Source organism: Streptomyces sp. NPDC048415 (genome assembly GCF_040651675.1).
Lineage (GTDB): Bacteria > Actinomycetota > Actinomycetes > Streptomycetales > Streptomycetaceae > Streptomyces.
This window is the reverse complement of sequence record NZ_JBEZKJ010000051.1, coordinates 1-56,915: the sequence shown is the minus strand read 5'-3', so window position 1 is coordinate 56,915 and position 56,915 is coordinate 1. Positions and strand designations below refer to the sequence as shown.

49 protein-coding genes and 1 pseudogene (1 of these 50 running past the window's edge) are annotated in these 56,915 nt (G+C 71.4%); 22 read left to right on the top strand and 28 right to left on the bottom strand.

Features of this window, described 5'->3' with window-relative positions; translation table 11 throughout:
- Together AB0D27_RS28370 and AB0D27_RS28365 are read left to right on the top strand one after the other, a co-directional pair.
- On the top strand, positions 1 to 509 hold the 3' portion of the coding sequence (locus tag AB0D27_RS28370) for a methyltransferase domain-containing protein (protein ID WP_362514466.1). It extends 238 nt beyond the left edge of the window; only the last 509 of its 747 coding nucleotides appear in the window; its start codon lies off the left edge, out of view; the stop codon is at positions 507 to 509.
- A gap of 148 nt (positions 510 to 657) precedes the next feature.
- A complete protein-coding gene (locus tag AB0D27_RS28365; protein ID WP_362514464.1) occupies positions 658 to 1,527 on the top strand; it encodes a LysR family transcriptional regulator in 870 nt (289 codons plus the stop codon).
- Between the two features lie 74 nt (positions 1,528 to 1,601).
- Here AB0D27_RS28365 and AB0D27_RS28360 read toward each other — a convergent pair whose 3' ends face one another.
- Entirely contained in the window at positions 1,602 to 1,907 is a 306-nt protein-coding gene (locus AB0D27_RS28360) for a DUF1876 domain-containing protein (RefSeq protein ID WP_362514461.1), read from the bottom strand.
- A 530-nt stretch (positions 1,908 to 2,437) separates the two neighbouring features.
- Here AB0D27_RS28360 and ettA point away from each other — a divergent pair.
- The 3 genes from ettA to AB0D27_RS28345 are packed head-to-tail and all read left to right on the top strand — an operon-like array spanning position 2,438 to position 5,205.
- Positions 2,438 to 4,102 (top strand): energy-dependent translational throttle protein EttA, encoded by a 1,665-nt coding sequence (gene ettA, locus AB0D27_RS28355; RefSeq protein ID WP_362514458.1) that lies wholly within the window; start codon positions 2,438 to 2,440, stop codon positions 4,100 to 4,102.
- A gap of 6 nt (positions 4,103 to 4,108) precedes the next feature.
- Positions 4,109 to 4,519, top strand: coding sequence for a thioesterase family protein (locus tag AB0D27_RS28350; RefSeq protein WP_362514457.1), 411 nt, complete (start codon positions 4,109 to 4,111; stop codon positions 4,517 to 4,519).
- Positions 4,516 to 5,205 carry a hypothetical protein gene (locus tag AB0D27_RS28345; protein ID WP_362514454.1) on the top strand — a complete coding sequence of 230 codons (690 nt, stop codon included), beginning with the start codon at positions 4,516 to 4,518 and terminating at the stop codon, positions 5,203 to 5,205. The genes AB0D27_RS28350 and AB0D27_RS28345 overlap by 4 nt, the downstream gene beginning before the upstream one ends.
- Before the next feature lie 59 nt (positions 5,206 to 5,264).
- Here the strand turns inward: AB0D27_RS28345 and AB0D27_RS28340 are convergent, their stop codons facing one another.
- On the bottom strand, positions 5,265 to 5,669 hold the full coding sequence (locus AB0D27_RS28340; RefSeq protein WP_362514452.1) for a globin: 405 nt from the start codon (positions 5,667 to 5,669) through the stop codon (positions 5,265 to 5,267).
- Positions 5,670 to 5,788: 119 nt separating this feature from the next.
- Here AB0D27_RS28340 and AB0D27_RS28335 point away from each other — a divergent pair, with 119 nt between their 5' ends.
- Positions 5,789 to 6,769 carry a methyltransferase domain-containing protein gene (locus AB0D27_RS28335; RefSeq protein WP_362514450.1) on the top strand — a complete coding sequence of 327 codons (981 nt, stop codon included), beginning with the start codon at positions 5,789 to 5,791 and terminating at the stop codon, positions 6,767 to 6,769.
- Between the two features lie 9 nt (positions 6,770 to 6,778).
- On the opposite strand, the gene AB0D27_RS28330 is transcribed toward AB0D27_RS28335, so the two are convergent.
- The 14 genes from AB0D27_RS28330 to AB0D27_RS28265 form a co-directional block, all read right to left on the bottom strand.
- Entirely contained in the window at positions 6,779 to 8,080 is a 1,302-nt protein-coding gene (locus AB0D27_RS28330; RefSeq protein WP_362514448.1) for an FHA domain-containing protein, read from the bottom strand.
- Positions 8,081 to 8,153: 73 nt separating this feature from the next.
- Positions 8,154 to 9,503, bottom strand: coding sequence for a VWA domain-containing protein (locus AB0D27_RS28325; RefSeq protein ID WP_362514445.1), 1,350 nt, complete (start codon positions 9,501 to 9,503; stop codon positions 8,154 to 8,156).
- A gap of 105 nt (positions 9,504 to 9,608) precedes the next feature.
- The gene (locus AB0D27_RS28320) at positions 9,609 to 10,979 is read right to left on the bottom strand and encodes a PP2C family serine/threonine-protein phosphatase (protein WP_362514443.1); all 1,371 of its coding nucleotides are present in this window, start codon (positions 10,977 to 10,979) and stop codon (positions 9,609 to 9,611) included.
- A complete protein-coding gene (locus AB0D27_RS28315; RefSeq protein ID WP_362514440.1) occupies positions 10,980 to 13,769 on the bottom strand; it encodes a tetratricopeptide repeat protein in 2,790 nt (929 codons plus the stop codon).
- Positions 13,766 to 15,094: a hypothetical protein gene (locus AB0D27_RS28310; protein WP_362514437.1), complete on the bottom strand. Its 1,329-nt coding sequence runs from the start codon at positions 15,092 to 15,094 to the stop codon at positions 13,766 to 13,768. The genes AB0D27_RS28315 and AB0D27_RS28310 overlap by 4 nt, the downstream gene beginning before the upstream one ends.
- A 93-nt stretch (positions 15,095 to 15,187) precedes the next feature.
- A complete protein-coding gene (locus tag AB0D27_RS28305; RefSeq protein WP_362514434.1) occupies positions 15,188 to 16,207 on the bottom strand; it encodes a glutamate ABC transporter substrate-binding protein in 1,020 nt (339 codons plus the stop codon).
- 14 nt (positions 16,208 to 16,221) lie between these two features.
- Entirely contained in the window at positions 16,222 to 17,712 is a 1,491-nt protein-coding gene (locus AB0D27_RS28300) for a hypothetical protein (RefSeq protein ID WP_362514432.1), read from the bottom strand.
- A gap of 333 nt (positions 17,713 to 18,045) precedes the next feature.
- Complete coding sequence (locus AB0D27_RS28295) at positions 18,046 to 19,071, bottom strand: BadF/BadG/BcrA/BcrD ATPase family protein (protein ID WP_362514429.1); 1,026 nt, start codon at positions 19,069 to 19,071, stop codon at positions 18,046 to 18,048.
- Positions 19,068 to 20,333, bottom strand: a complete 1,266-nt coding sequence (locus tag AB0D27_RS28290) for a 6-phospho-beta-glucosidase (RefSeq protein WP_362514426.1) — start codon at positions 20,331 to 20,333, stop codon at positions 19,068 to 19,070. Before AB0D27_RS28290 ends, AB0D27_RS28295 begins: the two co-directional genes overlap by 4 nt.
- Before the next feature lie 2 nt (positions 20,334 to 20,335).
- Positions 20,336 to 21,229, bottom strand: a complete 894-nt coding sequence (locus tag AB0D27_RS28285; RefSeq protein WP_362514424.1) for a carbohydrate ABC transporter permease — start codon at positions 21,227 to 21,229, stop codon at positions 20,336 to 20,338.
- A gap of 3 nt (positions 21,230 to 21,232) precedes the next feature.
- The gene (locus tag AB0D27_RS28280) at positions 21,233 to 22,186 is read right to left on the bottom strand and encodes a sugar ABC transporter permease (protein WP_362514421.1); all 954 of its coding nucleotides are present in this window, start codon (positions 22,184 to 22,186) and stop codon (positions 21,233 to 21,235) included.
- 9 nt (positions 22,187 to 22,195) lie between these two features.
- Positions 22,196 to 23,533, bottom strand: a complete 1,338-nt coding sequence (locus tag AB0D27_RS28275) for an ABC transporter substrate-binding protein (protein WP_362514418.1) — start codon at positions 23,531 to 23,533, stop codon at positions 22,196 to 22,198.
- Between the two features lie 66 nt (positions 23,534 to 23,599).
- Positions 23,600 to 24,811 (bottom strand): ROK family transcriptional regulator, encoded by a 1,212-nt coding sequence (locus tag AB0D27_RS28270; protein WP_362514415.1) that lies wholly within the window; start codon positions 24,809 to 24,811, stop codon positions 23,600 to 23,602.
- A 330-nt stretch (positions 24,812 to 25,141) separates the two neighbouring features.
- Positions 25,142 to 25,333, bottom strand: coding sequence for a hypothetical protein (locus tag AB0D27_RS28265; protein WP_362514412.1), 192 nt, complete (start codon positions 25,331 to 25,333; stop codon positions 25,142 to 25,144).
- A 5-nt stretch (positions 25,334 to 25,338) separates the two neighbouring features.
- On the opposite strand from AB0D27_RS28265, the gene AB0D27_RS28260 reads away from it, so the two are divergent.
- Positions 25,339 to 25,533: a hypothetical protein gene (locus AB0D27_RS28260; RefSeq protein ID WP_362514409.1), complete on the top strand. Its 195-nt coding sequence runs from the start codon at positions 25,339 to 25,341 to the stop codon at positions 25,531 to 25,533.
- A 114-nt stretch (positions 25,534 to 25,647) separates the two neighbouring features.
- On the opposite strand, the gene AB0D27_RS28255 is transcribed toward AB0D27_RS28260, so the two are convergent.
- A complete protein-coding gene (locus AB0D27_RS28255; protein WP_362514407.1) occupies positions 25,648 to 26,763 on the bottom strand; it encodes a mechanosensitive ion channel family protein in 1,116 nt (371 codons plus the stop codon).
- A gap of 295 nt (positions 26,764 to 27,058) precedes the next feature.
- On the opposite strand from AB0D27_RS28255, the gene AB0D27_RS28250 reads away from it, so the two are divergent.
- A complete protein-coding gene (locus AB0D27_RS28250) occupies positions 27,059 to 27,595 on the top strand; it encodes an HNH endonuclease (protein ID WP_362514405.1) in 537 nt (178 codons plus the stop codon).
- A gap of 120 nt (positions 27,596 to 27,715) precedes the next feature.
- Here AB0D27_RS28250 and AB0D27_RS28245 read toward each other — a convergent pair whose 3' ends face one another.
- Genes AB0D27_RS28245 through AB0D27_RS28235 form a run of 3 tightly spaced genes read right to left on the bottom strand, consistent with a single transcriptional unit; the run spans position 27,716 to position 30,287 of the window.
- Entirely contained in the window at positions 27,716 to 29,056 is a 1,341-nt protein-coding gene (locus AB0D27_RS28245; protein ID WP_362514403.1) for an ABC transporter permease, read from the bottom strand.
- Positions 29,053 to 29,757 carry an ABC transporter ATP-binding protein gene (locus AB0D27_RS28240; protein WP_362514401.1) on the bottom strand — a complete coding sequence of 235 codons (705 nt, stop codon included), beginning with the start codon at positions 29,755 to 29,757 and terminating at the stop codon, positions 29,053 to 29,055. Before AB0D27_RS28240 ends, AB0D27_RS28245 begins: the two co-directional genes overlap by 4 nt.
- Positions 29,754 to 30,287 (bottom strand): PadR family transcriptional regulator, encoded by a 534-nt coding sequence (locus AB0D27_RS28235; protein ID WP_362514398.1) that lies wholly within the window; start codon positions 30,285 to 30,287, stop codon positions 29,754 to 29,756. Before AB0D27_RS28235 ends, AB0D27_RS28240 begins: the two co-directional genes overlap by 4 nt.
- 241 nt (positions 30,288 to 30,528) lie before the next feature.
- Between AB0D27_RS28235 and AB0D27_RS28230 the strand changes: the two genes are divergently transcribed.
- The 3 genes from AB0D27_RS28230 to AB0D27_RS28220 all read left to right on the top strand — a co-directional run bounded on the left by AB0D27_RS28230 (position 30,529) and on the right by AB0D27_RS28220 (position 33,450).
- Entirely contained in the window at positions 30,529 to 30,798 is a 270-nt protein-coding gene (locus AB0D27_RS28230; protein WP_362514396.1) for a hypothetical protein, read from the top strand.
- A complete protein-coding gene (gene malQ, locus AB0D27_RS28225; protein WP_362514393.1) occupies positions 30,799 to 32,967 on the top strand; it encodes a 4-alpha-glucanotransferase in 2,169 nt (722 codons plus the stop codon).
- A gap of 243 nt (positions 32,968 to 33,210) precedes the next feature.
- Positions 33,211 to 33,450, top strand: a complete 240-nt coding sequence (locus tag AB0D27_RS28220; RefSeq protein ID WP_362514390.1) for a hypothetical protein — start codon at positions 33,211 to 33,213, stop codon at positions 33,448 to 33,450.
- Positions 33,451 to 33,552: 102 nt separating this feature from the next.
- Here the strand turns inward: AB0D27_RS28220 and AB0D27_RS28215 are convergent, their stop codons facing one another.
- The gene (locus AB0D27_RS28215) at positions 33,553 to 34,185 is read right to left on the bottom strand and encodes a TetR family transcriptional regulator (protein WP_362514387.1); all 633 of its coding nucleotides are present in this window, start codon (positions 34,183 to 34,185) and stop codon (positions 33,553 to 33,555) included.
- Between the two features lie 144 nt (positions 34,186 to 34,329).
- On the opposite strand from AB0D27_RS28215, the pseudogene AB0D27_RS28210 reads away from it, so the two are divergent.
- Positions 34,330 to 35,856: pseudogene (locus AB0D27_RS28210) on the top strand (FAD-dependent monooxygenase); the annotation flags it as partial.
- 18 nt (positions 35,857 to 35,874) lie between these two features.
- Here AB0D27_RS28210 and AB0D27_RS28205 read toward each other — a convergent pair.
- A complete protein-coding gene (locus tag AB0D27_RS28205) occupies positions 35,875 to 36,372 on the bottom strand; it encodes a MarR family transcriptional regulator (protein WP_362514385.1) in 498 nt (165 codons plus the stop codon).
- A 105-nt stretch (positions 36,373 to 36,477) separates the two neighbouring features.
- Between AB0D27_RS28205 and AB0D27_RS28200 the strand changes: the two genes are divergently transcribed.
- The 4 genes from AB0D27_RS28200 (at position 36,478) to pepN (ending at position 42,027) form a co-directional block, all read left to right on the top strand.
- A complete protein-coding gene (locus AB0D27_RS28200) occupies positions 36,478 to 37,428 on the top strand; it encodes an EamA family transporter (RefSeq protein ID WP_362514382.1) in 951 nt (316 codons plus the stop codon).
- A gap of 50 nt (positions 37,429 to 37,478) precedes the next feature.
- Positions 37,479 to 38,393 (top strand): EamA family transporter, encoded by a 915-nt coding sequence (locus AB0D27_RS28195; protein WP_362514480.1) that lies wholly within the window; start codon positions 37,479 to 37,481, stop codon positions 38,391 to 38,393.
- Positions 38,394 to 38,426: 33 nt separating this feature from the next.
- The gene (locus AB0D27_RS28190) at positions 38,427 to 39,335 is read left to right on the top strand and encodes a LysR substrate-binding domain-containing protein (protein ID WP_362514380.1); all 909 of its coding nucleotides are present in this window, start codon (positions 38,427 to 38,429) and stop codon (positions 39,333 to 39,335) included.
- Between the two features lie 115 nt (positions 39,336 to 39,450).
- A complete protein-coding gene (pepN, locus tag AB0D27_RS28185) occupies positions 39,451 to 42,027 on the top strand; it encodes an aminopeptidase N (protein ID WP_362514378.1) in 2,577 nt (858 codons plus the stop codon).
- Positions 42,028 to 42,287: 260 nt separating this feature from the next.
- Here the strand turns inward: pepN and AB0D27_RS28180 are convergent, their stop codons facing one another.
- The 3 genes from AB0D27_RS28180 to AB0D27_RS28170 form a co-directional block, all read right to left on the bottom strand.
- Entirely contained in the window at positions 42,288 to 43,064 is a 777-nt protein-coding gene (locus AB0D27_RS28180; protein WP_362514478.1) for an SDR family oxidoreductase, read from the bottom strand.
- A 101-nt stretch (positions 43,065 to 43,165) separates the two neighbouring features.
- Complete coding sequence (locus tag AB0D27_RS28175) at positions 43,166 to 44,491, bottom strand: sigma-70 family RNA polymerase sigma factor (RefSeq protein ID WP_362514376.1); 1,326 nt, start codon at positions 44,489 to 44,491, stop codon at positions 43,166 to 43,168.
- A gap of 64 nt (positions 44,492 to 44,555) precedes the next feature.
- A complete protein-coding gene (locus AB0D27_RS28170; protein WP_362514374.1) occupies positions 44,556 to 45,581 on the bottom strand; it encodes an aspartate-semialdehyde dehydrogenase in 1,026 nt (341 codons plus the stop codon).
- Between the two features lie 353 nt (positions 45,582 to 45,934).
- On the opposite strand from AB0D27_RS28170, the gene AB0D27_RS28165 reads away from it, so the two are divergent.
- Together AB0D27_RS28165 and AB0D27_RS28160 are read left to right on the top strand one after the other, a co-directional pair.
- Positions 45,935 to 46,462 (top strand): sigma-70 family RNA polymerase sigma factor, encoded by a 528-nt coding sequence (locus AB0D27_RS28165; protein ID WP_362514371.1) that lies wholly within the window; start codon positions 45,935 to 45,937, stop codon positions 46,460 to 46,462.
- Between the two features lies 1 nt (position 46,463).
- On the top strand, positions 46,464 to 47,216 hold the full coding sequence (locus AB0D27_RS28160) for a hypothetical protein (protein WP_362514368.1): 753 nt from the start codon (positions 46,464 to 46,466) through the stop codon (positions 47,214 to 47,216).
- A gap of 93 nt (positions 47,217 to 47,309) precedes the next feature.
- Here AB0D27_RS28160 and AB0D27_RS28155 read toward each other — a convergent pair whose 3' ends face one another.
- Both AB0D27_RS28155 and AB0D27_RS28150 read right to left on the bottom strand, forming a co-directional pair.
- Positions 47,310 to 50,636, bottom strand: a complete 3,327-nt coding sequence (locus AB0D27_RS28155) for a S8 family serine peptidase (protein WP_362514366.1) — start codon at positions 50,634 to 50,636, stop codon at positions 47,310 to 47,312.
- 222 nt (positions 50,637 to 50,858) lie between these two features.
- Entirely contained in the window at positions 50,859 to 51,395 is a 537-nt protein-coding gene (locus AB0D27_RS28150) for a CGNR zinc finger domain-containing protein (RefSeq protein WP_362514363.1), read from the bottom strand.
- 128 nt (positions 51,396 to 51,523) lie between these two features.
- Between AB0D27_RS28150 and AB0D27_RS28145 the strand changes: the two genes are divergently transcribed.
- From AB0D27_RS28145 to AB0D27_RS28130, 4 genes are all read left to right on the top strand, one after another.
- Positions 51,524 to 51,967, top strand: a complete 444-nt coding sequence (locus tag AB0D27_RS28145; protein WP_362514360.1) for a VOC family protein — start codon at positions 51,524 to 51,526, stop codon at positions 51,965 to 51,967.
- Positions 51,968 to 51,980: 13 nt separating this feature from the next.
- Positions 51,981 to 52,850, top strand: a complete 870-nt coding sequence (locus AB0D27_RS28140; RefSeq protein WP_362514357.1) for a pyridoxamine 5'-phosphate oxidase family protein — start codon at positions 51,981 to 51,983, stop codon at positions 52,848 to 52,850.
- A gap of 234 nt (positions 52,851 to 53,084) precedes the next feature.
- A complete protein-coding gene (locus AB0D27_RS28135) occupies positions 53,085 to 54,869 on the top strand; it encodes a TIGR03767 family metallophosphoesterase (RefSeq protein ID WP_362514355.1) in 1,785 nt (594 codons plus the stop codon).
- A gap of 91 nt (positions 54,870 to 54,960) precedes the next feature.
- Positions 54,961 to 56,103, top strand: a complete 1,143-nt coding sequence (locus AB0D27_RS28130) for a serine hydrolase domain-containing protein (protein WP_362514352.1) — start codon at positions 54,961 to 54,963, stop codon at positions 56,101 to 56,103.
- A gap of 32 nt (positions 56,104 to 56,135) precedes the next feature.
- Here the strand turns inward: AB0D27_RS28130 and AB0D27_RS28125 are convergent, their stop codons facing one another.
- Entirely contained in the window at positions 56,136 to 56,702 is a 567-nt protein-coding gene (locus tag AB0D27_RS28125) for a cysteine hydrolase family protein (RefSeq protein WP_362514349.1), read from the bottom strand.
- Between the last annotated feature and the right edge of the window lie 213 nt (positions 56,703 to 56,915).

Here is a 56,915-nt window from a genome sequence, read left to right as displayed (position 1 = left end):
CCGAGCTGGGCGTCGCCGAGCAGGTGACCTTCGTCCACGGCGACGCCTGCGGCCATGTCGCCGACGAACCCGTCGACCTCGCCGCATGCATCGGCGCCACCTGGATCGGCGACGGCGTCGCCGGCACGGTCGCGCTGCTACAGCGCAGCCTGCGGCCCGGTGGCACGATGCTGATCGGGGAGCCGTACTGGCGTCACGAGCCCCCGGACCAGGAGACCGTCGAGGCGTGCCACGCCGCCGCGAGGGACGACTTCCGCCCGCTTCCGGAGCTGATCGAGCAGTTCGGCGCACTCGGTTATGACGTCGTCGAGATGGTGCTCGCGGACCAGGACAGCTGGGACCGGTACCGGGCGGCGCAGTGGCTCAACATCCGCCGCTGGCTCGACCGCAACCCCGACGACGAGCTGGCCGCCGAGTTGCGCGCCGAGCTCTCGGCGGATCCCGCCCGGTACGCCAAGTACGAGCGTGAACACCTCGGTTGGGGCGTCTTCGCGTTGATGAGCCGCTGACGGTCCCGGTCCGCGCCATGGTGCCGGTGCCGGTGGCCTGACGGCTCCGGCCCGGCGCTGCCGTGCGGCACCCGCGTCCGCCCTACGATGCGGCGGAGATCGCCGTTTCCGGGCCGGGACCGGAGCGCCGCAGCACCGGGAGTGGACCATGGATCTACGGCAGATGGAGGTCGTCGTCGCGGTCGCGGAGGCGGGCGGGTTCACGGCCGCGGCCAGGCGGCTGCACGTGGTCCAGTCGGCGGTCTCCAGCACGGTCCGGGCCCTGGAACATGAGCTGGGCACCCCGCTGTTCGACCGCACCACGCACCGCGTCGCTCTGACGCCGGCCGGCGAGGCGTTCGTCCCCGCCGCCCGCGCGACGCTCCGGGCCGCCGAACTGGCCCGGGAAGCGGTCGACGCCGTACAGGGCCAGCTGCGCGGGCGGGTGACCGTCGGCACGATGCAGGGAGTCTGGGCCGGGCTGCACCACGCGCTGGCCGCGCTGCGGGCCGAGCACCCGGGTGTGGTGGTGCACCTGCGGCAGGCGGCGGTGGCCGACATCCGGCAGGCGCTGCGCGAGGGCACGGTGGACCTGGCCGTGGTGGCGCTCGACCGCCAGCAGCAACGAGGCCTCACGACACGGCTGTTGTCCCGCGAGGACATGGTGCTGCTGGCCTCGCCGCAGCGGGTCGTCGACGGAGCGACGGCGGACGGTGAGGTCGGGCTGGCCGAGGTCGCCCGGCTGCCTCTGGTGGACTTCTCGCCCGGCTGGGCCATCCGTTACGCCGTCGACCGGGCCTTCCGGGCCGCCGGCGTCGACCACGGCACCACCTTCGAGGTGAACGACATCGTCGCGGCGGCCGAACTGGTCCGCAATGACCTGGGCGTCTGCATCATGCCCAAGTCGATCGCGTCCCGCTTTCCCGACCTGCCGCAATACCGGTTCGACCGGCACGCGCCGCACTGGAAGGTCATGGTGGTACGCCCGCCCGGTGAGCCATCCCCGGCGGTCGCCGCGCTGCTGCGGCACATCACCTGACGCCCACCCGGCTCGCTGTGCCCGTCATGGAGCCTGCTCACCGCGCTCGGATCAGATCAGCCCCGTCCCGAGGCTCAAGTCAGCGGATGCGATGTCCTGCCCGACGCCTCGTCGATCTCGTCGTGGGCCTTGGTCAGCAGCTTCATCGCGAGTTCGTTCAGCGCCCTCGCTCCCGCGACCTCCTCGCCGACCCTCGGCTGGTTCGAGTCGGAGGGGTGGCGGCTGGCGTACCCGTGGGCCCGCACTTCGCTCCCGTCGGGCAGTCGCAGGAGGGCGGCAGCGCGCGTGCGGTGGTCGTCCTCATCGAATTCCAGCTCGACGTGCCACCCGACCGCGGTCCGCGCCCGCACCGTCTGTGTCTCTTGTGTCGCCTGTGTCATCACGATCACCTCCAGAGCTACGCCCCTGATAAAAGTGTGCTCCCTCGTACGCCGACGCACGAGGGGACGGAGGCCCTCACTCCTCTCTCATCCGTCCCCAGGTGCGGATGTCCAGATGTCCAGGCTGTCGTGGGAGCCCGTGCGGGAGAGTTCATTGCCGTCGCGGCCCAGCCACGATGACGGGACGGGCTCCGCGGCTGACGTGGGGGGACCCGCGCTGTTCGGGAGCGTCGATCCAGCGGTCGCCGATGAGAAGGCGGCTGACGTCCCGCCCGAGGTGGGTTCGACGCAGCTGAACCATGGGGCCGGGGCGATGGAGTGCGGCGGGTCCGGGCCGCGGAACCCTGGGCCGTGCCAGGTCCCTCGGCAGCGACCGACGGCGACGACCAGTGACAGGTCAGCTACGGGAGGGGTCGGTGAACGGCCAGGTCGCGGGCCCCTGGACGAACGCGTTTCCCCCCAGGGGTAGCCGTCAGGCAAGATGGGGTGTATCTGCCCACTGCCGATTTCAAGCGTCCGGACGGTTTCTCTTGGCTGAGTACATTTACACCATGCGCAAGACGCGCAAGGCGCACGGCGACAAGGTGATTCTCGACGACGTCACCCTGAGCTTCCTGCCCGGAGCGAAGATCGGTGTGGTCGGTCCGAACGGTGCCGGTAAGTCCACCGTTCTCAAGATCATGGCGGGCATCGAGCAGCCCTCCAACGGTGACGCGTTTCTGTCGCCGGGCTACTCCGTCGGAATGCTGCTCCAGGAGCCGCCGCTCGACGAGTCCAAGACGGTCCTGGAGAACGTGCAGGACGGCGCCGCCGAGATCATGGGCAAGCTCAAGCGCTTCAACGAGGTCGCCGAGCTGATGGCGACCGACTACTCGGACGCGCTCATGGAGGAGATGGGCAAGCTCCAGGACGACCTGGACCACGCCAACGCGTGGGACCTGGACGCCCAGCTGGAGCAGGCCATGGACGCCCTGGGCTGCCCGCCCGGCGACTGGCCGGTCGACAACCTCTCCGGTGGTGAGCGCCGCCGCGTCGCGCTCTGCAAGCTGCTGATCGAGGCGCCCGACCTCCTCCTCCTCGACGAGCCCACCAACCACCTGGACGCCGAGTCCGTGCAGTGGCTGGAGCAGCACCTCGCGAAGTACGCCGGCACCGTCGTCGCCGTCACCCACGACCGGTACTTCCTCGACAACGTGGCCGAGTGGATCCTCGAGCTGGACCGCGGCCGCGCGCACCCCTACGAGGGCAACTACTCCACGTACCTCGAAAAGAAGGCCTCCCGCCTCAAGGTCGAGGGGCAGAAGGACGCCAAGCGCGCCAAGCGGCTCAAGGAAGAGCTGGAGTGGGTGCGGTCCAACGCCAAGGGCCGACAGGCCAAGTCCAAGGCGCGTCTGTCCCGCTACGAGGAGATGGCCGCCGAGGCCGACAAGATGCGGAAGCTGGACTTCGAGGAGATCCAGATCCCGCCGGGCCCGCGCCTGGGCTCCGTCGTGGTCGAGATCAACAACCTCTCCAAGGCCTTCGGCGACAAGGTCCTCATCGAGGACCTGAGCTTCACGCTGCCGCGTAACGGCATCGTCGGCATCATCGGTCCGAACGGTGCGGGCAAGACCACCCTCTTCAAGATGATCCAGGGCCTGGAGACGCCGGACGCCGGCACGATCAAGGTCGGCGAGACCGTCAAGATCTCGTACGTCGACCAGAGCCGCGAGAACATCGACCCGAAGAAGTCGCTGTGGGCCGTGGTCTCGGACGAGCTGGACTACATCAATGTGGGCCAGGTCGAGATGCCCTCGCGTGCGTACGTCTCCGCGTTCGGCTTCAAGGGCCCGGACCAGCAGAAGCCGGCCGGCGTCCTCTCCGGCGGTGAGCGCAACCGCCTGAACCTGGCGCTGACCCTCAAGCAGGGCGGCAACCTGCTGCTCCTCGACGAGCCGACCAACGACCTCGACGTCGAGACCCTGTCGTCGCTGGAGAACGCGCTCCTCGAGTTCCCCGGTGCGGCCGTGGTCGTCTCCCACGACCGCTGGTTCCTGGACCGAGTGGCGACGCACATCCTCGCCTACGAGGGCGACTCCAAGTGGTTCTGGTTCGAGGGCAACTTCGAGTCGTACGAGAAGAACAAGGTCGAGCGGCTCGGTGCGGACGCGGCGCGCCCGCACCGTGCCACCTACAAGAAGCTGACCCGGGGCTGATCGATCTTGCGGCACATCTACCGCTGCCCGCTGCGCTGGGCGGACATGGACGCGTACGGCCACGTCAACAACGTCGTCTTCCTCCGGTATCTGGAGGAAGCCCGTATCGACTTCCTGTTCCGCCCGGACAAGGACTTCAAGCAGGGGTCTGTGGTGGCTCGCCATGAGATCGACTACAAGCGGCAGTTGGTCCACCGGCACGCGCCGGTGGACGTAGAGCTGTGGATCACGGAGATACGGGCGGCGTCCTTCACGATCACCTACGAGGTGAAGGACCCCGAGCAGGTCTACGTCCGGGCCTCGACGGTGATCGTGCCGTTCGACTTCGAGGCCCAGCGTCCGCGCCGCCTCACCACCGAGGAGCGGGAGTTCCTGGCGGAGTACCGCGACGACGTCGACGAGGCCGTCGCGGCATGACCGTCCTGCACCTCGCCGACGTGGGGGAGGCGGCCGACCTCGCCGCCTTCCTCTCCCGGCTGATCCACTACGACCGTGCCGCCGCCGTGCGCCTGCAGGCGCACGGCACCACGCTCGCGGTCTTCGGCCGGCCGCCGTCGTTCGAGGTCCTCGCCATCCGAACGGCGCGCCTCGCCAAGCCGTACGAGAACGGGCTCGACGTCACTCTCGACGTGACCGTCTCGGCCGGTGAACTCCTGGAATCCATTGACGAGTCGGCGGCCACCGCCGCCGTTCCCGAGGCCGTCACCGGGCCGCCGTGGGCCGGTGTGCTGCCGCCCCGTGGGGGCTGGCGGCAGGAGTCGGGGCTGCCCGCGCCGGACGCCGTACGGGCGATGGTGGGCGCCGCGGTGGCCGAATTCCGGGACCGTACTCAGGAGTTGGCGCCCGAGCGGCGTACCCGCGCCGAACTCGACGGGATCGGGCGGGAGATCTGGTCCCGGCCGATCGGCGACACCGGTCTTCCGGTACGGGCCGCCCACGCGGCCCAGTCGCTCGGATTCCTGCGCCCCGTACGCCAAGCCGAGCCCGACGAAAGCCCATGGGGGCTGTACTCGTCGGGCGCGTGGCTCCGGCTGCGGACGCCGTACGGGTCGATCGCCGTGCGCCGGGCGGGACTCGGGGCGCTGGACGTCAGCGTGCGCTGACAGGTCCCGCGGCGTCGTACGACCGGAGTGCGCGCGTCAGCGCGCCCGGTGAGCAGTGCTCAGCTCGCCGTGTTCACCATCGAAGCGGCCGCGTACGTCAGGTAGTTCCACAGCGTGTGCTCGTGCTCCTCGGAGAGCCCGAGTTCCTCCACGGCGACGCGCATATGCCTCAGCCAGGCGTCGTGCGCGGCCTGGTCGACGGTGAAAGGGGCGTGCCGCATCCGCAGCCGGGGGTGGCCTCGGTTCTCGCTGTACGTCGTCGGGCCGCCCCAGTACTGGATCAGGAACAGCGTGAGGCGCTCCTCGGCAGGACCCAGGTCCTCCTCGGGATACATGGGCTTCAGCAGCGGGTCCTCGGCGACGCCCTCGTAGAAACGGTGCACGAGGCGTCGGAAGGTCTCCTCGCCGCCGACCTGCTCGTAGAAGGTCTGCTCCTGAAGGGTGCCGCGTCGGATCTCTTTCACCTGTCCATGGTCTCAGACGAGGTGACCGAGGACTCAAGGCTTAGGACCACTCACCTCCCGTACGCGATCGGCCGAGTCCGGCGCTCGCCTCTCGGACCGTCCCGCAGCACAGTGGACGTATGGGCACACACGCTCTCGATCAAGACCTCGAGGACCTCGCCGGACTGGCCCGGGCGGCCCTGGTGCGCGAGATCGACGCGAGCGGGGCCTGGGACGCCGACCCGGTCTGGCGTGAGGCGTTCGCGGCGATCCCGCGCCATCTTTTCGTGCCGTACTACTACGTCGGCGCCATGGGGGGCTACGAGCGCCTGTGGGGCGAGGATCCCGATCCACGCAAGCGGGAGCGCTGGCTGCGCGGCGCGTATGCCGACGCCCCGCTGGCCACCCGGGTGCGCGACGGCGAGCTGGTGTCGTCCAGCAGCCAGCCGTCGCTGATGGCGAAGATGCTGACCGAGCTGGAGGTACGGGACGGGGACGCCGTCCTGGAGATCGGCGCCGGCACCGGCTACAACGCGGCCCTGCTCTCGCACCGCCTCGGCGACGACAGCGTCACCACGATCGACCTCGACACGGACATCACCGAGTCGGCCCGCCGGCATCTCGACGCCGCCGGATACCGCCCGGCCGTCGTTACCGGCGACGGCGCCCGCGGGGTCCCCGAACGCGCCCCCTTCGACCGGATCATCGCCACCTGCACGCTGACGTCGATTCCGCGCCCCTGGCTCGCGCAGTGCGCCCCGGGCGCGCGCATCCTCGCGCCGCTGGCCACCGGTCTGATCGCGCTGCGCGTCCAGGACGCCGGGCATGCCGAAGGCCGCTTTCTGCACACGCCGGCCTATTTCGTGCCGCTGCGCGGCGACACCCGGCCCGAGCCGGAGCCGGCGCACCTGGGTGAGCTGCCACGCCGGGCCCGCGGTGACGAACTGTTCCGGTTCCTGCTCACCCTGACGGCGGGCAGCCTCGACCCGTACGACGCGTACACGCTGTGGGAGCGCGAGGACCAGCCGGTGCGCGAGCGGTACGGCGTCACGGTCAGCGGCGCACGCGCCTGGGCTTGGCTGGATGACCCCGCAGGGCCGTACGCCTGGCCGCTGCCGTGACTGCCGGGGTCAGCCCCGCCGGATGGTGATCGTCGTCCAGGCGCCCACGTGTACCCGGTCGCCGTCCTGGAGCGGCACCGGCACGAAGGGCTGAATGGGCTCCTCGCCGCCGTTGACCGTCGTCCCGTTCGTGGAGTTCTGGTCGACGACCGCCCAGCTGCCGTCCGGCTGCTGGACCAGGACCGCGTGCTGGTGCGAGACGCCCGGGTCCTCCGGGGGCACCGACAGATCGATGTCCGGGGTGTCGCCGGTGGAGTGCCGGCGGCGGCCGATCGTGATCTGGTTGCCGGTGAGCGGGCGCTGCTGCTCCGGCGAGTACGCCGGCAGGTTCAGGCCCGCGGCCTCGGGGCCCGAGCGCTGCATCATCGCCATGAAGTACTCGCGGTCGGGGCCGATCGTCGCGGACCAGGACAGCGGCTGCTGCTGATAGGCGGGTCCGGGCGGGGCCTGGGTGGGGCCGGGCTGCGGGTAGCCGTAGCCGCCCCCGCCCGGGCCACCGGGCGTACCGGCCGACGGCGGGGAGATCACCCAGTCGTCGTCACCGCCGCCGAAGGCCGGGCCACCGGGCTGCGGCGGTCCGCCCTGGGTGAAGGGGGAGGCGGGCTGCTGGGTGAAGGCCTGCGGGGCGCCGGGGCCACCGGGTGTCGGCCCGGGCGGCGGCGGAACCGGACGGGAGGGATCGCCGCCGAAGCCGTTGGGGTCGCCGCCGAAGCCCGAGGGATCGCCGCCGAAGCCCGAGGGGCCACCGCCGTACGGCGGGGCGGGCGGGCCCGGCGGGATCGGCTCGGCGGGGCGGTTCATCTGCGAGGGCCGCGAACTCTGGTACTCGAACGGGTCCTGACCGTGGCCGGCTCCGGGACCGCCCGGCTGCCCGGGTACCTGTCCATGACCCTGACCCTGCCCCTGTCCCTGCTGCTGGAACCGCAGCGCCGGATTCGGGCCACCAGGGCCCCCGGGCCCACCGGGCCCGCCCGGACCGCCCGGCGCGGAGGCGGGCGGTCGCGGCGCCGCCGGTGTGTACGACGTCGCGGTGTTGGTCAGGAAGTTCCACCGGCACTCCTCGCAGAACGGCGCGGCGCCCTCACGGGGCGTACGGCACTGCGGGCAGAGCTCCGGCCCGGGATCCGGCACGGCGGAAAGGTGCGAACGCGGGCCGGGCGGCGGCGGGGGCGAGCCGGGCGGCGGATAGCCGTACCCGGCGGCGGGCGGCGGTGGGGGAGGCGGCGGAGGCACGGCACCGGCCATGCGGTGACCGCAGACCTCGCACCAGTCGTCGGAACCCGACTGATGTCCGTTCGGGCAGGTCGGCATGTCGGCGCTTCCCCCTCTCCTTTTCCGGCCGTTATGGCCGGGTTTCTCCGGCTCCCCTCGGGAACCGGGCTCGCTACTTCTTTACACGAACAGTCTTTGTGGACCGTGTTTCGAGCGTCATCTCGTCGGCCTCTTCGACCTTTGCCTTCAATCGCACAGTACCTGCCGCGGCGTCGACGACGTCCACCACCTTCGCAAGCAGTTTCGCAGTATCGGCGTTGCCCGACGCACTCGCGAGCTGAACGGCACGTCCCAGCTTGGCCGTTGCTCCGTCGACATCACCCGATTTACGCAGATCCAGGCCCTGTTGGATGACTTGTGCCAGTTCCGCCTGACCTGTGTAGTGCGCGACCTGCGGGTTGATCGAGGTCGACGCCACCATGTCGTCGGTCCACACGGCCCGTACGAGGCCCTGGGCGCCCGGCAGTGCCTGCGCGCTGCCGTCGGCCTGCGGGATCACCAGCGAGACCCGGGCGGCCAGCATCTCCTGGCCGACGCCGGCCGTGGGGACCTGGACGCACACGTGGTAGTCGCGCGACTCGTCGCCCCAGGATCCGGTGGGGTAGTCGCCGGCGCGCGGGCCCGCCTCGGTGCGACGGTCCGTCAAGTCCCCGACCGTGGGCGCCACTTGCTTGACGAACTTGATCTCGGTGCCGACCGGCGTCCACAGCCTCAGGGAGACGTCCGCGACCTCCTTGCCCATCGCCGTCTCCATCATCTGTGTGAAGTCGGCGGACAGGGCGGCCGGGTCGGCGACGATGTCAGCGGTGCCGAGCAGCGCGGAGGCGATCCCGGTGACCTCCTTGACCTCCCAGTCGGTGCCCACTCCACGCGCGTCACATGTGAACCGCCCGGCACAGGAGTCCAGCGCGGCCTTCAGATCCTCGGGCTTCTCATGCTCGTTGCGGCCGTCGGTGAGCAGGATGCCGTGCCGGATCGCCACGTCCGCCGAGGACAGCAGCCGGTCGGCCAGACGCAGCCAGGTGCCGATCGCCGTACCGCCGCCCGCGCTCAGCCTGCGCAGCGCCTGCTTGGCCTGGTCGCGGGTGGCCGCGTCGGCGACCGCGAGGCGTCCGCCGCCCGGGTAGACCTCCTTGGCGAGGTGCGTGCCGCCGATCACCGCGAAGTGCACACCGTCGCGCAGGGTGTCGATCGCGGCGGCCGTCGCGTCACGGGCGTTGCGCATCTTGGTCGGCGGGTAGTCCATCGAGCCCGAACAGTCGACCATGACGGCGACGGCCGCGTCCGGGCCCTGCCCCGCCGTGTACAGGTGCGGTGAGGCGACCGCGCTTCCGATGGTGCCGCCGCCGGTCGCGCTCACGGTGACGATCGCGTTGACCTCGCGGCCGCCCTCGGGCAGGTACTCGTTCTGGTACACGTCGACCGAGAACTGCGGCACGTTCGACTTCGAGAAATTGGCCATGCCTTCTCTGTCCCCCTCAGGCCTCCGCTGCCGGCGGAGGTGATGACTGTATGCGGACCGGTCCCCTCCGGTCCGAGGCCGCCCCCCGTATGCGGGGCGTCGGCCTCAGGCGGATCCTGCCCCCTGCGACGGCGCCGGGAACGGCAGGACGGCCACTGTTACGTTGTCGTGGCCCCCGCCGTCCAGTGCGTGGCCGACCAACACCTGAGCGCTGTGCAGCGGCCGCTCGGCGGCGTCGAGGGGGACGACCTCGGTCATGTCCTCGGCCGCCTCCGCGTAGTTCCACAGCCCGTCGGTGCACACCACCACTACACCCGGCCGGTCCGGCTTGAAGGAAGCGGTGTGCGGCTCCAGTTCGTACGCGTCCGCGCCGAGCCAGCCCGTGATCGCGTGGGCGCGCTCGTCGGCGTACGCCTCAGCCTCGTTCATCAGGCCCGCGGCGACCATCTGCGCGGCCCACGAGTCGTCCTCGGTGAGCCGGGCCGGCGGCGATGCGCGATCGACGGGCACCCAGTAGGCACGGCTGTCGCCGACCCAGCCGACGATCAGGAGGGTGGGCGTGATGACGGCGCCGACGAGGGTGCAGGCGGGCGCGTTCACATGCGGGGCGTGCTCGCCCTGTGCGGTGGACGCGTCGGCCAGCGAGTTGACGGCCTCCGCGGCCGCGACGATCGCGTCGTGCATGGCCTGCTGCGGGTGCGTGCCCAGCGGCAGGGCATCGAGGAGCGCCTCGTTCGCCGCCCGGGAGGCGGCGAGGGAGGCCTCGTCCGGTCGGGTGGCCGAGGAGACGCCGTCGCAGACGATCGCGACGACCGCGGGCGAGCCGTCGGGCAGCGCGGTCGAGGAGATCGCGAACGCGTCCTCGTTGCGGTGGTGGCGCAGGCCCCGGTCGCTGACCGCGGCGACCGCGCCCAACTCCTGCTCCATGTGGTCGCGTTCACGCGGCTGCGCGTGCCCGCAGTTCTCGCAGTAGCCGTCGCTGTCGACCTGGCCCGAACGGCAGGCGACACACAGCTTGGTGCCGGCGGGGGGTGCCCCGAGCTCGGCGGTGCGGGGGTCGGCAGGCGGCCCCGCGGCCGGGACGTCGGCGGCCGGGGGAGCCAGCGGGTACTCGTCCGGCTCCGAGGGCCGGTCGAACCGTACGCCTGAAGGGTGAGCGCCCGCGGACTCGCCGGCCGGCTCCGGCAGTTCGGAGCCGCCGGAGTCGGTGCCCCGGATGTCGGTGGCCCGGTGCACCGGCGCGGGCATGTCGGAGCTGTCCACCTCGGGGGCGAGGGGCCAGTCCACGGACGCGACGGCCGAAGGGGGGCGCGGTGACGAGCCGTTCATGGTGACCGTGGGGTTGTCCTGGGGCGGTGCGGGCACCGCCGACAGGTCGTACCCGCACGCACCGCAGAAACGGTCACCGGCCTCCACTGGCTCCTCGCAACTGGGGCACCGCGAAAGGGCCGTCGGCTGGGGCATCTGGGACATCAATCACACCCACGTCCGGGGGCGGTAACGGTTTGCCCGTTCCACCAGGTCGATCCTCTCCTCGCCGCCCCGCGCGAGCCGGGCCAGCGTGCGGTACGAGCGCTCGAGGCCGAAGCGCAGGCCGCGCTCGTCCAGCTCGCTGCCGAGCAGCACGCGTCCGCCTCCGGAAGCCGGAGCGGAACCCTGGCTACCGGAGAGTACCCAGTCCAGCGCGCAGCCAAGGACTTCCGTCGACAACTGCTCGCGTCGCACGGCGTCGAGACCGTATCCGTCCAGCGCCTCGACCTGACCCGCCGCCGCGGTCAGATCGTCCAGGAACGGCGCCGCCGCCGCCTCCTCGGCCAGCCGCTGCCGCAGTCGCGCCCGCACGGCGGCGACCCGCGCCGCCGTGTAGTGGATGGACGCCTCCGGTACGGATTCCAGGGTGCGTACGGCGCCACGGCGGTCGCCCGCGGCGAGCTGGACGCGGGCCAGGCCGAACGCCGCGCTCACATAGCTGGGGTCGGTCGTCCACACCAGGCGGTAGTACTCGGCGGCGTTGTCCAGCTGCCCGAGCACCTCCGCGCACAGGCCGAGGGCCAGCTTGGGCGCGGGCTCGCCCGGGAAGGCGTCGTAGATCGCGTCGAAGGACAGCGCCGCGGTCTCGTGCTCCCCGGTCGCCAGGGCCGCGATGCCCCGGTACCAGACCACCCGCCAGTCGTCCGCGTGGTCGGCCTCCAGTGCCTCGAGCGCCCTGCTCGCGCTGCCCAGCTCGCCCATCTCGAGACGGGCCCGCAGCTCGCGCAGCCGCAGCTCCAGGGAGCCGGTGGGCGCCGCGTGCAGCGCCGTGATCAGCTCGCCGGGCGCGGACGCGATGAGGCCCGCGAGGAAGCCGGCGTTGGGGTCGCTCGGGTCCACCCGGGGGATGGGCAGGGCGAGCGCGGTGGCGGCGGCCTGAACGGGCTTGACGAGGCCGCCGCGGAAACCGACGCCTACGCCGCCCGCGTTCCCGGCTCCGCCGTGCAGCACACCGGCGGCTCCGTCGCCCAGCCGCACACCGACGCCTCCGCCCGGCAGCGCACCCGCGGCTCCGGGCACGACACCCGCGCCTGCGCCGCCCACCGCACCAGCGGCTCCGCCGGGCAGCATCCCGACGCCTCCGCCCGGCAGCGCACCCGCGGCTCCGGGCACGACACCCGCGGCTCCGCCGCCCGGCAGTGCGGCGGCTCCGGTGCCGGAAGCGGCGGTGAGTGCTGCGCCGTTGCCCGCCGCGGTGGCCCCGCGCCGACGCCCCGTAGGCACCACTCGCGCCCCCAGCCGCGACACGTCCCCGTCCAGCCGCCCGAACAGCTCGGTGTCCGTGACCTTGAGTTCGGGGCCGAAGAGGGTCGAGAGGGCTGGACGCGCCCGGCCCGTCTGGAGGGACACGACCTCTCTCAGGACGCCCGTCAGCTGCTCGGCCATCTCCTGGGCGGAGGCGAACCGGCGGGCCGGGTCGGGGTCGGTGGCCCGTACCAGCAGCCGGTAGAAGGACTCGTACTGGCGGAAGACCTCGATGTTGTCGGGGTCGGGCAGGGAGTCCACGAAGACGTTCGTGTAGCCCTGGAAGTCGAAGGTGAGGACGGCGAGCGTGCGGGCGACCGTGTAGAGGTCGCTCGCCACCGACGGTCCGACCTCGGCGACCTCCGGTGCCTGGTAGCCCACCGTGCCGTAGATGGCCGACTCGTCGTCGTCCATCCTGCGCACCGCGCCCATGTCGATCAGCTTGAGCTGGTCCTCGGTCTGGATCGCGTTGTCGACCTTGAAGTCGCAGTAGAGGAGGTTGCGGCTGTGCAGGTGGCCGAGGGCCTCAAGGGCCTCGATGCCGTACGCGCAGGCCTGCTCCACCGGCAGCGGATCCCGCTTCCCGTCCGCCGTACGGCGCCCGTTGGCGATCTCCTTGAGGGACTTCCCGCCGACGTACTCCATGACGATGTACCCGTCCAGCGAACCCGTCCGCTGGTCGAGGTGCTCGACGAAGTTGTAGATCCGCACGATGTTGGCGTGCTCGATCTCGGCGAGGAAGCGCCGCTCGGAGATCGCCGCCGCCATCGCGTCCTGGTCGCCGGTGTCGAGGAGGCCCTTGAGGACGACCCAGCGGTCGGAGACGGCGCGGTCGACGGCGAGGTAGACCCAGCCGAGGCCGCCGTGCGCGAGGCAGCCCACGACCTCGTACTGGCCGTGCACGATGTCGCCCGCGCCCAGCTTCGGCACGAACGAGTACGGGTGGCCGCACTTCGTGCAGAAACCCTCCGTACGCCCGGGCCGGTCACCGCGCGAACGCCCCACCGGCGCACCGCAGTCGGAGCGCGAGCAGAACCGCTTGCGCTCGGGCACCTCCGGGTTGTCCTGGACCATCTCGCGCGGGTCGGGCCGCGGCACGTCCGGCACCTCGACCAGACCGGCACCGAGCCGGCCGCGCCCGGTGGAACCGGCGCTCGAACCGGAGCTGCGGACCGACACCGAGCGGCCTGTCGAGGAGCCCGACAGCGAGCGCGACAGCCGGCCGGAGACCGAGCGCCGTGACTGCGAGGAGCGCGACGACGTACGCGAACTCGACCGGGAACTGCTGCTGCCGGAACCCCTGCCGGAACCCCTGTTGGAGCCCCGCGAGCCCTTGCCGCCCGCCGTGATCCCGGTCGGGGGCGAGCTCACCGCGCCGTTCGCCGACACGACCGGGGCCAGACCGCAGGTGTCGCAGTACAGCTCGCCGCCGCCCATGTCCTCGTACGACCCCGAGCAACCGGGCCGCTGACAGTTGCGCTGCTGACTCATGATTCCCCCCTGTCCACACGGTCATGGGGTGCGCCCTGCTCGGGCACCCGCGGGCTGAGCAGATCGGCGGCCGCCCGCTGATAGCGCAGCACCGCTTGCTCGGCGACCCGCAGATCGCAGGGCGCGCTCCACAGCATGCGGCGCGCCGCGTCGTAGCGCTCGACGAGGAACGGGTCCTCGGCGAGGCCGTGCCGGGCCACCTTCGCCTTGTACGCGTCGAGACGGCCGCGCAGCTCCGCGCGGACCGCCAGCGGCGCGGTGACCGCGGTCAACGACTCGCGGGCGCGAAGCAGTTCGTCCTCCGCCTTCTCCTCCAGCGACTCCAGGAGCGGGGAGAGGCGGTGCCACTGGGCGTGTCTGCGGTACTCGGCGGCCATCGCAAGCTGCTCCTGCAGCGCCGTCGGCGGACCGCTGACGGCCGGCACCTCGGACGCGGCGATCTTCGCGAGCACCTCACCGCGCGCGCTTCTCGCCTCGGCGAGCGTGCGGTCGGCGCGGCTGAGCGTGTCCCGCAGCTTCACCAGCCGCGCCTCCGCGTCCTGCCGGACGGTGAGCACCGCGTCGATCTCCCGGCGCACATCCTCCAGGGCGCGCGCCTCACGGTCGTACGTCGTCGTGTCCGGGCGTCCGCCGCCGGGCGCCGAACTGCCCCGAGCGGGAACCCAGAAGGCCAGCGGGTCGGACACCACCCGCTCGCGCAGCGTGGTCAGCGTGCGGGTGATGCGCTCCAGGTCGTCGCCCGCCGGGTGCTCGCCGGGGCGTACGCCCACGGAGTGCGCGAGCTGACGGGTGCGCTGGAGCTCCGTGGCCAGTAAATCGATCCGGGCGGGCAGCGCGGACCACACGGCGTCCGCGGCGACGACCATGTCGAGCGAGGACGCGTACAGCTCGTTCATCCGCTCCACCAGCGCGGCCAGCGAGAACTGCTCGCTGAGCCTGCCCGAGCCGGCCAGCGTCGGCGCGTTCGCCGTGGCCGTGGTGGAACCGGCGACCGTGATGCCAGAGCCGCGCAGCAGCTCGGTCAGCTCGGCCAGGTCCTCGCGGCTGGACCAGCGCCGGCGGGAGCGGATCTCGCGCGCCGAACGCAGGGCGTCCGCGTACGCGTCGAAATACGCCCACAGCAAGGTGATCGACGCCTCCGCGGACGTCCAGCGCTCCTTGGTCGTGCCCGTCAGCTCGGCGCCTTCCAGGAGTCTGCGGCCCGCGTGGTCCTGCAGGGCGAGGAGCGAGGTCTCGATGGCCTCGTGCTCCGCGCCGAGCCGCCCCAGCGCACGGTCCACCTCGTCCCGGTCCATCACCGGCCCGGGGGGTCCCGTGACGCCCATCGATCACCTCTCGCTCTCTTCGTCGTTCCCTGTGCGCCTGTCCGGTGCGCCCGGGTAACTCCCCAGTGGTATCGGCTCGGTTGCCCGCGCCGGCTATCTGTAGTTCGCCGCGGGCGGGTTCGAGGACGGCGAATCCTTGCCCAGGGTGGGGGACAGCCACTTGTCGTACGACGTCCGCCAGCCGCTCTTGCGGTAGTCCACGAGGACCTGGTTGACCCGGCGTACCAGATCGTCCGCGCCGAGCTTCATCGCCACGCCGTAGTACTCGCTCGTGAACGTCTCGCCCTTCAGCTCGACCGTCGGGTCCTGCGCGGCCTGGCTCGCGGCGAGCGCGCCGTCGGTCACCACGGCGTCGACCTCGCCGAGCTGAAGCCTGACCAGGCAGTCGAGTTGGTTGGGAACCGTCGTGGATATGTCGGCGGAGGAGACAAGCGTGCCCGCCTTCTTGTCGGCGTCCAGCTTGTCGTGCGCGGTGGAGCCCGTCGCCGTGCAGATCTTCTTCTTCGCCAGCGTCTTGTCGTACCCCTTGATGACTGAGGTCCTGGGGGCCAGGACCTGCTGGCCCGTGAGGAAGTACGGCGCGGAGAACGCGACTTGTTCGAGGCGGGCGCAGGTGATCGTCATCGTGCGCACCACCATGTCGACCTTGCCGCTCTGGATGGCGGGGATGCGCTGGTTGGTGGGGATGGCGCGGAACTGCACGGCGTTCGGGTCGCCCAGGATGTCCTTCGCGATCGCGTGGACGAGGTCGATGTCGAAGCCCTCGAGGTCGCTGCCGGCCTTCGGGTTGTTCGGGTCGCGGTAGCCCCAGCGATAGCTGTTCTGGTCGACACCGACGATCAGCCGCCGGTCCTTGCGGTTCTTGATGGCGTTGATCGTCGCCCCGTCCGCGCTGGACGGGGACAGGCTCTCGTCCTGTGGATCGGTGCAGTCGTCGGCCCTGGCCTGCGTGCCCTTGGCCACGCCCTGACCGCCGATGCCCGTGCTGCCGTCCCCGCGCGCGTCGCTCAGCGGCAGCAGCAGCGCGAAGGCCAGGGCGAGCGCGCAGGCGACGGCCATCGCGCCCACGCCGCCCCAGCCCTTCAGGCTTGCCCTCAGGCGTCGTGCGATCATCGCCGCTCCCCCTCTCACCGGTACTCCGAAAGCCTGCGCCCGATGCCGAGCAGCGCGCCCGCCGCGGCGAGTACCGCGAGCACGGCCGCGCCGACCGGGAGGCCGGTCATCGCGTCCAGGCCGCCGCCCGCCGCCCGCTTGAACTCGCTCTCCTCGTGTGTCAGCGCTGTCGCGAGGTTCGTGTCGACCCCGTCGAAGCACTGGCCCGTCGCCTTCTTGGAACCGATCACCAAGTCCAACGCGTTCTGGTACTCGCCCTTGTCGTCGGCCGTGCGCGCCTGCGCGTGACGGGCCTTCCACTCCTTCATGTTGGCGGTCGCCGCCGTCACGGGCTGCCCGCCCGCCTGGTCGTCGGCGAGGTCCGACGCCAGGGCCAGGCCCTTGGTGAGCGTCTTCATGTCGTGCTGGAAGTCGTAGTCGTAGAGGTCGACGGTCGTCTTGCCGTCGGCCAGTGTCTTGGTCTCCGCGCCGCGGCTGACCAGCGTCAGGTTCTCGTTGCCCCGCGCCTTCAGGGAGGCGATCCGGGCGTCGTGCAGCACGTTCAGTGAGCGGACCCCGTGGTCGTAGGACTCGTCGAGTCCGGCCCGCGCGACGCTGTGCCCGACGACGAGCCACAGCAGTACGACCGTGGCGGCGGCGCTGGCGCCGACCATGCCCTGGTTCAACACCCGGTTGGTGCGCCGGTAGTTGCGGCGCTGGGCCCAGACGAGGCCGCCGAGCGCGAGCACGCCGAGGCCGATCGCGGCCCACGGGTAGGGCTTCGCGTCGGCGTAGTCGGCGTTCAGCCGCTGGTTCTCCCGCTTGTAGAGATCCTCGGCGGCGGGGAGCATCTGCTGCTGCATCTTGTCGTTCGCGTACCGCAGATACGCGCCGCCGAGCGGGTAGCCCTGCCGGTTGTTGGCGCGGGCCCGCTCGATCAGGCCCTTGTACTCGGGCAGCAGCTTGTTCAGCTTGGTGATCGTGGCGGCCGAGGGGGAGCCGGGCTTCGAGCTGTTGGCGGCGGTGATCAGCTTCGCGGCGGCCGTCCTGATGTCCTGCTCGTACCGGTCGCGGGAGGCCTTCGTCTCCTGGCCGCCCGCGAGGAAGCCGCTGGAGGCGGCCGTGTTCGCGTCGGCGAGGGAGCGGTAGATGTCGGCCGCGCTCGCGCTCAGCGGCTGGCTGCTGTGCAGCACGTCGTCGGCGGCGGCCGCGCGCTCCGTCATCTGCCAGGCGGTGACCGCGCCGAACGCGACGACCAGCAGGGCGAGTACGGCGCCGATGATCCGCAGCCGGCCCGGCTCCGTGGTCGCCGCGGCGCGCAGGCGGTCGATGCCCTCCGCCCATGCCGTGCGGCGGGTGGGTGTCGGACCGGGATCGGTGGGCCTGTTCTGCGGCAGGGCGGGGCCGCCCCGCTGCGGGCTGAATCCGCCCGGTGGCGCGGGAGGCCCGGACTGCGGTGGTACGGCCGGCATCGTGGGCGTGGCCTGCCCCGGTGGCGCCGCGCTGCCCTTCGGCGGGTGTGTCACTTGACCTCCCCCATGGTCATCCGTTCGGTCACTTTCGCCTCGGCCGCGGGAAGCACGGTCGGTCGGCGAAGGTGCACGGCCGCAAGTATCGCCGCCGGGACTGACATCCGCACAGGCCTTGACTCGATCTTGTTCGGATCACCACGCAGCGCGAAGCTCCCCGCGCCGCCCCCTTCCCATGAACACGTGTTCCGGATCTGTTTGGTTCCCGTGGCTCGGCGGGGAGGTTCTCGCCCCCGCCGCCCCTGCCCGTCCCGTCCTTGGGGGATCCGCCCCCAAACTTCCGCTCCTCAAACGCCGGATGGGCTGAAAATCAGGATCGTGGCGCCCCTCTCAGGCCTCCTCGTAGTGCGCCCGCACGCGCGCGTGGAGGTCGTCGGGGGCACCTACGTGGTCCAGGCCCAGGAGCGCGGCGCCCAGGACGGGGCTGGCCGCGACGACCCGGGGGACCGCCTTGGGGGCGCGCGCCGCGAGGAGTTCGCGGATGCGGTCGTCGAGTTGGGGATGGCGGGCGGCGAGGATGCTGCCGCCGAGGAGGACCGGGGTCTCCTCGGCGAGGAGGTCCAGGCGGGTCAGGGCGACCGTGGCCATGGCGACCACTTCGTCCGCGAGCCGGTCGACGATCGCGCGGGCCACCGGGTCGCCGTCCACCGCCGTGGCGAACAGGACGGGCGTCAGCTCGTGGCGCCGCGCGTTGCCGATGTGCTCCAGATGCAACGCCTCGATGAGCGCGTACATGGAGTCGAGGCCGAAGTGGGCGGGCAGCGTGCGGGCGAGGGCTGTCGGGCCGCCGCGGCCGTCCTCCGCCCGTGCCGCGTGCCACAGGGCCTCCTCCGCCAGGCCCCAACCGCCGCCCCAGTCCCCGGAGATACGGCCGATCGCCGGGAAGCGGGCGGTGCGGCCGTCGGACCGCATGCCGACGCAATTGATGCCGGCCCCGCAGACCACGGCGACTCCGCGCGGCTCGGCGATCCCGGCCCGCAGAATCGCGAAGGTGTCGTTGCGCACCTCGACACTCGTGCCCCACGCGCGCGCGTGCAGCGCGGCGGCCAACTGCTCCTCCTCCACGGGGAGATCCGCGTTGGCGAGGCAGGCCGAGACATGGGAGACGGAGGCCACGCCCGCCTCGGCGAAGGCCCGCCGTACGGCGTCGGCGACCGCGTTCACGGCCGCCTCCACCCCGACCGCCGGGGGCCGGAATCCGCCGCCCCGCGCGGTGCCGGTCACGCGCCCGTCCGCGGCCACGACAGCGACGTCGGTCTTGCTGTTCCCCGCGTCGATGGCCAGCACCAAGGCGGTGGCGGAGGCCGCGGGGGCGGACCCGGCAGCCGTCCCGGCGCCGGATTCCGATGACGTCATGCCCACGCGAGATGCTCCCGGTTGTGCGCGATCAGCTGGTCGGTGAGGGCGTCGGCGTAGGCGTACTGGCCGACCAGGGGGTGGGCGAGGAGGGCCCGGAAGACACGGTCGCGGCCGCCACGCAGGGCGGCCTCCAGGGCCAGGTCCTCGTAGGCCGTCACGTTCGCCAGCAGGCCCGCGTACAGCGGGTCCACGGACGGCACGGGCAGGGGCGTCGGCCCCTGCGAGCCGATCGCGGCCTGCACCTCGACCACGGCGTCGTCCGGCAGGAAGGGCAGCGTGCCCTTGTTGTACGTGTTCACCACCTGGTAGGGGCTGCCTCCGCCGCCGAGCAGCGAGGCCGCGAGGTCCACGGCGGCCTCCGAGTAGTAGGCGCCGCCGCGTTGGGCGAGCAGCTCCGGCTTCTCGTCGAGCGCCGGGTCGGCGTACAGGGCCAGCAACCGCCGCTCCATCTCCGCCACTTCGGAGGCCCGTGACGGCTTCGTGCGCAGCTCTCGTACCACCTCGTCGTGCGCGTAGTAGTAGCGCAGGTAGTAGGAGGGGACCACGCCGAGGCGGTCGACGATCGTGCGCGGCAGGCGCAGGTCGTCGGCGATGGTGTCGCCGTGCTCGGCGAGCAGCTTCGGCAGGACGTTCTCGCCCTCGGGACCGCCCAGTCGCACACCGGTTTCCCAGGTGAGGTGGTTGAGGCCCACATGGTCGAGGTGCACATCGGCGGGCGCGACGCCGAGCAGTCCGGCGAACTTCCGCTGGAAGCCGATCGCCACATTGCACAGCCCGACCGTCCTGTGGCCGGCCTGGAGCAGGGCGCGCGTCACGATGCCGACCGGGTTGGTGAAGTCGATGATCCAGGCGTTCGGGTTCGTACGGCGTACACGTTCCGCGATGTCCAGGACGACGGGCACCGTACGCAGCGCCTTCGCCAGACCGCCCGCGCCGGTCGTCTCCTGCCCGACGCAGCCGCACTCCAGCGGCCAGGTCTCGTCCCGCTCGCGGGCCGCCTGACCGCCGACGCGCAGCTGGAGCAGTACGGCGTCGGCGCCCTCGACGCCGGCGTCCAGGTCGGAGGTGGTGATGATGCGGCCGGGGTGCCCCTGCCTGGCGAGGATGCGCCGGGCCAGGCCGCCCACCAGCTCGAGGCGTTCGGCCGCCGGGTCGACGAGCACCAGCTCCTCGATGGGCAGGGTGTCGCGGAGCCGGGCGAAGCCGTCGATGAGTTCGGGGGTGTAGGTCGATCCTCCGCCGACCACGGTGAGCTTCATGTCTAACCCTTCACTCCGGTGAGCGTGACGCCCTCGACGAACGCCTTCTGTGCGAAGAAGAACACGAGGATCACAGGGGCCATGACCAGCACGGTCGCGGCCATGGTGAGATTCCAGTCGGTGTGATGCGCGCCCTTGAACGACTCCAGGCCGTAGGACAGGGTCCAGGCGCCCGGGTTCTCGGACGCGTAGATCTGCGGCCCGAAGTAGTCGTTCCAAGCGTAGAAGAACTGGAAGAGCGCGACCGCCGCGATACCGGGCCTGGCCATCGGCAGCACGACCTTCAGGAGCGTCCTGAGGTCCCCGCAGCCGTCAACCTTCGCCGCGTCCAGGTACTCGTTCGGGATGGTCATCAGGAACTGGCGAAGCAGGAAGATGGAGAACGCGTCACCGAACGCCATCGGGATGATCAGCGGCCACAGTGTGCCGGACAGGTCCAGCTGCTTCGCCCAGAAGAGGTACATCGGGATGATCACGACCTGCGGCGGCAGCATCATCATCGAGATGACCAGCATCAGCGACAGATTCCGGCCCCGGAAGCGGAACTTGGCGAGCGCGTAGGCGACCGGGATCGACGACACGACGGTGAGGACGGTGCCGGCACCGGCGTACAGCAGTGTGTTCTTCCACCAGGTCAGGAAGCCGGGTGTGTCGAAGACCTTCTTGTAGTTGCCCCACTCCCAGGTGTGCGGGATCAGATCGCGGCTGAGTGCCTGGGAGTCGCTCATCAGCGAGGTCAGGAACACGAACACGAAGGGCAGGACGAAGAAGAGGGCGGCGGCGACGCCGAGCGCGTGCACGGCGACCCACTCCAGCAGGGCCCTGCGGCGGGCGGTGCGCTCGGCGGGCGAGACGGGAGCCCTCAACTCCAGGGGCTTGTCGAGTACTTGAGTCATCGGTCAGTCACCTGCCTGGATGAGACCGCCCCGGCGCCGCATCAGGAACGCGGTGAACACCATGGACAGGGCGAACAGCACGAGCGCGACCACACAGGCGGAGCCGTAGTCGAAGCGCTGGAAGCCGAGGTTGTAGACGAGCTGCGGCAGGGTGAGCGTCGACTTGTCGGGATAGCCGGGCTCGAACTGCGTACCGGCGCCCTGGATGACGCCCGAGGCGACCTTCCCCGCGATCAACGGCTGTGTGTAGTACTGCATGGTCTGGATCACGCCGGTGACGACGGCGAACATCACGATGGGCGAGATGTTCGGCAGCGTGACGAACCTGAAGCGCTGCCAGGCGGAGGCGCCGTCCAGCTCGGCCGCCTCGTACTGCTCTTGGGGTACGTCGAGCAGCGCGGCCATGAAGATGACCATCAGGTCGCCGATGCCCCACAGTGCCAGCAGGGTCAGGGCCGGCTTTGACCAGGTGGGGTCGTTGAACCAGCCGGGCGCCGGAATGCCGACCTTCTCCAGGATCGAGTTGACCGGGCCCGTACCGGGGTTGAGGAGGAAGGCGAAGGCCATGGTGGCGGCGACGGGCGGGGCCAGGTAGGGGAGGTAGAAGAGGGTGCGGAAGACGCCCGTAGCCGTCTTGATCTTCGTGATCAGCAGGCCGACGCCGAGTCCGAAGACGACCCGCAGGCTCACCATGACGAGGACCAGCCACAGCGTGTTGCGCAATGCGGGCCAGAACAGTGGGTAGTTCTCGAAGACATAGGTCCAGTTCTTCGTCCCGCTCCACGTCGGCGGTTTGAAACCGTCGTAGTGCATGAAGGAGAAGTAGACGGTCGAGATCAGCGGGTAGGCGAAGAAGACCGCGAAACCGATCAGCCAGGGCGACATGAAGGCGGCCGTTTTCAGTGCCGCCCTGCGCCGCTTGGCGCGCAGTGTGTACGTGGTGCTCAGGGTGCTCATGACCGTGTGCTACTTCGCCTGCGCGATGTCCGTGTCGATCTGCTGGGCGGTGCTGTGCAGACCCGCCTTGAGATCCTTGACCTTGCCGCTCTCGTAGTCGTATCCGAACTGCTGGAGCGTCACGAGATAGGTGCCGCCGTTGATGGACGCGGGAGTCGTCGTCGAGTTCGGGTTCGACGCGATGTCCAGGAAGGTCTTGAAACGCGGGTCGTACTTCAGCTTCGGCGACTTGAGTGCCGCGAGGGTGGACGGCACATTGTGGATGCCGTTGGCGAAACCGACCACCGCGTCCGTGTCCGTGGTCATGTACTTGACCAGTTCCCAGGCCGCGTTCTGCTTCTTGCTGGTGGAGGCGATGCCCGCGATGGTGCCGGTGATGTAGCCCTTGCCGTACTGGTCGGCCCGGTCGTCGGGCACGGGCAGCGGCGCGACGCCGATCTCGAAGCCGGGCTGGGCCTCCTCGGCCATGCCGAGCCGCCACTCGCCGTCCAGCTGCATGGCGACCTGGCCGGTGTGGAAGGGGTGTTTGGGGCCCCACTCGTCACCGAGCTTGGAGCGGTAGTTCTCCAGCTTCTTGTAGCCGCCGAGTTCGTCGACGAGCTTCTTCTGGAGAGTGAAACCGGCCTGGAAAGCGGGGTCCTTGGCGATGTTCGACTTGCCGCTCTTGTCGAAGTACGTCGGGGAGAACTGCCCGAAGTAGTGCTCGGTGGTCGACTCCCAGCCGTGGTAGTTCGGCATGAAGCCGAGCTGCGAGTAGGAGTCGCCCTTGGTGACGGTGAGCTTCTTGGCGTCCTTCTCGAATTGCGACCAGGTCTTCGGGGGGCTGGTGATCCCGGCCTTCTCGAAGGCGGTCTTATTGTAGTAGAGCCCGTACGCGTCACCGAGCAGCGGCGCCGTGCAGCGGTTGCCGTCGAACTGGGTGTACTCGTTCATCGCCTTCGGGAAGGTCGTCTCCGGGTCGATGCCCGCCTTCTTGAAGAAGGGGTTCAGATCGACGAAGGCGCCGGACGAGCAGAACTTGCCCACGTTGTTGGTGGTGAAGGAGGAGACGACGTCGGGGGCCTTGTCGCTGCCCGCCCGGAGCGCCTGGTTGATCTTGTCGTCCGTCATATTGCCGACGATGTTCACGTGAATGTTGGGGTGCGCCTTCTCGAACCCCGCGATGAGGGACTTCACGGCCTTGACCTCGTTGGGCGCGCTCCAGGCGTGCCAGAAGTTGATCGTCTGGTCCTTGGACGCGTCGTCGTTCGCCCCGGAGGACGACTGGCCGGTACACGCGGTGGCGAGAAGGGCTATCGAGGCGCAAGCGGCGAGCGCGGCGACCGCTTTCCGTGACATTCCGGGCATGGCGGGGTCTCCCTAGGGCAGGGCTGGTGGTGTTGACGGAAGGGACTAAAGGGCCAAGGAGGGACTTCAGCGGGAGGTGTCGAAGACGTCGTCGCGGGTGGCCGCCAGCGCGCTCTCCAACGCGCCGCGCAGTACGGGGTGTTCGTGTACGTCGCCGACGACGAGGCGCGGCCGGGACGCGGCCAGCTCCTCCAACTCGGCCTGGACCAGGGCGCGCAGTGGTTCGCCGCCCGCGGTGAGCGAGGCGCCGCTGAGCACGACGAGTTCGGGATCGAGCACGGAGACGAGCGAGGCCAGACCGGTGGCGAGCCCGGTCGCGTACGTCTCGAGCAGCCGCCGGTAGGGCCCCTCGTCGACGGCGGCGGCCCGCTCGACGACGGCGGCGGCGACCTCGGCGTACGGGCCCGCGGGTACGTCCTTGATGCCGAGCTCGCGCGCCAGCTTGGGGATGGCCTGCGAACCGGCCAGCTCCTGGTAGCCGCCGCTGTTGGCCTTGGTCACCTGGCGCACCAGGGGCGCGCCCGGCACCGGCAGGAAGCCGACCTCGCCCGCGCCGCCGGTCCAGCCGCGGTGCAGCCGTCCGCCGAGGACGAGCGCGGCGCCGAGGCCGCCCTCGTTCCACAGCAGTACGAAGTCCTCGTGTCCCTGGGCGGCACCGAGCCGTTGCTCGGCGATGGCGACGAGGTTGACGTCGTTCTCGTACTCGACGGGCATCGGTAGTGCCCCGGCGAGGTCGTCGAGGAGGCTGGGGGAGTGCCAGCCGGGGAGGTGCGAGGCGTAGCGCAGCCGCCCGGTGTTCGGGTCGAAGGCGCCGGGTGTGCCGATGACGAGCCTGCGGATGTCGTCCCTGGCCAGCCCGGCCGCCTTCACCGCGCCGTCCAGGGCGTCGGTGACCTGGCGTACGACGGGCTGGGCGGGGCGCCGCCCCGGCGTGGGCAGCTCGTACTCGCCGACCGTCCGCCCGGTGATGTCGGCGACGGCGGCGAGGATGCGCTCGGGGGTGACGTCCAGGCCCGCCGCGTGCCCCGCACCCGGATTGACCACGTACAACTGGGCGTTGGGGCCGGGGCGGCCCTCACTCGTCCCGGTGGCGAGGACGAGGCCCGCCGCCTCCAGGCGGGCCAGGAGCTGCGAGGCGGTGGGCTTGGAGAGCCCGGTGAGCTTTCCGATCCTGGTCCGCGAGAGCGGTCCGTGCGCGAGCAGCAGGTCGAGGGCGGCGCGGTCGTTCATGGCGCGCAGGACGCGCGGAGTGCCCGGCGTACCGGCGGATCCTGCCATGTGTCGACACCTGCCTCTCTCAACCGCCCAGCCTCCCAGTGATCAGGCGGGAAAGCCACGCCAAGATCATTGTTAGGAAAGTTTCCTATTGGGTGAGAGGAAAGTAGGCCGCTGGCAGAGGGCACGTCAAGAGAAACCGCCCCCGAGGCAACAGAGTCGTTACCTGGGGGCGGCTGGGTACTCGCGGGCGGCCACACGGCTCCGGGGAGCGCCGATGGTTCCCGGCCGCAGTCTCACCACGGTCGCGGATCGGCCACGTCCATCCCCGCCCCCGACGGCAAGGGTGTCGAGGCCGTCCGAGGTCACCGCGTGATGACGGCGGCCCGCCCGTCACAGGTCCTCGATTTCTTCATGGCGTACGGTGCCGGGCGGGACTTCGGCCCGAACCTCCCCGGCCTGCGGCAGACGCATCTGCTGCGGGCGGTGTCCGTCGCCGACGGCTGGCAGGAACGGGTCCGGGACGAACTCACCGCCTCGCAGCGGGCGTTGCCCGTCGCCGAACGGGGCCACGAGGAGATCCATTTCCGGTGGGTCCCGGGCGCGCGGACCAGTCCGTCCGGGGATCGATGGCCTTCGACGCGACCGCCGGCACCGTGCTTCTCGAGGTCCGGGACGGCGAGGGCCTCTTGGGAGTGGCCGGCCTGGGCAAGGGTTCCGCCTTCGCCGCGGCGTGCCAGATCGCGCGGGCGGCGGGGCTGGAGCCGTCCCGGCCCCGGGGATGAACACGCCCCGGCAGAGCGGAGCGGAGTCGCAGGAAAGGCAGGAGCCCGCCTACGCAGCAGGCGGCGCCCCTGGTGCCGCGGGCGCCGCCTGCTTCGTACGTGTGGAGCGGTCGGCTACCTCGGAGTGGCCGAGGGCGTGATCGGTGTCGTCGCGGTGGACTGTGGCGATGCCGGGTTCGCGTGCGCCGACGGGGCCGCGACCGTCTCCGTCGCGTCCGGGGCCGGGTCCTGCTCCGGTACCGCCGTGGAGCCGCCGACGATGCGGATGTCCGCGGCGTCGAAGGCGCGCTTGACGCGCCAGCGCAGCTCGCGTTCCACGGTGAGCGCCTTGCCGGGCATCGTCTTCGCCGAGACGCGCACGACCATGGAGTCGAGCAGGACGCTGTCCAGGCCCAGGACCTCGATCGGGCCCCACAGCAGCTCGTTCCAGGGCTCTTCCTTGCTCATGGTCTCGGCGACCTCACCGAGCACCGCCCGGACCTGGTCCACGTCCTCCGAGGCGCGGACGGTGACATCGACGCCGGCCGTGGCCCAGCCCTGGGAGAGGTTGCCGATGCGCTTGACCTCGCCGTTGCGGACGTACCAGATCTCGCCGTTGTCGCCGCGCAGCTTGGTCACGCGCAGGCCCACCTCGATGACCTCGCCCGAGGCGACGCCCGCGTCGATGGTGTCGCCGACGCCGTACTGGTCCTCGAGGATCATGAAGACGCCGGAGAGGAAGTCGGTGACCAGGTTGCGCGCGCCGAAACCGATGGCGACACCGGCCACACCCGCGGAGGCGAGCAGCGGGGCCAGATTGATCTCGAACGTGGCGAGGACCATCAGGGCGGCCGTGCCCATGATCAGGAAGGACGCGACCGAGCGCAGCACCGAGCCGATGGCGTGCGAGCGCTGGCGGCGGCGCTCGACGTTCACGAGGAGACCCCCGAGCGCCGTGCCGTCGACCGCCTGCGCGGTGCGGTTCATGCGTTCTATCAGCTTGGTGATCGCCCGCCGGACCGCCACTCTCAGTACCGCCGCGATCACCAGGATCAGCAGCACGCGCAGGCCGATCGCCAGCCAGGTGGACCAGTTCTGCTGGACCCAGCTGGCCGCGTTGGTCGCGCTCTGCTGGGCGTCCTGAAGCGTGGCGCCAGCCGGGTCCGCCGACGTCGAGGCGGACGGCGACGGCGACGGGGTGGAACCGGCGGCCAACAGAGCGGGCGCGGCCCATAGGGCGGGCAAGGACACGGCGGGTACCTCCAGGTATAGCGGTCTGCCCGCGGCAGGGACACATGAGGGGCACCGGTCGGGCAGAACCACCACACTAACGGGGCATTGTGTGTGGATCGTTGCGATGCCCGAGGGAGAGACCGTGCTCACCTGGGAGTGAAGGGGGCGCGTTCCGGGGGATGAAGAGGGTGTGGTCGAAAACACTCCCAGCCCGTTACCGGGACATGGTGGCGCTTCCACCAGGCATGAGGGGAGACTGGCTGCAGATCGTCCCGGCGCGAGCCACGCGCCGCCGACGCCCAAGGAGGCATCCGTGCCGCATGTCCTGGTCCTCAACGCGTCGTACGAGCCGCTCGGCGTCGTACCGCTCCACCGCGCGCTCGTCCTCGTCCTCGAGAACAAAGCCATCTGTCTCGAGGAGTCCGGCGCCTTCATGCACAGCGCGACCGTTACTGTCCCCGCACCCAGCGTGGTCCGGCTGAAGAGGTTCGTGCGGGTCCCTTACCGGGGGCCCGTTCCGCTGACCAGGCGAGCTCTGTTCGCCCGCGACGGCGGCCGGTGCATGTACTGCGGTGGCGTCGCAACCAGCGTCGACCACGTCATCCCGCGCAGCCGCGGGGGTCAGCACGCCTGGGACAACGTGGTGGCATCATGCCGCCGCTGCAACCACGTCAAGGCCGACCGTCACCTGGTCGAGATCGGATGGCGCCTGCGCCACAAACCCGCCCCGCCGTCGGGGCTCGCTTGGCGCATCATCGGAACAGGGCATAGGGACCCGCGCTGGCTGCCATACCTGCAGCCGTACGGCGCGGACGACGCGATGGCCCGGATCGACGGCATTTCCGCCTGACGATCCGGGCCTTCGTGTTGTCCAGGGGCGCTCCCCGCCGCCCGTTTCCGTCCCCGTTCCGGCTCCTCAGGAGAACCCCCGTGCCTCCCGGGGAGCCGGCCGTGCCCGCGCGCGGCGCGGTCAGACGTACCGCAGCTCCGCCGGGTGCACGGAGCGGCGCAGCAGCGGCAGTGACGTGGCCGCGGCGAGCAGACAGGCCGCGTAGACGATCACGGGTACGAGTGCCGGCAGCAGCGGCACCGATCCACCGCCCGCGAGCTGCCCGTACCAGACACTGATCGCCATGCCCCCGAGGCCGGCCAGCGCGATCGCGGGGGCGAGCGGCAGGGCCGTCTCCAGCAGCAGCGCCCGGCCGAGCACCGTCCGCGACACCCCGGCGGCGGCCTGCGCGGCGAGGCCGCGGCGGCGGGTGGCCAGGGACTCGGCGGCGCCCACGGCGAGGCCGGAGAGGGTGATCGCCAGGGCGATCAGGATCGCGGCGCCGGTGAGGTTGACGCCGGTGGTGTAGAAGGACATGTTCTCGGCCAGGGTGTGGCGGTCGCGCCCGTTCAGCTCGTCGAGCAGGACCTGCCGTACGCCCATGAAGCCGGTCCCCACGACGGTCACCAGGAGAACGGCGGCGTGGGTACGGGCCGCCGCCCACGGGTCGTCGCGCAGGCGTTCCGCCGCGATCAGGGTCGCCGGGTTTCCGGTCCGGTCCGCGAGGAAGCGGCCCTTGAACCGGGCGGTCGCGCCCGTCACCCACACGGCGCCCACGCCGGTGAGAATCACCACGCCGAAGACGAGCACAGGTGCCGTGCCGAACCCGCCGAAGCTGCCCGGGGCCAGGATGAGCCCCGTGACGAGGATCACCAGCGCGGCCAGCAGGAGCGCGAGGCCCGGGCCCCGGCCGCCGCTCGGGCGCACGCGCCGCACCCAGCCCAGCGGCGAGGCCACCACGCGGCGCAGCGCGAGGGTGCTGACCAGTGCGCCCAGCACGGGCACGGCCACCGCGATCACCGCGAACCCGGCCCAGACGACGGCCGGCGGACGCTGCCACTCGGTCAGCAGGAACAGCACCGACAAGACGGTGGCGACCAGCGAGCCGGCCAGACAGGCCAGCCCCGACTCCAGCGCGGCGATCCGCCGCACCTGGGCCGGTCCGGCCCCCGCCAGCCGCAGTCCGGCCAGCCGCCGGTCGCGGTGTACGGCGCCGATGCGGGCGCACTGTCCGAGGAAGCCCAGTACCGGGACCAGCAGGAGCAGCAGCGTGAGGATCACGCCCGAACGCTCGCCGGGCTGATCGAGCAGGCCATGGGCCAGGGCCAGGTTGTGCTGCCCCTGGAGCGAGGCGACCGCGGCGGCGGCCAGGCCGAAGCCGGTGGCCAGCGCCGCGCCCACCGCCGTGAGCGTGATGCGCCACCACTCCCGCCGGTCGGAACCACCGGTCAGCAGCAGCGCGAGGCGGAGATCGGTCCTCATCGGGACACCTCCGCCGACACCGAAGCCTCCACCTCGGAGCCGGCCACGGTCCCGTCCAGCAGCGATACCTCCCGGTCCGCGTACGCCGCCACCTGCGCGTCGTGCGTGATCAGCAGGACCGCCGTGCCGGACTCCCGGGCCGTGTGGATCAGCGCGGTCATCACCTGCTCCCCGGCGAGCGAGTCGAGCGCGCCGGTCGGCTCGTCCGCGAAGACCACCTTCGGGCCGGTGACCAGGGCCCGCGCGAGCGAGACCCGCTGGGCCTGGCCGCCGCTCAGCTCGCCGGGCCGCAGCGACTCCTGCCCCCGTACGCCGAACCGCTCCAGCCGCTCACCCGCCCGCTCCCGCGCCGCCGTACGCGAGATGCCCGCGAGGAGCAGCGGAAGCGCCACATTGTCGACGGCGGTCAGCTCGGGGATCAGCTGCCCGAATTGGAACACCACGCCGAAGTCGGTGCGCCGCAGGTCACTGAGGCGCTTCTCGGGCAGCCGGTCGAGGCGCTCACCGGCGTACTCCACCGTGCCGCCGTCGGGCCGGACGATGCCCGCCAGGCAGTGCAGCAGCGTGGACTTGCCGCTGCCGCTGGCCCCGGTGACGGCCAGGATCTCGCCCGCGCGCAGGTCCACCGAGGCGCCGCGCAGCGCCGGGGTGGAGCCGTGGGCCTTGACGAGGCCCCGGGCGGCCAGGAGTGGGTTGCTCATGCTGCGTCGACCTCCGCGGTCAGGGTGGTGAGCCGGGCCGCCGTGGTGTTCATCCAGCGGAGATCGGCGTCGAGGTGGTTGAGGGCGTAGTCGGCCGAGAGCACGGTGGCGAGGTCGGCACCGGGCGCCGTCTTCACCGTGGTGAGCTCGCGCATCCGCGCCATGTGTGCGGCGCGCTGCGCCCGCAGATAGCCGGCCGGATCCGCCGAGGCGAGGATCGAGACGACGACCTTGGCGAAGATCTCGTTCGTCACGAAGGGCGCGGGCGGAGTGATCTCCCCGGCCCACTGGGTCAGTTCACGCGAACCGTCGTCGGTGGAGCGGTACAGCGTCCGCTCGGGACCGCCGTCGGAGTCGGTGCCGTCGATCTCGGCGAGACCGTCGCGGACCAGGCGCTGCAAGGTCGTGTAGACCTGCCCGTAGGCCAGCGGACGGGCCTGCGGGAAGCGTTCGTCGTGCCGTCGCTTGAGGTCGTACCCATGGCTGGGCCCTCCTGCGAGCAGCCCCAACAGGATGTGACGGGTGCTCATGGAGATCATTATGTACTCGATATATGTAGTGAGTGAATAGTGCCGGCGAAGAGCCCCACACTTTTGGGTCGAGGGTGTCCAGGAGAGTGGCCAACGGGCCGTGTTTGTCCCAACCTGGAGGTGCCCCGCGAGAACAGAATGTGACCAGGAACACGTTGTGCGCCCGTGAACGTCTGCCGTCGCGCCCGCTGGGTAGGGCTGCGGTAACCCGCCAGCCGCCGTACTCGACAAGGAGGCCCCCGTGGCCGCATCGGCACACCTTCTGCTCTCGGCCCTCTCCAAACGCGAGGCGGAGCCGTCCGTCGTCTCCTCGCGCCGGGCGGAGCCGTCCGCCGAACCCCAAAGCGCCCCCCTGTGCCTGCTCAGCGCGGAGGGCGCCTGCGCCGAGGCCCCGCTGACCAGCGAACCCCCATTGCCCGACGCCGAACCGCTCACCAGCGAGCCGCCGCTGGCCGACGCCGCGCACCTGACGAGCGAGCCCACCTCCACCGGCGCCGCCTGGGCGGTCTAGATGGCACCTAGCCGGCCCGCCGACCCCCCGCAGACGGCGCCCCGGACGCCCCTGTCCCGGCTCGCCGAACTGCACGGCGTCGCCACCTCCTACCACCCGTCCCCGGACCGTACGGTCGCGGCCTCGGACGCCGCGCTCGTCGCGGCCCTGGCGGCGTTCGACGTCGACGCGAGCACCCCGGCCGCCGTACACGCCGCCCTCGCGTCCCGGGAGGCCGAGACGGAACGGCGGCTGCTGCCGCCGACGGTGGTGTGCTGGGGCGGCCGCGTTCCCGACGAGCTGACCGGACTGCCGGACGGCACCCGCCTCCGTATCGCCACCGAACAGGGCGAGACCCGCACCTCCGTCGCACAACTCCCGCCCGGCGTCCACGCCTTGCGCGCCGCCGCCCCCGACGGGCGCGTCGCCGACGTCCACCTCGTCGTCGCCCCCGCCCGGCTGCCCGCGCCGCCCGGACGCACGTACGGCCTGCTCGTCCAGCTCTACTCCCTTCTCTCCCGCCGCTCTTGGGGCATGGGCGACCTCGGCGACCTGGGGGAGCTGACCGCCTGGGCCGGCCGGGCGCTCGGCGCGGGATTCGTGCAGGTCAACCCGCTGCACGCGGCCGTACCCGGCGCCCCCACCGACCCCTCCCCGTACCGGCCCTCCTCCCGCCGCTTCCCCGATCCGGTGCACCTGCGGGTCGAGGACATCCCCGAATTCGCGTACGTCGACGACCGCGACCGCGTCCGTACGCTGCTGGAGCGCGCCGAGCGGCTGCGCGAATCCGTGCTGCGCAAGGGCGCGTTGATCGACCGCGACGCCGTGTGGGAGCTCAAGCGCGAGGCGCTGGAACTGGTGCGCGCGGTGCCGCTCGGACCCGGACGGCAGGCCGCGTACGCCGACTTCCTCGCCGAGGAGGGCGAGGCGCTGGAGGACCACGCCACCTGGTGCGCGCTCGCCGAGGTGTACGGCTCCGACTGGCGGCGCTGGCCCGTCGGCCTGCGCGACCCCCGTTCGTCCGCGACCGCCCGGGCCCGGGGTGAGTTGATGGACCGCGTCGACTTCCACAGCCGCCTGATCTGGCTCACCGACGCCCAGCTCGCCGCCGCCCAGCGCTCCGCGCGCGACGCGGGAATGCCCGTCGGGCTCGTGCACGACCTCGCGGTCGGCGTCCACCCCGACGGGGCCGACGCCTGGGCCCAGCAGGAGTACTTCGCGGCCGGCATGTCGGTCGGCGCGCCCCCGGACGCCTTCAACGCGCGCGGCCAGGACTGGGGCCTGCCGCCCTGGCGGCCGGACCGGCTCGCCGCCTCCGGCTACGCGCCCTACCGCCACCTCCTGCGCGCCCTCTTCCGGCACGCCGGTGCCCTGCGCATCGACCACGTCATGGGCCTGTTCCGGCTCTGGTGGGTCCCCCAGGGACAACCGCCCACGGAGGGTACATACGTCCGTTACGACGCCGAGGCGATGCTCGCGGTCCTGGTACTGGAGGCGTCCCGCGCCGGGGCGCTGGTCATCGGCGAGGACCTCGGCACCGTGGAGCCGGGCGTGCGCGAGACGCTCCAGGGGCGCGGGGTGCTCGGCACCTCGGTGCTGTGGTTCGAACGGGACTGGGACGGTGACGGGCTCCCCCTGCCGCCCGACCGCTGGCGCGCCGACTGCCTGGCCACCGCCACCACCCACGACCTGCCGCCCACCGCCGCCCGGCTCACCGGCGACCACGTCGAACTCCGCGACCGCCTCGGCCTGTTGACCGGCACCCTGGACGAGGAACGCGCCGCCGCCGCCGCGGACACGGGGGAGTGGCTGGCGCTGCTCACCCGGCTCGGGATGCTGCGCGGCGCGAGCGGCGGGTGCCCCGCGGTGGCGGAGGAGGCGGAGATCCAGGCCGTGCACCGGTTCCTGCTGCGCACCCCGGCCCGGATGATCGGCGTCTGGCTCCCGGACACGGTGGGCGACCGCCGCCCCCAGAACCTCCCCGGCACCTGGGACCAGTACCCCAACTGGCGCCTGCCCATCGCCGACGCCGAGGGCCGCCCGGTCACGCTGGAGGAACTGGCGGCGTCGCCACGGCTGCATGCGCTGCTCGATGTGGTGAGGGCACCTGGGCCGCGGCAGGCGGGGGGCGACGGCGCCCCTGGCGGCGAGGGCGCGAGCGGGGGCGCCTCCGAGCGGGCGGAGTGCTGAGGCGTTCGTACGGCATCTCGGGCGCGCGGGGCGTCGAGGGGTTCGTGTGGCGCCCGGGGCGTGTGGAGCGCTGAGGCGTTCGTGTGGCGCCCGGGGCATGTACGGCGCCTGGGGCGTGTGGAGTGCTGAGGCGTTCGTAGGGCGCGCGGGGCGTGTACGGCGCCCGGGGCGTGCGGAGTGTTGACGTGTCCGTACGGGCACCCCGGGCGCGCGGCTCATTCAGGTGTTCGCTACGTTTGCACTGTGGACAAGAAGAACGCCCTGCGCGCCGGCGCCCTGGCCGCCGGTACGACGCTGATGATGCTGCTCATGTCGTCCCCCGCGCTCGCGGCCATCCGCGACGACGGTGACGACCCCGGCAAGGGCCTGAGCGTGATCGACACGCTGGGCCTCTACGTCGCCGCGCCGCTCGTGCTGTTCGCGGTCATCGCCGGCCTCGTGATGGTCCTGGACAAGTCCCACAAGCAGCAGAAGCAGAGCTGAGCCCCGGCTCCGCTCCCCAATCTCTCCGTCGAGGGAGTCCGCCGTATCCGCCCCGGGTGCGCGGACTCCCTCGACGTGTTTCTGGGCCTGGGCTCTCCTCGGCTACGGATGCGGCGCCGTCAGATACCGCTGCACCGTCGGGCCCAGCCACGCCACGACCTCCTCGCGGGTCAGCGCGACGGCCGGCCCGAACCGCAGGACGTAGCGGGTGAGCGCGAACCCGAGCACCTGTGAGGCGCAGAGCGCGGCCCGGGCAGGCGCCTGCTCGGGATCGGGGCAGGCGCGCCGCGCGACCGGCATGAGCTGGTCCTTGAAGATGGCCTGCATACGCTCGGCGCCGGCCTGGTTGGTGACGCCGACCCGGAGTATCGCCGTGAGCACCTCGTTCTCGTCCCACAGGTCGAGGAAGTGGTTCACCAGGACGCGGCCCACGTCGTGCGGGTCGAGGGCCGCCGGATCGGGCAGCCGCAGATCGACGTCGAGCACGGCGGCGAACAGTCCCTCCTTCGAGCCGTAGTAACGCATGACCATCGATGGGTCGATCCGCGCGTCCTTGGCGATGGCGCGGATCGTGGCCCGCTCGTAGCCGTCGGCCGCGAAGCGCTCGCGGGCGGCCGTGAGGATCGCCGTGCGGGTGGCGTCGGAGCGGCGGGGTACGGGTGTGGGTGCGACGGTCCTCGAAGCCGCCGTCACTCTTGCCGCCGACGTGGGTGCGGGCTGTTCCCTGAGATCCATGCCAACGACCGTAGGCCAACACGTGTTGACAGTCCAGTGGTGCCACCTTATGTTGGCAAACAAGCGTTGGCCAACAAGTGTTGGCAAGTAGGGATTGTCGGTCAACACTTGTTGGCCAACAAGTGTTGGCAAGAGGAGGTCGCCATGAACGGCAGCACCGGCAACAGGGACAACACCGGCCACAGGGACAACACCGGCCACACTGATAACACCGGCAACACCGGCGACACGAGCCCCACCACCCCCCACGGCGTCATCGTCGTCGGCTCCGGCCCCACCGGGCTGCTGCTGGCGGGCGATCTCGCCACCGCCGGCGTCCCCGTCGTCCTCGTCGAGAAGCGGTCGCGCGAGATCAGTAACCTCTCCCGCGCCTTCGTCCTGCACGCCCGCACCCTGGAGCAGCTCGACGCCCGCGGTCTCGCCGACGACCTGGAGCTCAAGGGCCGCCCACTCGACCGCATCCGTCTCTTCGGCGGGCTCACCGTCGCGCTCGACACCCTCCCCTCCCGCTTCAACCACCTCCTCGTGATTCCGCAGTACGAGGTGGAGGAGGCGTTGCGCGCTCACGCGGAGCAGGCCGGGGTCCGGTTCCTGTACGAGACCGAGGTGACCGGGCTGCGTCAGGACGCGGACGGGGTGACGCTCCAGGTGCGCGGCCCGGACGGTGGGTCGGCGGAGCTGAGCGCCGCGTACGTCGTCGGGGCGGACGGGATGCGCAGCGCGGTGCGGGACGCGATCGGGCTGCCGTTCCCCGGCAAGTCGGTCATCCGGTCCGTCGTACTCGCGGACGTCCTGCTCGACGAGGAGCCGGAGTCGGTGCTGACCGCCAACGCCGTCGGCGACGCCTTCGCCTTCATCGCGCCCTTCGGCGACGGCTACTACCGGGTGATCGGCTGGCACCGCGGCCGGAACGTCCCCGACAGCGAGCCGCTCGAGCTCGACGAGGTCAAGGAGATCGCCCGGCTCGCCCTCGGCCGTGACTACGGCATGCGCGACGCCCGCTGGATGTCCCGCTTCCACAGCGACGAACGCCAGGCGCCCGCCTATCGCGTGGGCCGCGTCTTCCTGGCCGGCGATGCCGCGCATGTGCACACCCCGGCCGGCGGCCAGGGCATGAACACCGGTCTCCAGGACGCGGCGAACCTGAGCTGGAAGCTGGCGGCCGTCCTCAACGGCCAGGCGGGCGCCGCCCTGTTGGACAGCTATCAGGCTGAACGCCACCCCGTCGGCAAGTCCGTGCTGCGCAGCAGCGGCGGCATCGTGCGGCTCGCGATGGCCAAGTACCCGTGGACGCTGGCGCTGCGCGCCGGGCTCACCGCGTTCCTCAGTCACGTCGGCCCCGCCCGCCGCAGGACGGCGGGTGAGATCACGGGCATCGGGTACGCCTACAAGGCGCCGCACGGCGCCCATCCCCTGGTCGGCAAGCGGATGCCGGACGTCGCCCTGCGCGGCGGCGGTCGCCTCTACGAGGCGCTGCGCGGCGGCCGGTTCGTTCTCATCGCGCCGGGGTCGGCGCCGACGCCGGCCTCGGCATCGGCGCGCCTCGCCGTGGAGAGCTGGGCAGGCGACCGGCGTACGACCGTGCTGGTGCGGCCCGACGGATACGTGGCCTGGGCGGCGGAGTCCCCGGACGCGGCGGCGGTCGAGGCGGCGCTGAGCAACGCCCTGGGCTCGCCGGGCCCGCGCGGTCTAGGAAGTGGCGCCGGCCAGCAACTGGCGCAGCAGGGCGGCCAGTTGTCCGGCCTGCTCCCCGTCGAGGGTGGAGAGCGCCTCGCTCTGGACGGCGAGTCCCGCCCCGACGGCCTCGTCGATGAGGCGCAGGCCCTCGGCCGTGAGCGTGACCTGCAGCCCGCGCCGGTCGTGTGGATCGGGTGAGCGGCGCAGCAGCCCGGCGCGCTCCAGCTTGTCCAGGCGCCCGGTCATGCCGCCGGTGGTGAGCATGAGCGTCGCCGAGAGCTGTCGGGGCGAGAGTGTGTACGGGGCGTTCGACCGGCGCAGCGTGGCCAGGACGTCGAACTCGCCGCGCGAGATGCCGTAGCGCGCGTACGCCTTCTCCATGCGGTCGCCCATCGCCCGGGAGAGCCGGAAGATCCGTCCGAAGACCTCCATCGCGGCGGTGTCGAGGTCCGGGCGGACGGTGGCCCACTGTTCGATGATCGCGTCGACGGGGTCTTGGGGCGTGCTCATGGGGCGAGTATCCGCCGCTGGTAGGTCGGCCGCAAGAAAGTGGCTTGACGATAAGTAGCTTAGAGCTAAGCTACTTATCACTGGCCTACTTTGAAGGGTGCCGTCATGGCCGCGAACCGCTCCGCCCTCATAGCCCTCACCGCGCTCGCCCCCATCTCCTGGGGCAGCACCTACGCCGTCACCACCGAGCTCCTGCCGCCCGACCGGCCCCTGTTCACCGCGGCGATGCGTGCCCTGCCCGCCGGGCTGCTGCTCCTCGCGCTGGCGCGGGTGCTGCCGCGCGGCGTCTGGTGGGGGAAGGCGGCCGTGCTGGGCGCGCTGAACATCGGGGCCTTCTTCCCGCTGCTGTTCCTCTCCGCGTACCGGCTGCCCGGCGGGATGGCGGCGGTGGTCGGCTCGATCGGGCCGCTGTTCGTCGCGGGCCTGTCGGCGCTGCTGCTCGGCGACCGGCCGACCCTCCGTACGCTCCTCACCGGTATCGCCGCGGCCCTCGGTGTCAGCCTCGTCGTCCTGAGGGCGGCCGGGGCGCTCGACCCGGTGGGCGTGCTCGCGGCGCTCGCCTCGACCGCCTCGATGTCCACCGGAACCGTGCTCACCAAGCGGTGGGGGCGGCCGGACGGGGTCGGCCCGCTGGCGCTCACCGCCTGGCAGCTGACGGCCGGCGGACTGCTGATCGTGCCGGTCGCCCTCCTCGTCGAGGGTGCGCCGCCCGCGCTGGACGGCCGGGCGGTCGGCGGTTACCTGTACCTCGCGCTGGCGAACACGGCGGTCGCGTACTGGCTCTGGTTCCGCGGTATCGGCCGGCTCACCGCCACCCAGGTCACCTTCCTCGGTCCGCTCTCGCCGCTGACCGCGGCCCTCATCGGGTGGACGGCGCTGGGGCAGACGCTGACGCCGGTGCAGCTGGCGGGCATGGCGCTGGCGTTCGGGGCGACCGTCTTCGGCCAGCTCAAGCCGCGTACGGCGGCAGTCGTCACCGCTGAACCTTTCAGTAATTCTGAAAGGATTGCTCGAAAAGATTCGATGGACGTGACAGTTCCCGCCCTGCGACGGTAGTCGGGCAGCTTCCCCCGACCACCGAAAGGCAAGGGATATCCGTGGCAGTCCTGGACCGGACGCATCCGCACGGCGTGACCGGCGCGACGGCGAAGAAGGGGGCGGCCGGACTCGGCATCGCCCTCGCCGCCGTCGCCACGGTCGTCTGGTCCGGCAGCTTCGTCGCCGCGCGTGCCCTGCACGACAGCGTGCCGCCCATCCAGCAGGCGTTCTGGCGCTGGGTCGTCGCTCTCGTGGCCGTCGCCCCGTTCGCGGCGCGCGAGGCCTGGCGGCAGCGGGCGCTGGTACGCCGGCACCTCGGGCATCTCCTCCTCGCCGCCCTGCTCGGCGTCACCGTGTACAACACGCTGGTCAACCAGGCCGCCGTCGCCACCTCCGCCGGCAACATGGGCATGATCATGGCCGCGTCGCCGGTCCTGATGGCGGTGTACGAACGTCTCGGGGGCGTACGCCTCGGGGCGCGCCGTGTCGCCGGGATGCTGATCGCCTGCGCGGGCGTTCTGCTCCTCGTGGGCAAGGGGGCGGCGGACTTCGCGTCGGGCGACCTCTGGATGATCGCGGCGGCGACGTGCTTCGCGTCGTACAGCGCACTCCTGCGCCGCAAGCCCGCCCAACTCACCGGCCTCGCCTTCCTTTTCGGCACCTTCGCCCTGGGCACCGCGATGCTGCTCCCGGCGTACGTGCTGAGCGTGGGCGCCGAAGGAACCTTCACGCCCACGCCCGCCACCGTCGGCCCCCTCCTCTATGTCGGGGTCGCCTCCTCCGCGGTCGCCTTCTTCGCCTGGAACAAGGCGATCTCCCTCATCGGCGCGGCCCGCGCGGGAACCGTCTACTACCTCCAGCCGGTCTGCGTGGCCGCCCTGTCGTACGTACTCCTCGGCGAGCGGACGACCTGGACGCAAGTGCTCTGCATGGCCCTCATCCTCGGCGGAGTCGTCCTCGGCGCCGCACCGCGAACCCGCTGAGTGCCCACCGGGCGGCGGGATAGGTTGGCCGCCATGGCCGAGTACGACAAGTGGGACATCAGGAAGCTGGAGATCCTGCGGACGCTGCGCGAACGCGGGACCGTCACCGCGACCGCCGAGGCGCTGCTGATGACCCCTTCGGCCGTGTCGCAGCAGCTGACGAATCTCGCGAAGCAGCTCGGCGTGACCCTCCTGGAAGCAGAGGGGCGGCGGGTGCGGCTCACTGACGCGGCGCACCTCGTGCTGCGGCACGCCGAGGCCGTCTTCGAGCAACTGGAGCGCGCCGACGCCGAGTTGGCCGCCTATGCGCACGGTGAGGTCGGGCAGGTGCGGGTCGGCGCCTTCTCCACCGCCGTGCCCGCGCTCGTCGTCCCCGCCGTACGGGCGCTGCGGGCGGCCCGGCCAGGGATCTTTGTGCAGGTACGGGAGGCCGAGGCGGCGGAGGCGTTCGAGCTGCTCGGCGCCGGGGCGGTGGACCTCGCCCTGTCGCTGGCCGCGCAGGCGCCGTCGGCGGCGGACCCCCGCTTCACCCGGGTGCCGCTGCTCGCCGACCCGCTCGACCTCGCCCTCCCGCGCGGCCACGCCCTCGCCGCCGCACCGACCGTGCGGCTCGCCGACTTCGCCGCCGAGCCGTGGATCTTCGGCGGGAGCGGGCCGTGGTCGGACATCACGCGCGGGGCGTGCGAGGCGGCCGGGTTCAGCCCGCACCAGGGCCACTCCGCGGCCGGATGGACCGCGATCCTCGCGATGGTCGAGGCGGGGATGGGGGTCGCGCTGGTGCCGCGGATGGCGGCGGTGCGGCGGGAGGGGGTCGTCATGCGGGAGCTCGGGGACGATCGGCCCCATCGGCACGTGGTCGCGGCGGTGCGCCGGGGGGCGGAGGAAGGGGCCGCGGTGGGGTTCGTGCTGGACGCGCTCCGTGAGGCGGCGGGTGGACGCTAGGGGGTGGGGGGCGGTCCGGGGCGCGCCTCCGTTCCGGCACGGGAAAGGGACATCGCGCTGTGCGCGGGTCCCGTGGAAGGATGGCGCAACCCACACATAACGAGGAGATGACCGCGTGCCTGGCACAAACCTGACCCGCGAAGAGGCGCAGCAGAGGGCGAAGCTGCTCACCGTTGACTCGTACGAGATCGATCTCGACCTCTCCGGCGCGCAGGAGGGCGGCACCTACAGGTCCGTGACCACGGTGCGCTTCGATGTCGACGAGACCGGCGCGGAGTCCTTCATCGACCTGGTGGCCCCGACGGTCCACGAGGTCACCCTGAACGGGGACGCGCTCGAGCCCGCCGAGGTCTTCAAGGACTCGCGGATCGCGCTCCCGGGCCTCCTGGAGGGACGCAACGTGCTGCGCGTGGTCGCGGACTGCGCGTACACCAACACCGGTGAGGGCCTCCACCGGTTCGTCGACCCCGTCGACCAACAGGCATACCTCTACACCCAGTTCGAGGTCCCGGACGCCCGCCGCGTCTTCGCGTCCTTCGAGCAGCCCGACCTGAAGGCCACCTTCCAGTTCACCGTGAAGGCGCCGACCGGCTGGACCGTCATCTCCAACTCGCCGACGCCGGAGCCCAAGGACGACGTCTGGGTCTTCGAGCCGACGCCGCGGATCTCCACGTACATCACCGCGCTGATCGTCGGCCCGTACCACTCCGTCCACAGTGTGTACGAGAAGGACGGGCAGTCGGTCCCGCTCGGCATCTACTGCCGTCCCTCGCTCGCCGAGTACCTCGACTCGGACGCGATCTTCGAGGTGACCCGGCAGGGCTTCGACTGGTTCCAGGAGAAGTTCGACTACGCCTACCCGTTCAAGAAGTACGACCAGCTCTTCGTGCCGGAGTTCAACGCGGGCGCGATGGAGAACGCGGGCGCGGTCACCATCCGTGACCAGTACGTGTTCCGGTCCAAGGTGACCGACGCCGCGTACGAGGTGCGCGCGGAGACGATCCTGCACGAGCTGGCCCACATGTGGTTCGGCGACCTTGTGACCATGGAGTGGTGGAACGACCTGTGGCTGAACGAGTCGTTCGCCACCTACACCTCCATCGCCTGCCAGGCGTACCACCCCGAGAGCCGGTGGCCGCACTCCTGGACCACCTTCGCCAACTCCATGAAGACGTGGGCCTACCGGCAGGACCAGCTGCCCTCCACCCACCCGATCATGGCCGAGATCCGCGACCTGGACGACGTACTCGTCAACTTCGACGGCATCACGTACGCCAAGGGCGCGAGCGTGCTCAAGCAGCTCGTCGCGTACGTCGGCATGGACGAGTTCTTCCGGGGCGTGCAGGCGTACTTCAAGGCGCACGCGTTCGGCAACACGCGCCTGTCCGACCTGCTGGGCGCCCTGGAGGAGACCTCCGGACGCGACCTGGGGAACTGGTCGCAGAAGTGGCTGCAGACCGCCGGCATCAACATCCTGCGCCCGCAGATCGAGACCGACGCGAACGGCGTCATCACCTCCTTCGCCATCCGCCAGGAGGCCCCGGCGCTGCCCGCCGGCGCCAAGGGCGAGCCGACCCTGCGCCCGCACCGGATCGCGGTCGGCCTGTACGGCCTCGACGGGGGCAGCGGCAAGCTGGTGCGCGACGAGCGCCTGGAGCTTGACGTGGACGGCGAGCTGACCGCCGTACCGCAGCTCGTCGGCACGCGCCGCCCGGACGTCGTCCTGCTCAACGACGACGACCTGTCGTACGCCAAGGTCCGCCTCGACGAGGCCTCGCTCGCCTTCGTCACCGAGCACCTCGGCGACTTCGAGTCCTCCCTCCCGCGCGCCCTGTGCTGGGCGTCGGCCTGGGACATGACGCGCGACGCCGAACTCGCGACCCGCGACTACCTGTCCCTGGTCCTGTCCGGCATCGGCAAGGAGTCCGACATCGGTGTCGTGCAGTCGCTGCACCGCCAGGTGAAGCTGGCGATCGAGCTGTACGCCGACCCCACCACGCGCGAGGCCCTGCTGACCCGCTGGACCGAGGCGACGCTCGCTCACCTGCGCGCGGCCGAGCCCGGCAGCGACCACCAGCTGGCCTGGGCGCGCGCCTTCGCGGCGACCGCCCGTACGCCGGAGCAGCTGGACCTCCTGGAGGCGCTGCTCGAGGGCCGCGAGACCATCGAGGGCCTCGCCGTGGACACCGAGCTGCGCTGGGCGTTCGTCGAGCGGCTCGCCGCGGTCGGACGCTTCGACGAGGCGGAGATCGCCGCCGAGTACGAGCGCGACAAGACGGCCGCCGGTGAGCGGCACGCGACGACCGCCCGTGCCGCCCGGCCCACCGAGGAGGCGAAGGCGGAGGCCTGGGCCTCGGTCGTCGAGTCCGACAAGCTCCCGAACGCCGTGCAGGAAGCGGTGATCGGCGGCTTCGTCCAGACCGACCAGCGGGAACTGCTCGCCCCGTACACCGACAAGTTCTTCGCCGTGGTCAAGGACGTCTGGGACGCCCGCTCGCACGAGATCGCCCAGCAGATCGCCATCGGCCTCTACCCGTCCGTCCAGGTCTCCGAGGAGACCCTCGCCAAGACGGACGCCTGGCTGGCCTCCGCCGAGCCCAACGCGGCCCTGCGACGCCTGATCTCGGAGTCCCGCTCGGGCGTCGAGCGGGCGCTGCGGGCCCAGGCGGCTGACGCGGCGGCGGACGCCTAGGCGGCGGACGTACCGGTGGCAACGGCGGGCGGGTGACCGGTTCGGTCACCCGCCCGCCGTGCGCCCGGTCGGCACCACGCTGTGTCTCGCGTTCCTCGCCACCGTTGCCCTGCCCCCGGACATCACGCTGTTCGCTCGCGCGGTGTCCCGCCTGGGCCCCGGCCCCTCGGCCGGGCGGCGTCCCGACGCGACGGCCGTCGTCGTCACCCTCGGCGGAGTGCATGCGCTCCGGGTCCGCACGTGGTGGCGCGATCGACGAGTCAGCCGGGGAACATCCCGCCCGTGACGTTGACGAACGTGCCGGTGATCCCGCCGGCGTGGTCGGAGGCGAGAAAGGCGGCGGTGGCCGCGATCTCGGGAAGCGTCGGATTGCGGCGGGTCATGCGCATGCCCGCCAGGTTGGCCAGCAGGCCCTGGATCGCGTTCTCGTCGAGGTCCATGCCGCTGTTCACCGCGGCGAGCTTCTGACGGGTCAGCGTCTCCGGCACCCCGGCCGCCCACAGGCCCACCGCCCGCAGTCCGCGCGGACCCAGCTCCAGCGCCAGGTTCCGCACCAGCGTGTCGATCGCCGCGTCCGCGGGCCCCGTGCCGCCCATCATCGGACTGCCGTGCGCGGAACCGCTGTTGAGGGTGAGGATCACGCCGGAGCCGCGCTCGGCCATGCGCCGGGCGGCGGCGCGGGCGGTGACGAAGTTGGCCCGGATGCCGGTCTCCACGGGCCGTACGAAGTCCTCGACGGGCATGTCGAGCAGCGACATGCCCTGCACATCGCCGCGGGTGACGAGGTTGAAGGAGACGTCGACGGCGTCCAGCGATGCCACGTGCGCCTCGACCGCCGCCTCGTCCAGGGCGTCGAGCACGGCCGTGTCGGCGTGCCCGCCCGCCGCCACGATGTCCTTGGCGACCGCGTCGAGCGTCTCCCCGGTACGCCCCACGAGGTGCACCCGGGCGCCCTCGCGGGCGAAGGCACGGGCGACGGCGCCGCCGATGCTTCCGCCGGCGCCGTAGACGATCGCGGTCTTGTCGGTGAGCAGCATGGTGATCTCTCCTTGGAGGGTTCGGTCGTACGTGTCGGCCATACAGACGTACGCGCCGTCAGCCACTCATCGGTCTTCGCTCATCGCTCATCGGTCTTCGCTCATCGGTCGGCCGGGAGCCGCGGCGGCAGCCCGAACGCCGGGAAGAGGTGCGGTTCGAAGGAGGTGATCTCCACGATGCGGTCGCCCTCGATACGGAGTACGTCGAGAACCTGGGCACGATAGACGGCCGTACCCGGGCGGCGGACGTAACCCCCGGCCGCGAGCTGCCCGTTCGCGCGGGCGGGCAGGTGGCGCCAGTGCCCGAAGAACATCGGGGACGCGGGGTCGAGGCTGGGCCGCAGGAAGTCGGTGATCGCCTCGCGGCCGACGAACCAGAACGGGTTCGGCGGCATGGTGAGGGTGATGTCCTCGCTGAGCAGGCTCGCGACCTCGGTGAGGTCGAGGCGCTCGGCGGCGGCCATGTAACGCCGCAGGACCTCGCGTTCACGGGCGTCGGCCTCGGCGGTCCACTCGGCGCGGCGGTGGGGCAGACGGTCGCGCAGGGTGGGCCGGGCGCGCTGCAACGCGCTGTTGACCGAGGCCACGGTCATCTCCAGCGCCTCGGCGGTCTCCGCGGCGCTGAGGCCCAGTACGTCGCGCAGCACGAGGACGGCACGCTGGCGGGGCGGCAGATGCTGGATGGCGGCGAGGAAGACGAGCTCCAGGGTCTCCCGGGAGACGGCCGCCGTGTCCGGCTGGTCCTCGGGGGAGGGCAGGTCCTCGTCGGGGTACGGCTGGAGCCAGGTGACGCGGGCCGGGGGCTCGGCGCCGCCGTGGTTCATACCGGGCAGCGGCTCGTAGCGCTGGGGGCGGCGGGCCGTACGCCGCTGGAAGTCCAGGCAGGTGTTGGTGGCGATCCGGTACAGCCACGTCCGTAGGCTCGCCCGCCCGGCGTAGCCGTCCCGCGCCCGCCAGGCCCGCAGGAACGTCTCCTGTACGAGGTCCTCGGCGTCGTCGTACGAGCCCGACATGCGGTAGCAGTGCACGCGCAGCTCGCGTCGGCAGGACTCCACGAGCGCCGCGAAGTCACCCTCACTGAGAGGGACTTGCGTAACGCCGTCACCCGTGACGGAATCGTCCCCGGCTGCCCTGCCCTCCTTCGCGGTGTCCCGGGCGACCCGGGCGACACGCCGCAGCCGCCCCACGGAGGAGGCCAGCTCGCTCACCCCGGAGTAGAAGACGGACGGCGGCTGCGGCACCAGCGCCTCGACCTGCCGGCCGACCTCCTCGATGAGCCCTCGCACGGTGTCCGTGGGGGCCGCCCGCCGGTCCCGGTACGCCTTCTGCCGGCAGGCGGCGGAGCAGTACACCGAGGTCCGACCGGTGCGCCCCGCCCGGTCGGGCAGCGCCTTCCCACAGCTGCGGCACACGGCATCGACGACCACGGGAACCTCCGGGAAAGCGTCACGCGGGGACGCCGTGACGCTATCCCTTCTCCCGCGCCGGACGTCAGGCCTTGAGGTCCTTGAGCTGCGCCGCCACCAGCTCCGCGATCTGGACCGCGTTCAGCGCGGCACCCTTGCGGAGGTTGTCGCTCGAGACGAAGAGCGCGAGGCCGTTGTCGGCGGTCTCGTCGGTGCGGATGCGGCCGACGTACGAAGCGTCCTTGCCGGCCGCCTCGAGGGGGGTCGGAATGTCGGAGAGGACGACGCCCGGGGCGCCCGCGAGCAGCTCCGTGGCGCGCTCCACCGAGATCGGGCGCGCGAAGCGGGCGTTCACCTGGAGGGAGTGGCCGGAGAAGACGGGGACGCGGACGCAGGTGCCGGAGACCTTGAGGGCCGGGATCTCCAGGATCTTGCGGGACTCGTTGCGGAGCTTCTGCTCCTCGTCCGTCTCGTGCAGACCGTCCTCGACGATGGAGCCGGCGAGCGGGAGCACGTTGAAGGCGATGGGACGCTTGTAGACCTGCGGCTCGGGGAAGTCGACCGCCGCGCCGTCGTGGGTGAGCTTGTCGGCGTCGGCGACGACCTTCAGGGCCTGCCCGTGCAGCTCGGCCACGCCCGCGACACCGGAGCCGGACACCGCCTGGTAGGTGGCGACGACGAGCGCCTCGAGACCCGCCTCCTCGTGCAGCGGCTTCAGCACCGGCATCGCGGCCATCGTCGTGCAGTTCGGGTTGGCGATGATGCCCTTGGGCCGGTCGGCGATCGCGTGCGGGTTCACCTCGGAGACCACCAGGGGTACGTCCGGGTCCTTGCGCCAGGCGGATGAGTTGTCGATCACGACCGCGCCCTGCGAGGCGACCTTCTCGGCCAGCGCCTTGGAGGTGGCGCCGCCCGCGGAGAAGATCACGATGTCCAGGCCCGTGTAGTCGGCCGTGGCGGCGTCCTCCACCGTCACACCGTCGAGCACCGTGCCGGCCGAGCGGGCCGAGGCGAACAGGCGCAGCTCGTCGACCGGGAAGGCCCGCTCGACCAGGATCCTGCGCATGACTGTGCCGACCTGACCGGTGGCTCCGACGATTCCGACCCTCACGGCGACTCCCTTTGCGTGCGTTTTACGTGGTCCAGCGTTTCCATGATGCGTCTGACCCGTGCCCACGTGTCCAATCCTTTCCCCGCGCCGCCCGAGGAATGGGACGCCGGACCGACCTGCCCCGGGCCCCGATCGTCCAGCGGCAGCCGGTGCCGGTCCGAAGAAATCCCCCCTGCGGCGGCCAGGAACCGGAATCCGTACGGATCGGCCGCACCGGTCACGCACGCCGAGCACCGGATCGTGCCGGGACCGGTGTGACGTACGACTCCATGCCGGGGCCGTGAAACTCCGCCGCGGCGGGCCGAACGTTTTGGCCCGCACCGGCGTCGTAGAGGAAACGCGGGAGGGGAGGGGTGGCTGTGCTGCGCAGAAAGGCCCGCCGCGTCGAGGGAGCGGACGATCCCCTGGACGTGGCGCAGGAGCGCCGGGTGCGGGCGGTGCTCGCGCTCGGCGGCGTACCGCAGGCGGACCTGCCGGACGGGGTGCAGCAGGTTCGCCTGCGGCTGCTGGAGCGGGCGGCGAAGGGCGACGAGGCGCCTCGCGACGTGTCCGCGTGGGCGGCGGTCGTCGCCTCGAACCTGGCGATGGACTGGCACCGGGCCAAGCGCCGCCAGGAGCGCCTCGGGGAACGTCTTGCCTCGCTGCGGCAGCTGGAACACCCCTCCGGCGAGGACTCCAGCGTGCTGTCGCTGGCCGTCGCGCAGGGCCTGGACGAACTGCCCGACGCCCAGCGCCAGGTCCTCGTGCTGCGCTTCTTCGCCGATCTGCCCGTGCGCGGGATCGCCGAGGAGCTCGGCATCCCGGAGGGCACGGTCAAGAGCAGGCTGCACACGGCGGTCAACGCGTTGCGCGCCCGCCTGCACGAGGACGAGGTGGTGTGACGTGGCCGAGTACGAGGGCAATCCGGTCGCCGACGCGCTCATGGCCGCGATCACGGACGAGCCGCTGACGGACCAGGCCCGCGCCGACGCCGAGTTCATGGCGCGCCACCGTGCCGCGGCGGCGGATGTGGCGCTGCTGCGGGAGCAGCTGTCGGTCATCGGGGACGCGCTGGCGGACGCCGGGAAGGTGACCGAGCCCGCCCGCCCGGCCCGTAAGCCCCGGAAGGCCAGGAACCGGCGTCCCGCGGGCGCCCCCAAGAAGCGCTCCCGGCATCCGGGCGCGCTCGCCGTCACCCTGGGCAGCCTGGCCGCGGCCGTGGTCGCCTCGGGGATCGTCGGGATGGGCTGGCTGATCGCGCAGGGCGGGGGCGTCGGCGGGAGCAACGACGCGGCGTCGTCCAAGGCGGGCAGCGGCGGCGGCTCCTCGGTCGAGGGCCCGGGCTACCTCGCGTGCGCCCGGCTCGTCGTGGAGGGCACCGTCACCGAGGTCGAGCCGGTGCCCGGCGCGGAGCAGGACCGGATCACCCTCCACGTGGACCGCGCCTACAAGCCGGCGAAGGGGAAGGACCAGGTCACCTTCGTGATGGACACGGTGATGGACCCGCGCCCGCACAAGGGACAGCACGCACTCGTCGGCATCAGGACCGGCGCGGCGATGCCCGACCGATGGGTCACGGCGGAGAAGGACATCGCCCGCGACCGGGAGTGGATCCTCAAGGCGCTGCCTCAGGCGGCGGGCCTGGCCTGTAAATGAGCAGGAGCAGGAGCAGGAGCAGGAGCAGGAGCAGGAGCAGGAGAAAGGGCGGGCGCCCGTTCCCGGACGCCCGCCCCACCACCGTAGAAGCAGTTACGGGGTGACCTTCTCGATCTTCACGCTGCCGATGCCCGCGACCGTGCCGCGCGCGTTCACCAGCTGGACCTGGCCGAAGAACTCGCGTCCCTCGGGCGCCGCCGCGGCGGCGGTGACCGAGCCGGACACCGTCGCCGAGTCGCCCGTGCCGAGCGTCACCGGCGCGGACTGGTCGACCGTGACCGTGCCGAGCGCGGACGAGAAGAACACGTCCTGGTAGTCGTACGCGGTCGAGCCGGACGGGACCGAGTAGCCCGCGACCTCGATCGTGTACGTCCCGGCGGCGGGCGAGGCGAGGGAGACGGCTTCCTCGGAGTCACCGTCCGCGGACGAGCCGACGACGGTCCCGGCGGCGTTCTTCACCGTCAGGTCGAGGTCGGCCGCCGTGTCCGACACATTGCCGATGACGACGTTCAGCGACGTGGCGCCCGCGGGCACCTCGACCGTGGTGGTCTGCGTCGCGCCCTGGGCGATGGTCGGCCGCGCGTTCTTCGCGGAGCCGAGCGGGCCGCCCTTCAGGGTGCCCTCCAGCGCGGCGTAGTTGTTCGTCACCTTCCAGGAGGCGGTGGCCGGGGTACCGACCTTGGCCTCGGGGACGGTCACGACGGCCGGGTCGAAGGCCGCGCCGAGCACCGAGACGTCGAGCTTGTACGGGTTGTCGAGCAGCGGCGACGTACGGCGCGACTCGACCTCGATCTCCCAGACGCCGGCCTGCGGGTCCGCGTAGGAGCGCACGTCGGGCTTGCAGCCGTTGCCGTCGAGGTAGTTCGGGTAGCAGTAGGGGGTCCCGGTGTTGTCGACCGGAACGCCGTACGGGTGGATCGCGATGAACCGGGTCTGGCTCTTGTCCTTCAGCCCGCCGATGGCGACCTCGAGGGACTTGGCGCCCTCGGGGACGGTGACGAAGTACGACTGGCTGCTGTTGCGCTGCACCGAACTCGACGCCGAGTAGGTGTACTTGACCGGGGCCGAGACGACGACGGTCGACAGGATCTGCTTGTCGACGCCTTCGGTCTTCGGGTCGTCGACCTCGAGGATCGCGCTCTTGAGACCGGCTGACCTGGGCGCGGCCTGGACCTTGACGGTCACCGGCTGGTTCAGCGGCAGCTTGACCTCGTCCGAGCCGACGATCTTGAAGGTGCCGGCGGCGTTGTTCTCGAAGTACAGCTCGTGACGGATCGCGCGGTCGGCGCCGGACGTACGGGTGATCGTGATGTCGTACGTCTTCTTGTCACCGGCCTTGAGCCCGCCCTCTCGGTCGTACAGGCCCGTGCCGAATCCCGGCGTCTTCAGCGCGTAGTCGATCGCGGTGTCGACCGGCGCCTTCACGGTGTAGTCGTGGGCGGAGGCGCCGTCCTTGATGGAGTCCCAGGCGTCCCCGATGTTGATGAGGCCCGCACCCTCCGCGTACGCCTGCACACCCGTGATGTGGTCGGCGGTCGAGGTCAGCGCCGTGCGCAGGGTGGCGGGCTTCAGCTCGATGCCCTTCTGCTTGGCGGCGCTCAGCAGCAGCGCCGAGGCGCCCGCGGCCTGCGGGGACGCCATCGAGGTGCCCTGCAGCATCGAGTAGCCGGCCGGCAGCGAGTAGCCCGCCTCGGCGACCGGGGAGCCCGGCAGCCAGGTCTGCGTGGAGTTGATGGAGGCGCCGGGCGCGGTCAGCGTCGGCGTGAAGCCGCCGTCCTCCCGCGGGCCGCGCGAGGAGAAGGGCAGCAGCGCGTACGTCTTCTCCACCTGCGAGCCGTAGTTCGACGCCCAGGTCTCCTTGGAGATGGCCGCGCCGACCGAGATGACCTTGTCGGCCAGGCCCGGGTCGCCGATGGTGTTGGCGCCGGGGCCCGAGTTGCCCGCGGAGATCACCAGCTGGACGCCGTAGGTGTCGATGAGACGCGTGTAGAGCTCGGAGCGCGCGTTGTTGCCGTCGTTGAGCGCGGGCAGACCGCCGATGGACATGTTGACGATGTCGACGCCGCGGTTGGCGACGAGGTCGATCATGCCCTCGGTGAGCGCGACGTTGGTGCAGCCGCCGCTCCAGGTGCAGGCCCGCGAGGAGACGATCTTCGCGCCCGGGGCCGCGCCGTTCATCTTGCCGCCGAACAGGCCGTTCGCGGAGGTGATGCCCGCGACGTGCGTGCCGTGCTCGGACTCGATGACGCCGATGTTGACGAAGTCGGCCTTCTTGCCGACCCAGGACCCGCCGTACGGGTCCATCGGGACGTCCTTGCGGATCTCCACGACGAACGGCTGGCGCTCGACGACGTCGGTCGTCGGGTCGTCGGTGCCGAAGTAGCCGATCTGGTAGCCGTCCTTGTACGGCTTCATCGGCGTGTCGTCGGTGAAGTCGTTGTTGTTGTTCAGGTCGACGGTGACGGTGCCGGCCGTGGCGTCGTAGAGCACACCCCAGGAGTCGGTGGTGTCGCCGTCCCGGTTCGCGTCGCCCTTGGCGTCGCCGCCCGTGGTCGCGGACTCCTTGAACGTGCTGATCTCGTACGAGCCCGAAGGCGCCACCCACGTCTTGCCGCTGTAGGTGAAGGTGGGCCCGGACACCGCCGTGACCATCGGGCGCCAGGTGGCGTCGCCGTCCGCGATCGGGTCGGTGGAGGTGACCCAGTCGACGATCTTGCGCTCGCCGGTGGTGGTCTTCTGCAGCGCGGGGTGGCCGAGGTCCACGCCGGAGTCGAGGATGCCGATGGTGATACCCCGGCCGTCCGCCTTCGGGTGGTCCTTCACGAAGTCGACGGCGCCCGTCTCGAAGGACGGGTTGTACGGGTTCTCGGCGGGGGTGTTCTTGCTCGGACCCGAGTACGTGGCGGCCGTGGAGGCGTTGTTGGCACTCTTCGCCGTGTCGGCGCTCGGCGTCGGGTCGTCCAGCGCGATCTCCTGGCGCAGGTCGATCCCGTGCACCGAGGACAGCTTCGCGGCGGCGGCGATGGCCGAGTCGGCCCTGCCGGTCGGGACGGTGGCGCGGACGTAGCCGAGCTTGTCGTAGGTGCGGCCCACGGAGCCGCCCTTGACCGCGTCCAGCTCCTTGGCGACCTGCTCGGTCTGGCCCGGAGCGGTGGCGATCATCATCGTGACGTTCTTGTCGCCGTTGGCCTTGGCCTCGGCGAGAAGGTCGGCGTCGGTCGAACCGAGCTTGGCGGCGGCGGACTTGGTGCCGGGGTCGGTGGCCGGGGTGTCGGCCGTCGCGCTCCCGTTCGCGTTCGCGGAGAAGGCCATGGGTATCGGCCCGGCCGCGGAGAGCGCGGCCACCAGGCCCGCGGCCACGGCTATGCGGGCCACGCGTCTCGCGCCCGATATCGGAGCGCGCTGAGGGTCGGAGGTCATCTGCATCCCTTGTAGGTAAAGGAACGAGCGAGGAGCGACCGGCCCCGACGTTCCTCCGGGGCCCGATCGCATCAGTCCGGTATGTGGACCCGGATGACCGCTCAGCTTTACCTAAGGGGCAGTTGTTTGGGGAGAGTTGACCGGGACGGGATGGACGCATGGCGTAATTCCGCCATGCGCCACGCCGGTTATGCCGGTGTATGCCATGACATGTGCGAAGGCTCAGAACTCCTTCGTACGCGCGTAGTGGCGGGACGCCTTCGCGCGGTTACCGCACGCCGCCATGGAGCACCAGCGGCGGGTGCCGTTCCGTGAGGTGTCGAAGAAGTGCAGGATGCAGGTGTCGTGGGCGCAGCGGCGGATGCGGTCGGGGGCGGCGCTCAGCAGCTTCAGATAGTCGCGGGCGGCGAGCCAGGCCGGCCCCCAGGACGGGTCGTCGAACTCGGCGCTCTCGCCCGGACCCCGGTCGGTCAGCGTCACGCGGACGCACCCGTGCGCGAGGACGGCGTCGACGCGGGCGGCGCCTTCGGCGAGGGAGCCGTCGACGGCGGAGCGCAGCGCGTCGCGGGCCTGGAGCGTGTGCCGCAGAACGGTGTCGTCGGCCGGGAAGTCCAGCCCGTTGCCCGCCAGCCACACGGCCAGCCCATCGGTGTCCGTCAGCAGGTCCTGCACCACTCCCTCGCGGTTCCAGCGGGTGTTGAGCAGGTCGAGCGAGACCGGCTCGCCGGTGAGCGGGCGGGGGTCACGGACGGCGGACATGGTGGGGCTCCCTTCGCTGCTAACCGGTCAAGAGTATGTGACTGGTTGCGCCCTCCGATTCTAACCTCTAATGTCACAGACAGGGGTTAGCCTCCTCCATGGGGCCGCCATCGACTGAGGGGACTGTCATGACTCCGCGCACCGGCCACATCGGCCTGAACGTCACCGACCTCGACCGCTCGCTCGCCTTCTACCGCGACCTGCTGGGCTTCGGCGTGATCGGCCAGGGCAAGGAGGAAGAGCGGCGGTACGCCTTCCTCGGAGACGCCGGCCGCCCTGTGCTCACGCTCTGGCAGCAGGCGCAGAGCTCGTACGACAAGGGTCGCGCCGGCCTGCACCACCTCGCCCTCGAGGTCGACTCCGTCGAGCAGGTCAGGGAGTACGAGAGGGCCCTGCGCGTCCATGGCGTCGAGTTCGCGTACGAGGGTGTCGTCGCCCACCGCGAGGGCTCGGCCTCGGGTGGCATCTTCTTCCACGACCCGGACGGCACGCGGCTGGAGATCTACGCGCCGAGCGGGGCCGAGGACACACCGGCACCGTCGGCCTCCGCGCCGACCTGCGGTTTCTTCTAGATCGGGGTCCGTGATGACGTACCACTCGGGCTCGCGCGCCGTGCAGGACCGGGTCGGCGTCCGCGACCTCGCCGATCATGTGGGGCAGGCCGTCGGGCAGGGCATCCGGCCGGTGGCCGCCGCCTTCCTCGAACTCCAGCCGATGCTGATCGTGGGCGCCGCGGACCCGGAAAGCGGCGCGGTCCGGGCCTCGCTGCTCACCGGGGAGCCCGGCTTCGTACGGGCCACGGGACCCCGGCAGATCTCGGTCGCCGGCGGGCTCGGAGCGGGCGACCCGCTGGCAGCCGCGCTCTGTGCGGACGGCACTCCGGTCGGCACCCTCGCACTCGACCCGCGCACCCGTCGCCGTATGCGCCTCAATGGACGGAGCCGGCCGACACCCCGAGGGTTCGCGGTCGAGGCCGACCAGGTCTTCGCCAACTGCCCCAAATACCTTCAGAAAAGGGTGTCGTACGAGACGGTCGAGCGGGTGCCCGGAGTGGCTCGCTTGAGTGGAGAACTCTCTTCTCGCCAACGGGAGTTCATCGAGCGTGCCGACACCTTCTTCCTTGCCACGGTCCACGCGCACGGGGCCGACGCGAGCCATCGGGGCGGCAACCCCGGCTTCGTGCACGTCGATTCACCGCATGAGATCCGGTGGCGCGACTACCCGGGGAACTCCATGTTCCTCACCCTCGGGAACCTGGCGGCCGACCCGCGCGCCGGGCTGCTCTTCCTGGACTGGGCGTCCGGGTCGGCGCTCCAGCTCACGGGCACGGCCCGCACGGACTTCGCCCCCGACGGAGAGCGGACCGTCCGCTTCACGGTCACCGAGGTCGTCGAGACGCCGGCCGCCAGTCCGCTGCGCTGGGCGGCGCCCGAGTACTCGCCGGCCAACCCGTGAGGGTTGACTACCCCGGCAGATGAACGCGGAGTGACCGCGTTCCGGCCGTTCGGGGAGCGCTCCATGGACGCGCAGGGTAGTCCAAGATCCACGTACGGTGATCGGCGTTGGCCGTTGCCGCTCAGTTAACGCGCAGGTCACCCCCGGTGCCAACGATCCAGTGTGAGCGGGGAGTTCGCCAGTCGAACGCCCCGCGACCACTGCCGACGCGTTCGCACTCGGGGAGACCGCGCCATGTCGCGCATACGCTCTGTCGCTGCCGTACCCGCCCTCAACCGCCGCACCCTGCTGGCCGCCACCGGAGCGGTGTCCCTCTCCGCCGGGATCGGCCTCGCCCTGCGCCCGGGCTCTCCGGCGCACGCCGCCACGACGAGCCAGGCGCCGGTCGCCGACTCCCTCGCGCACTCCGACGCCCGCTCCAGCGCGGTGAGCCCGCCGGCCCCCGCCGAACTGGTCCCGTACACGCGCGGCACCACCCTGCGCTCCGTCGCCGCCCCGCGCTCCGGCTCCACCGGGTACCGGCGGCTCGGCGACGGCCCCGGGTGGAAGCGGCTCGTCCGCGGTGAGCTGGCCGCGGCCAAGTCCGGCCGGGCCGAGCGGCGCACCACGCTCGCCGCGTTCGTGCAGCTCACCGACCTGCACCTGATCGACGCCCAGCACCCGCTGCGCCTGGAGTACCTGCGGGCCCAGAACAAGAGTGCCTGGCGTCCGCACGAGACCCTCAGCGTCGCCGGCGCCGTGTCGCTCGTCGAGCGGGTCAACTCGCTGCGGGGAGCCCCCGTCACCGGCTCCCCGCTGCACTTCGTCATGACCACGGGGGACAACACGGACAACAACTCCAAGACAGAGCTGGAGTGGTTCCTGAAGGTCATGAGCGGTGGCCGCCTCAGCCCCAACAGCGGCGACCCGCGCCACTACGAGGGCGTCCAGTCCAGTGGCCTCAAGACGTACTGGCAGCCCGACGCGGCCCTGCGCGACGCCGACAAGCAGCTCGGCTTCCCGCGTATCGACGGCTTCCTCGAGGCGGCGATCCGCGAGCTGCGCAGCCCCGGCCTGAGCCTGCCCTGGTACTCCACCGTCGGCAACCACGACGCGCTCCCGCTGGGCTGCTACGGCTCGCGCGGCGACTCGTACCTCACCGACTTCGCCGTCGGCGGCAAGAAGCTGATGTCGCTGCCCTCGGCCGAGTGCACCGCCCTGGCCAAGAGCATCAAGGACGGCAGCAGCCCGAAGGGCACCGAGTTCCGGGACCTGCTCAAGGCGCACGCCCGGCAGATGCGCTCGGTCACGCCCGACGAGAACCGCGCCCCCTTCACGCCCGCCGAGTACATCCGGGCACACCTCGACCCGGCGAACACCGGCCCCGGCCCCATCGGCCACGGCTACTCCTCCGCGAACCTCGCCGCGGGCACCCAGTACTACACGTTCCGCATCGCCGAGGACGTCATCGGCGTCAGCCTGGACACCACCGACCCCGGCGGCCACTACGAGGGCTCCATCGGCACGGCCCAGCTGCGCTGGCTGGAGAAGACGCTGCGCGAGAACAAGGACGCCTACGTCGTCGTCTTCAGCCATCACACCAGCAAGACCATGCGCAACAGGCAGGCCGACCCCGCCCACCCCGCCGAGAAGCGCCACGGCGGCGACGAGGTCATCGCGCTCCTCGCGAGCTTCAGCAACGTCCTGGCCTGGGTGAACGGCCACACCCACAAGAACGAGATCATCCCGCACGCCGCCCCCGGCAACCGCTCCTTCTGGGAGATCTGCACCGCCTCGCACGTCGACTACCCCCAACTCGCCCGCGTCATCGAGCTGGTGGACAACAAGGACGGCACGCTCTCCCTCTTCACCACCCTCATCGAGTCCGCCGCCCCGCACGCCACGGACTTCTCCGACCTCACCCAGACGGGCCTCGCCGCCCTCTACCGCGAGCTCTCCTTCAACGCCCCGGGCGCCCGCACGGACCTCTCCGGCTCGTCACGGGACCGCAACACGGAGCTGCTCCTCAAGAAGGGCTGAAAGCCGCTCAACTGCCGCAGGGGCGGGCAACGGTCCTCCCTCTTCTCAGGTCCCTCCCCTTGACCAGCTCATCGGTAGACAGGGGGAAGACATGTCAGTTCGTACGGGACTGGTAGCAGCGACCGCGGTGGCGGTGGCGGCGACGTTGGCGGGCCCGGCGGTGGCGGCGCCCGCCGCACGGGACCACGACCACACCGCCACCCGGCAGGCGATGGACGCGGCCGTGAAGGACGGCGTGCCCGGGGTGACGGCGACCGCGAGGGACACGCACGGCACCTGGAAGGCGACGTCGGGCGTGGGCGATCTGGACACGGGCCGGCCACGCTCGACCTCGGACCGCTACCGCGTCGGCAGCATCACGAAGACCTTCGTCTCCACCGTGCTGCTCCAACTGGAGGCGGAGGGACGCCTGTCGCTGGACGACAAGGTGGAGAGGTGGCTCCCGGGTGTCGTCCGGGGCAACGGCCACGACGGCAGCCGGATCACCCTCCGCCAGCTCCTCAACCACACCAGCGGCATCTACAACTACACGGCGGACGAGGACTTCGGCCGCAGGTACTTTCTGAAGGACGGCTTCTTCCAGCACCGCTACGACACGAAGACGCCCGAGCAGCTGGTACAGATCGCCATGACCCACAAACCGGACTTCGCCCCGGGCACTTCGTGGAACTACTCGAACACGAACTACGTCCTGGCGGGCATGGTGATCACCAAGGTCACGGGCCACTCGTACGCGGCGGAGATCCGCGACCGCGTCATCAAGCCGCTGGGCCTGCACGCCACGTCCGTCCCCGGCACGAGGGTCACCGTCCCACACCCCAGCAGCCGCGCGTACTCGAAGCTGGCCGAGACAGCGACCGGCCCGTCGTACGACGTCACGAAACTCAACCCGTCCCTGGCATCCTCGGCGGGCGAGATGATCTCCAGCTCCTCGGACCTGAACCGCTTCTACTCCGCCCTGCTGCGGGGCAAGCTCCTGCCGCCCAAGCAGCTCACCGAGATGAAGACCACGGTCAAGGACGGTGTGGCCCCGAACGCCGGCTACGGCCTGGGCCTCATCGACCGCACGCTGAGCTGCGGGGTCCACGTCTGGGGCCACGACGGCGGCATCCACGGCTCGACGTCCTCCGCCGTGACGACGGCCGACGGCCGGCACTCCCTCTCCTTGAATTTCAACGGTGACTGGTCCGGGGACAGCGATGCGGTGATCCAGGCGGAGTTCTGCGGCAAGTAGGGCCGGCCTCCGTGGCAGCAGCTTCCGGCGGCTCAGTCCGTGCCGACCGCCGTGAACGTGACGTCCGCCGTGTCGACGGTGCCCCCGCGGCGCCCGGGGGCGCTCTGCCACTTCCAGTAGAGGTTGGTGTGGGCGATCACCTGGGCCGGGGTCGGAGCGCCGTACGCGGTGAGGTCCTCCGTGGTGTGGGCGTCGGCGACCAGGGTCACGTCGTACCCACGCGTGAGGGCTCCATGGAGGGTGGAGCGGATGCACGCGTCCGTCTGGGCGCCGGTGACGAGGAGTCGGCCCACGCCGCGCTCGGCGAGCAGCGTCTCCAGTTCGGTGTCTTCGAACGAGTCGCCGTAGAGCTTGTGGACGAGGGGTTCCGAGTCGGCGCGGACCAGTTCCGGGACGTACTGCCAGCTGTGGCTGCCCCGCTTCAGGTCGTCGTCGGAGTGCTGGACCCAGATCACGGGCACGTCCTCCGCGCGGGCCTTGTCGGCGAGGGTGTTGATGTGCGCGATCACGCTGTCGCGGTTGTGGGAGCCGTCCACCACCCCGTTCTGGACGTCGATGACGAGCAGCGCGGTGTTCGGCCGGTCGGGCAGGGTCGTCATGGGCCACTCCTGTAGTCGAGGATTTCCAGGAATCCTGTGTCCGGCCCACAGTAGAGCGGGGCACTGACAACGCCTCCCTCTGCGGTCTGTCGCACATGAGGAGGGGCCGGGAGGCCCTGCGCCCGGGGCCGCCACCCCCCACCAAACACCCCCCCCCGGCGGCCCAAACCGGGCGCCACCACCACAAAAACCCCCCCGGGGCGGGGGGTAGAG

What these genes read in the sequence shown, in the direction of transcription:
- AB0D27_RS28155 (WP_362514366.1), bottom strand. Translation starts at nt 50,636, where the DNA reads ATGACCTCCGACCCTCAGCGCGCTCCGATATCGGGCGCGAGACGCGTG.
- AB0D27_RS28280 (WP_362514421.1), bottom strand. Translation starts at nt 22,186, where the DNA reads ATGAGCACCCTGAGCACCACGTACACACTGCGCGCCAAGCGGCGCAGG.
- AB0D27_RS28270 (WP_362514415.1), bottom strand. Translation starts at nt 24,811, where the DNA reads ATGGCAGGATCCGCCGGTACGCCGGGCACTCCGCGCGTCCTGCGCGCC.
- malQ (WP_362514393.1), top strand. Translation starts at nt 30,799, where the DNA reads ATGGCACCTAGCCGGCCCGCCGACCCCCCGCAGACGGCGCCCCGGACG.
- AB0D27_RS28130 (WP_362514352.1), top strand. Translation starts at nt 54,961, where the DNA reads ATGTCAGTTCGTACGGGACTGGTAGCAGCGACCGCGGTGGCGGTGGCG.
- AB0D27_RS28275 (WP_362514418.1), bottom strand. Translation starts at nt 23,533, where the DNA reads ATGCCCGGAATGTCACGGAAAGCGGTCGCCGCGCTCGCCGCTTGCGCC.
- AB0D27_RS28140 (WP_362514357.1), top strand. Translation starts at nt 51,981, where the DNA reads ATGACGTACCACTCGGGCTCGCGCGCCGTGCAGGACCGGGTCGGCGTC.
- AB0D27_RS28290 (WP_362514426.1), bottom strand. Translation starts at nt 20,333, where the DNA reads ATGAAGCTCACCGTGGTCGGCGGAGGATCGACCTACACCCCCGAACTC.
- AB0D27_RS28200 (WP_362514382.1), top strand. Translation starts at nt 36,478, where the DNA reads ATGGCCGCGAACCGCTCCGCCCTCATAGCCCTCACCGCGCTCGCCCCC.
- AB0D27_RS28145 (WP_362514360.1), top strand. Translation starts at nt 51,524, where the DNA reads ATGACTCCGCGCACCGGCCACATCGGCCTGAACGTCACCGACCTCGAC.
- AB0D27_RS28330 (WP_362514448.1), bottom strand. Translation starts at nt 8,080, where the DNA reads ATGCCGACCTGCCCGAACGGACATCAGTCGGGTTCCGACGACTGGTGC.
- AB0D27_RS28315 (WP_362514440.1), bottom strand. Translation starts at nt 13,769, where the DNA reads ATGAGTCAGCAGCGCAACTGTCAGCGGCCCGGTTGCTCGGGGTCGTAC.
- AB0D27_RS28265 (WP_362514412.1), bottom strand. Translation starts at nt 25,333, where the DNA reads ATGGATCTCCTCGTGGCCCCGTTCGGCGACGGGCAACGCCCGCTGCGA.
- AB0D27_RS28335 (WP_362514450.1), top strand. Translation starts at nt 5,789, where the DNA reads ATGGGCACACACGCTCTCGATCAAGACCTCGAGGACCTCGCCGGACTG.
- AB0D27_RS28310 (WP_362514437.1), bottom strand. Translation starts at nt 15,094, where the DNA reads ATGGGCGTCACGGGACCCCCCGGGCCGGTGATGGACCGGGACGAGGTG.
- AB0D27_RS28245 (WP_362514403.1), bottom strand. Translation starts at nt 29,056, where the DNA reads ATGAGGACCGATCTCCGCCTCGCGCTGCTGCTGACCGGTGGTTCCGAC.
- AB0D27_RS28295 (WP_362514429.1), bottom strand. Translation starts at nt 19,071, where the DNA reads ATGACGTCATCGGAATCCGGCGCCGGGACGGCTGCCGGGTCCGCCCCC.
- AB0D27_RS28235 (WP_362514398.1), bottom strand. Translation starts at nt 30,287, where the DNA reads ATGAGCACCCGTCACATCCTGTTGGGGCTGCTCGCAGGAGGGCCCAGC.
- AB0D27_RS28345 (WP_362514454.1), top strand. Translation starts at nt 4,516, where the DNA reads ATGACCGTCCTGCACCTCGCCGACGTGGGGGAGGCGGCCGACCTCGCC.
- AB0D27_RS28240 (WP_362514401.1), bottom strand. Translation starts at nt 29,757, where the DNA reads ATGAGCAACCCACTCCTGGCCGCCCGGGGCCTCGTCAAGGCCCACGGC.
- AB0D27_RS28150 (WP_362514363.1), bottom strand. Translation starts at nt 51,395, where the DNA reads ATGTCCGCCGTCCGTGACCCCCGCCCGCTCACCGGCGAGCCGGTCTCG.
- AB0D27_RS28180 (WP_362514478.1), bottom strand. Translation starts at nt 43,064, where the DNA reads ATGCTGCTCACCGACAAGACCGCGATCGTCTACGGCGCCGGCGGAAGC.
- AB0D27_RS28205 (WP_362514385.1), bottom strand. Translation starts at nt 36,372, where the DNA reads ATGAGCACGCCCCAAGACCCCGTCGACGCGATCATCGAACAGTGGGCC.
- AB0D27_RS28365 (WP_362514464.1), top strand. Translation starts at nt 658, where the DNA reads ATGGATCTACGGCAGATGGAGGTCGTCGTCGCGGTCGCGGAGGCGGGC.
- AB0D27_RS28190 (WP_362514380.1), top strand. Translation starts at nt 38,427, where the DNA reads ATGGCCGAGTACGACAAGTGGGACATCAGGAAGCTGGAGATCCTGCGG.
- AB0D27_RS28305 (WP_362514434.1), bottom strand. Translation starts at nt 16,207, where the DNA reads ATGATCGCACGACGCCTGAGGGCAAGCCTGAAGGGCTGGGGCGGCGTG.
- AB0D27_RS28325 (WP_362514445.1), bottom strand. Translation starts at nt 9,503, where the DNA reads ATGGCCAATTTCTCGAAGTCGAACGTGCCGCAGTTCTCGGTCGACGTG.
- AB0D27_RS28125 (WP_362514349.1), bottom strand. Translation starts at nt 56,702, where the DNA reads ATGACGACCCTGCCCGACCGGCCGAACACCGCGCTGCTCGTCATCGAC.
- AB0D27_RS28135 (WP_362514355.1), top strand. Translation starts at nt 53,085, where the DNA reads ATGTCGCGCATACGCTCTGTCGCTGCCGTACCCGCCCTCAACCGCCGC.
- AB0D27_RS28285 (WP_362514424.1), bottom strand. Translation starts at nt 21,229, where the DNA reads ATGACTCAAGTACTCGACAAGCCCCTGGAGTTGAGGGCTCCCGTCTCG.
- AB0D27_RS28215 (WP_362514387.1), bottom strand. Translation starts at nt 34,185, where the DNA reads ATGGATCTCAGGGAACAGCCCGCACCCACGTCGGCGGCAAGAGTGACG.
- AB0D27_RS28360 (WP_362514461.1), bottom strand. Translation starts at nt 1,907, where the DNA reads ATGACACAGGCGACACAAGAGACACAGACGGTGCGGGCGCGGACCGCG.